We start from the raw sequence: 57,154 nt of genomic DNA, 5'->3' as shown, positions 1-57,154 counted from the left end.
AGCGGTCCACGGTGAAGTCGAAGAACGAGCCGTCGACATTGCGCAGCGCCGCGCCGCCACCGGTGCCGTACACATGCGCCTGGATCACCGCATCGCAGCCGGCCGGCAGGCGCCAGGAACAGGCCATGCGCACGCTGGCGCCGTTGTCCATGCGCCACTGCGCGCAGGCGTAGTCCTCCACCTGCTGCACCGGCCGGGTCAGCGGCCGGCCTTGCGCGTACAGCGCCGCCTGTAAGTCGTGATGGCCGCCGCTGCCGGTCAGCCACATCGCCAGATCCAGCAGATGGATGCCCAGGTCCATCACGCAGCCGCCGCCGGAACGGGCGATGTCGTAGAACCAGTCCTTGTCCGGGCCGTAGGCGTTGTGGAACAGCAGGTCGATCGCGAACACCTCGCCCAGTGCGCCCTGCGCGATCTGCTCGCGCAGCGTCGCCATGCCCTTGGCGAAGCGGTAGCTGAAATCCACCGCGAGCAGGCGGTCGTGGCGTTGCGCCAGCGCCAGCACCTGCTCGGCTTCGGCGGCGGTGCGGGTCAGCGGTTTCTGGCAGAACACCGCCAGGCCGCGCTGCAGGGCCGCGGCGGCCTGCGCGGCGTGCGCGCCACTGGGCGTGGCGATGACCACGCCGTCCAGGTCCTCGCGCGCCAGCAGCGCCTCCAGGTCGGGCAGCAGGTCGGCGGCCGGTGCGTCCTGGCATGCGTCGTGCAGCGCCGTCGCGCTGGCATCGGCGATCGCCACCACCTGGCCCAGTCCGCTGTCGGCCAGGGCGCGCATGCGTGCACGGCCGATCCAGCCGACGCCGAGGAACCCCAGCCGCGGCGCGCGCCAACGCGGTTGCGCCCACGCGTTCATGCCAGCACCACGCCTTTGAGGAAGCCCTCGGGGCGCGCCTCCATGTCCGCGAACGCCTGCGGCAGCCGATCCAGCGCATAGCGGTGGGTCAACAGCGGAAACGGATTCAGGCGCCCGTCGGCGACCGCGTCCACCGCCTCCTGCAGGCCACGGAGCGCCACCCGCGGATCGCGCTCGTGCGCGTTGACCACGTCCAGGCCACGCCAGTTCCACTGCTGCATGTCGACCTGGCGCGGGCCGTCCTGGTGGTAGCCGGCGATGACCAGGCGCCCGCCTTCACCGCACAGCGCGCTGGCGATGTCGAGGGTGACCTGCTCGCCTGCGGCCTCGATCACCCGCAGGCAGCCGCTGCCGCCGGTGAGTTCGTGCACCGCGCCGATCGCCGCGTACCGGTCCTCGGTGGCCAGCGTGGCGCTGGCGCCGCACTGGCGCGCGATCTGCAGCGCGTACTCACGCCGCGACAGCGCGATCACCTGCGCGCCGAGCCCGGTGGCCAACTGGATCAGCAACGCACCGATGAAGCCGACGCCGACCACCGCGACGGTATGGCCGGGCTGGATGTCGCTGCGGCGCAGGATGTTCATCGCGCAGGCCAGCGGCTCGCCGGGCAGATCGCGGCCGGACAGCGACGGCGGCAAGCGCACCAGCGCGTCGGGTTCGGCCAGGTCGTACTCGGCATAGGCGCGGCCGGACAGCAGCACGACGCGGTCGCCCGGCGCCCAGTCGCGGACTTCGGCGCCGACCGCGTCGACCTCGCCCCAGCCTTCGTGGCCGGGCGCACCGGGTTCGAACGGATAGGCGAACCAGGGCCGGCCGGCCCACACCGGCAGATTGGACGCACACACGCCGCAGCCATGCAGGCGCACCCGCACCTGCTGCGGCGCGGGTTCGGGGCGTGGCTGGCGCTGGGCGACGATGCGGCCCGGGCCTTCGAAGACGGCGGCATGCATGCTGTTCATGCGGCGTGGATCCTCCGTTGCGGTGGGGAAACAGGTGCGGCGCGCTCTGCCTGCGTGTGCAGCCAGCGGTGCAGCCGGGTGATGCCGGCATCGGCGCCGACGCGAGGCGACCAGCCGGTGGTCGCGGCGAAGGCGCGGGTGTCGGAGACGTAGTAGCGCTGGTCGCCGACCCGCGGCGCGGCGTGCGCCAGTTCCAGGCGATGGCCGACCAGGACCTCGATCCGCCGCAGCACCTCGCGCAGGCTGGCGGCATTGGCCGGCCCGCCGCCCATGTTGAACGCCCGCCCGGACAGCCGCGGCATCTGCGCCTGGCACTGCAGGAACGCCTCCACCAGGTCGTCGACGAACAGCAGGTCGCGGACCTGGCGGCCATCGCCGTACACGGTGATCGGCTGCTGCTGCAACGCGCGGATCAGGAAGTGCGCGACCCAGCCCTGGTCCTCGTTGCCGCACTGGTGCGGGCCATAGATGCAGCTCATCCGCAGCACCACCGCCTGCAGGCCGAAGCTGCGCGCGTAATCCAGCACGTACTGGTCGGCGCCGCCCTTGGAGCAGCCGTAGGGGCTGTGGAAATCCAGCGCGCGGCGCTCGTCGATGCCGCGCGCGCGCAGCAGCGGATCGCTGGGTTGGTAGCGCTGCGCGTCGGCCTCCAGCGGCACGTCGTCGAGCGCGCCATACACCTTGTTGGTGGAAGTGAACAGCAGCGGCGGCGGCCGCCGCGCGCAACGGATCGCATCGAGCACGTTGAAGGTGCCGCGCAGGTTGACCTCGAAGTCGTGCGACGGATCCTCCAGGCTGGAGGTCACCGCCACCTGCGCGGCCAGGTGGAACACTTGCGCCGCCTGCGCCACCGCATCGCCGAGCAGGTGCCGGTCGCGCACGTCGCCCACCTCCACGTGCAGGCGTTCGGCAGGATAGTGGCGACGCAGCCATTGCAGGTTGTGCTCCACGCCGGGCCGCGACAGGTTGTCGTAGACGATGACGCGGCGCCCGCTGTCGAGCAGGCGCGCGGCCAGGTTGGTGCCGATGAAACCGGCGCCACCGGTGATCAGCACCGCATCGGCGCGCGGACGCGACAGCGCACGCACCGGCGCACGGCCAGCTGCGCTGGGCGCTGCGGCGAGCGGCTCCTGGGCGACCTCCGGGCGCGGCGCGCGCGACAGGTTGGCGCCGTGCTCGTGGTGCAGCGACGCCAATGCCTCGATACCGTCGTAGCCCTGCTCGGCCCACAGCCGGTACAGCAGCTTGGCGCGGCCGCGCTCGTCGCGCAGGCCGAAGTGATAGTGGCGCTCGTCCTCGTGGAAACCGTCCTGGTGGCTGATGCTGCCGTGCAGGTCGCGCGCGGCGTACCAGTACAGCCGCTCCACCGGCGCATCCAGCGTCTCGCGCAGCTGCCGCACCTGCTCGATCTCGTCGTGGCGCCAGGTCGAGTAGCCGGTCTCGCTGAGCCAGACCTGCGGCTGCAACCCGTGCGCGGCCAGCACCGCGCGCACCTCGCCGAGCACGTCCGCCCAGGGCCGGCGACGGAAATCCCAGGTGCCGGGGAACCCATGCACGCCGATCGCATCGATATGCGCCAGCGCACCGCGCCGCGCCATCAGCCCGAGCCAGTTGGGATCGGTCGGGCACATGCCGCCCAGCAGGGTCTTCTTGCCCAACTGGTGCGCCCAGTGCGCGGCCTGGCCGATCATCTCGGCGAAGCGCTGCCAGTCGTGGTCCAGGTGCCAGTCCCAGTCGTTGAGGTTGTTCGGCTCGTTCCACAGCTCGATCCACTCGAAGCCGTCGCCGAAGCGCCCCACCACCTGGTCGATGAAATCGGCGAAAGCCTTGCTGTCGCGCGGCGGCGACGCGGTGCGCGGCTCCAGCCCCAGCGATGGCGGGGTGTAGCAGAAGCACGGCAACACCTCGCAGTGCGCGCTGAGCAGCGGCATCAGCCAGGCATACCAGCGCTCGCCCTCGGCGGTGTGCCAGTCGGCCCAGGAGAACTGGGTGCGCAGCCGGCGCACGCCGAGCTCGCGCATGTCGCGCAACAGCGCATGCACGGCGTCCTCGTCGCCGATCCGCAACCATTCGATCAGGCCGATCTCGGCCAGCCGTTCGCGTGCCTGCGCGCTCATCCCTGCAACCCCCGCCGCGCCAGCTCGGCATTGGCCGCTTCGATGCCATCGGCGGCGGTCTGCTCGCGCAGCCACGTCACCAACTCGCCCAGCCCCTGCTGCAACTCCACCTGCGGCGCATAGCCGATGCGGTCGCGGGCCAGGGAGATGTCGGCGAAGCAGTGGCGGATGTCGCCCACCCGGTAGTTGCCGGACACCTGCGGCGGCAAATCGTCGATACCCATGGCCGCGGCGATGCGCTGCGCCACCTCGTTGATGCTGATCGCCTGGCCGCTGCCGATGTTCAACGCCAGGCCCGCGGCGGATTCGCTTTCGTAGGCCAGGCGGCAGGCACGGGCGACATCGCTGACATGCACGAAATCGCGGCGTTGCGCGCCGTCCTCGAAGATCACCGGCGGTTTGCGGTTGAGCAGCCGCGCCGCGAAGATCGCCAGCACCCCGGTGTACGGATTGGACAGTGCCTGGCGCGTGCCGTAGATGTTGAAGAAGCGCAATGCCGTGGTCGGGATCGCATAGGCCTGGCCGACGATCAGGCACAGGCGCTCCTGGTCCAGCTTGGACAGCGCGTACACCGACGAAGGTTCGGCCGGCTTGCCCTCGTCGGTCGGCACCGGCTGCAGCGGGCGTCCGTCCACGCTCGGCTCCCACTGCGCGCGGCGCAGTTGCGCCAGCGGCCGTTCGCGCACCGGCACGCGCGTGCCGTCGGCATCGACGTAGGCACCTTCGCCGTAGACGCTCATGCTCGACGCCACCACCAGCCGCTGCACCGGTCGCTCCACCAAGGCTTCCAGCAGCACCGCGGTGCCGAGATTGTTGGTGTGGGTGTAGTGGGCGATCTGGTACATGCTCTGGCCCACGCCGACCGCGGCGGCGAGATGGAACACGCCGTCCACGTCCTGCAGCGCCTCGCGCACCGTGGCCGGATCGCAGACATCGCCGACGATCAGTTCCACCTGCGCGGACAGGTAATCGGGCCGCGTGGCATTGGCGCCGTGCACCTGCGCGCACAGGTTGTCGAGCACCCGCACCCGGTAGCCCTGCGCCAGCAACTCGTCGGCCAGGTGGGAGCCGACGAAGCCGGCGCCGCCGGTGATCAGCACGCGCTTGCCGGCGTGCGGGCGGCCCGTGCCGCCCCTGAGTTCATGCACAGTCACGTTGCACCTCCAGTTCCGGGATGTCGTGCAGATGCGCCTGAAACCAGGCGATGGTGCGGCGCAGGCCGTCGTCCAAGGCCACCTGCGGCTCCCAGCCGAGTTCGCGCCGGGCCAGGCCGATGTCCGGGCAGCGCCGGGTCGGGTCGTCCTTGGGCATCGGCCGGCGCACGATGCGCGAGGACGAGCCGGTCAGGGCCAGGATCCGCTGCGCCAGCTCGGCCACGGTGATCTCGTGCGGATTGCCGAGGTTGACCGGGCCGGTGAAGCCACGCGGGCTGCGCATCAGTTGCACGATGCCCTCGACCAGATCGGAGACGTAGCAGAACGAACGGGTCTGGCTGCCGTCGCCGTACAGGGTCAGCGGCTGCTCGCGCAGCGCCTGCACGATCAGGTTGGACACCACCCGACCGTCGTCGTTGCGCATGCGCGGGCCGTAGGTATTGAAGATGCGGCCGACCTTGATGTCGGTGGCGTACAGCCGGTGGTAATCGAAGAACGCCGCTTCGGCGCAGCGCTTGCCCTCGTCGTAACAGGCGCGCGGCCCGATCGGGCTGACCGCACCGCGGTAGTCCTCGCGTTGCGGATGCACCTCCGGCTCGCCGTAGACCTCGCTGGTGGAGGCCTGGAAGATGGTCGCGCCGTTGCTGCGCGCCACCTCCAACAGGTTGATCGCGCCTTCCAGGCAGGTCTGCAAGGTATGCAGCGGACGCGCCTGGTAATGCACCGGCGAAGCGCAGCAGGCCAGGTTGAACACCCAGTCGACCTTGGCCTGGTACGGCTGCACCACGTCGTGGGCCACGAAACGGAAGCGCGGCTGTCCCAGCAGATGCGCGAGATTGTCCAGCGAGCCGGTCAGCAGGTTGTCCAGCACGGTGACGTCGTAGCCGTCCTCGAGCAGGCGCTCGCACAGATGCGCACCGACGAAGCCGGCACCGCCGGCGACCAGCGCGCGCGGTGGCGCTTGGGTGGTAGGGGAAGCAATTGCGCCATCCATCATCGACTCCTCGCAGAGGCCGGGCGTCATCGCCTGGCGTGGGAGAGGTCAGCGCAAATGGCGTGCCAAGTGCGCGCGGTACGGGCCGCGCACCTGCCGATGTGGCGTCCTGTCAGGGTTTGGGGGCGAATCGCGTCTGCCGCGGCGCACGCGCCTTGGCTGCACTCGTATGGAGGGCGTGCACGCCGCTGTCAGCGGCCCGTGAAACGACGACGCCGCGTTGCAGCGACCGAGGAAAAATTTGCCAATGCGGCGACGCCGCGCCAGACAACTCGCAGACACGCGAGCCAACGGCGCGACCGTCGGTGCCGACATCGCGCCGCATCATCGACGCGTCAGCGCACGCTGCGCATGCGCCGCGGGTGCACGAGCACCGCGCGGCACGCCGTCGGTCATCGTCGGGAACGCGATCGCGTGCGCGGATCGCAGGCCTCGGCGTTGCGGCGCCCGAACGCCGGGCACAAAAAAAGAGGCTTGCGCCTCTTGGTTTGATCGGCCCTGCCGCGACGGCAGCACCGAGACTCTGGAGCGGGAAACGAGACTCGAACTCGCGACCTCAACCTTGGCAAGGTTGCGCTCTACCAACTGAGCTATTCCCGCTTGAGGCCGCGAATTCTACCGGGACCACGCAGGCTGTCAACCATTGCCTTCGATTTTTTTCGCGTTCTTTTCCGCCATCGCCGCGCGCTCGTCGTCGCGCAGGCTCGGCCAGGCCGCATGCAGGTACTGGATGCCCGACCACAGCGTCAGGATCGCCGCGATCGCCAGGGTCCAGTCGCCAACGTGGAAGATGAACAGGCCCATCCACACGCTCTCCGGCGGCGAGCCGTCGGGCATCACCGAGTACAGCAGGCACAGCAGCGCCACCATCTGCGCGGTGGTCTTGATCTTGCCGATCATCGCCACGCGCACCTTGGCGCGCTGGCCGATCTCGGCCATCCATTCGCGCAGCGCCGACACCGCGATCTCGCGGCCGACGATCACCGCCGCCCAGAACGCCATCCACGGCGTCGGATGGCCCTGCACGATCAGGAACAGCGCCACCGCCACCATCAGCTTGTCGGCCACCGGATCCAGGAACGCGCCGAACGCGGAGTACTGGTGGTAGCGCCGCGCCACCCAGCCGTCCAGCCAGTCGGTGAACGCGGCCAGGCCGAAGATCGCCGCCGAGGCGAAGTTGGTCCAGGTGTACGGCAGATAGAACACCAGCACCAGCACGGGGATCATCACGATCCGCAGCAGCGTGAGCCAGGTGGGGATGGTCAACTTCATTGCGCTGCTCTACTCGCCTGCCGGATCGGGTACCGGCAGCCCGTGCAGGTTAGCGTAGATTCGTGCGGCCAGTGCGTCATTGATGCCCTCCACCCGCGCGATCTCGGCCTCGCCGGCGGCCTTGAGCCCGGCCAGTCCACCGAAATGCTTGAGCAGGCTGGCGCGGCGCCGCGGGCCGATGCCGGGGATGTCCTCCAGCTTGCTGGTCATGCGCGCCTTCTGGCGGCGCCCGCGGTGGCCGGTGATGGCGAAACGGTGCGCCTCGTCGCGCACCTGCTGGATGAACTGCAGCGCCGGCGACGCCGCGCCCGGCCGCAGTTCGCGCCCGTCCGGCATCACCAGGGTCTCGTGGCCGGCGCGGCGCTCGGCGCCCTTGGCCACGCCGATCAGCAGCACACCGTCCACGCCCAGGTCGGCGAGCGCGCCCGTGGCCTGCGCCAGCTGGCCGGCACCACCGTCGATCAGCAGCACGTCCGGCAGCACCACGTCGCCCTTGCCCTCGCCTTCGGCGGCGCGACGGAAGCGGCGCTCGATCGCCTGGCGCATCGCCGCGTAGTCGTCGCCCGGCTCGATGCCGCTGATGTTGTAGCGCCGGTACTGGCTGCGCACCGGGCCGCTGGCATCGAACACCACGCACGAGGCCACCGTGGCCTCGCCCATGGTGTGGCTGATGTCGAAGCATTCCACCCGCTTGACCGGCTCGGCCAGGCCGAGCATCTCGCGCAGCGCCTCGCTGCGCGCGTGCTGGGCGTTGCGGCTGGTCAGTTCGGTGACCAGGGTCGCCTGGGCGTTGCGGCTGGCCAGTTCCAGGTAGCCGGCGCGCTCGCCGCGCACGTTCCACTTCAACTGCACCTTGCGCTCGGCGGCCGAACTCAGCGCCGCCTCGATCAGCTCGGCATCGGGGATCTCGCGGTCCAGCAGCACCTCGCGCGGCGGCGCGTGCTCGACGTAGTACTGCGAGACGAACGCGCCCAGCACTTCGGCGGCGCTGTCCTCGCCGTTGGTCTTGGGGAAGAACGCGCGGGTACCGAGGTTGCGGCCGTCGCGGAACGCCAGCAGCAGCACGCAGGCGTTGGCGCCCTGGGTGGCGCAGGCCAGCACGTCCAGGTCGGCGGCGCGGCCGTCCACGTACTGCCGGCTCTGCATGCTGCGCAGCGAGCCGAGCAGGTCGCGCAGGCGCGCGGCGCGCTCGAACTCCAGGCGTTCGCTGGCGGCCTGCATGGCCTGCACCAGTTCCTCGCCGAGCTGGTCGCTGCGCCCTTCCAGGAACAGCGTGGAGCGGCGCACCGCCTCGGCGTACTCGTCGGCCGCCACCAGCGCCACGCACGGCGCGCTGCAGCGGCCGATCTGGTACTGCAGGCACGGCCGCGAGCGGTTGCGGAACACGCTGTCCTCGCAACTGCGCAGCTTGAACAGTTTGTGCATCAGGTTCAGCGTCTCGCGCACCGCGGTGACGCCGGGATACGGGCCGAAATAGCGCCCCGGCACCGCGCGCGGGCCGCGATGCAGGGTGATCCGCGGCCACTCCTCGCGGGTCAGCAGCACGTACGGATAGCTCTTGTCGTCGCGCAACGACACGTTGTAGCGCGGCGACAGCGACTTGATCAGCTGGTTTTCCAGCAGCAGCGCCTCGCCCTCGCTGCGGGTGACGGTGACGTCCATGCGCGCCACCTGCGCCAGCATGGCCATGGTCCGCGCGTTCTTCGGCGAACCGCTGAAGTAGCTGGAGACGCGCTTGCGCAGCGCGCCGGCCTTGCCGACGTAGAGCAAGGTGTCGTCCGCGGCGTACATGCGGTAGACGCCGGGCGCGGTACTGAGGTTGGCGGCAAAGGCCTTGCCGTCGAACGGCGGCGCTGCAGGAGTACTCATTCGCCGATCGCGACGTCGCGCAGTTCGCCGCTGGCGATGTCGTAGCGCAGCACCGCATGCGCGTCGGTCTCGGCGATCCACACCGTGCCGGCGCCCACCGCCAGCCCGCCCGGGCCGTGCAGGCGCCGCGGCAAGGCCGCGGTGGACAGTTCGCCGCCGCCCAGGCGCAGGCTGCGCAGGCTGCCGTTGCCGCTGTCGGCGATCCACAGCAGCGGCGCGTCCGGGCTCAGCGCGATCGCCTGCGGGAACTGCAGGCGGGCGCGGCTGCGCGGCCCGTCCTCGTCGCCGAAATCCCACGGCCCCTGGCCGCCGAGCAGGGTCTGCACCAGGTCGCCGCGCAACTGCATCGAGCGCACCGCCGAGCCCAGCGCATCGCACACGTACAGCACCTGCTGCACCGCGGCCAGGCTGCACGGCTGCGCGAACGCGGCCAGGTGGCCGCTGCCGTCGCGCAACTCCAGCGCGCCCGCGCCGGCCCGCCAGCGCAGGCTGCGGCTGCCCAGGTCATAGCTCCAGATACGGTTGTCGCCGGCCATCGCCAGGTGCACCTGGTTGTCGGCGATCACCACGTCCTGCGGATGGTTCAACGGCGCCAGCAGCGGTTGTTCCACCGGCCCTTCCACCGGCTCGCCGGCGCGGCCGTTGCCGCACAGGGTGTCGACCTGGCCGGTGAGCAGGTTGATCCGGCGCAGCGCATGGTTGCCGGTGTCGGCCACGTACAGCACCCCGCGCTCCAGGGCCAGCCCGCGCGGGCGGTGGAACGCCGCCTCGCCGATCGCGCCGTCGATGAAGTCGGCGGTGCCGATGCCAAACTGGCGCAGCACGCGGCCGCTGGTGCTGCACTCGAGGATGCGGTGGTGGCCGCTGTCGGCGACGTACAGGCGGTCCTCGGCCAGCGCCAGGCCGGTCGGGAAGCGCAGCGGCAGGCGCGGCTCCGGCTGGGACTCGCGGGCGTCGCGCAGGTCCTCGTCCAGCGGCAAGGGCTGTCCGGCGCACAGCGCGTGCAGCGCCTTGTCCAGTTCCGCGCCGCCGATCCCGACCAGACGCTCGCGCTCCACCCCGCCGGCATCGATCAGGACCAGGGTCGGCCAGGCCTGGACGCCGAAGCGCTGCCAGGCGGCCCAGTCGGCATCGAGCAGGATCGGCGCGGACACGCCCTGGCTGCGCAGCAGCTTCAGCGCCCGCTGCGGCTCGCGCTCGCTGTCGAAGCGCGGTACCTGCACCACGATCACCTGCAGCCGCCCGGGATTGCGCGCCTGCCACTGGCCGAGTTCGGCCAGGCGCTGCGCGCACCACACCGACGCGGCGTTGACGAAGGCCAGCACCAGCGCCCGGCCCTGCAGGTCGCGCAGCCGGATCGGCGCCGCGTTGAGCCAGGCGCCGGACGCGGGAAGTTCCAAGGCGGCGATGGAATTCATCGGCCGATTATGCCGGAGCCGAGGTCCACGGACAGTCGTGCCACGCTGCCGGCGGCGGCTTCGTCTACCAGTTGCCAGACCTGCTCGAACTGGGCGCTGCCGCCGGTGTACGGATCGGGGATCTCGCGATGGCTGCGCACCCCGGCCCACGGCAGCCACAGCGCCACGCGGTCGTGCGCCGATGCCGGAGCACGCTGGAGCACGTCGCGCAGGTTGGCCGCATCGGCGCACAGGATCCAGTCGAACTCGGCAAAGTCGCGGTCGTGCAGCTGGCGCGCGCGCAGCCCGGCGATGTCCACGTCGTGGGCGGCGGCGCAGGCCACCGCGCGCCGGTCCGGCGGTTCGCCCCGGTGCCAGTCGCCGGTGCCCGCCGAGTCGACCTGGACCAGCCCGGCCAGCGGCGAGCGCTGCAGGTGATGGCGCAGCGCGCCCTCGGCCATCGGCGACCGGCAGATGTTGCCCAGGCACACCAGCAGCAGCTTCATGCCTGGCCCTGCAGGTGGGCCTCGGCGCGCGCCAGGTCCTCGGGCGTGTCCACGCCGGGCGGGAACGGCGCCGGCGACAGCGCCACCGCGATGCGGAAGCCGGCTTCCAGCACCCGCAACTGTTCCAGCGACTCGATCCGCTCCAACTGCCCCGGCGGCATCGCCGCGAACCGGCGCAGGAAGCCCGCGCGGTAGGCGTAGATGCCGATATGCCGCAGCCACGGGCCCGGCAGCGGCAGCTGCGCCTGCGAGGCGGCGAAGGCGTCGCGGTGCCAGGGGATCGGCGCGCGGCTGAAGTACAGCGCATCGCCAGCGGCACTGCGCACCAGCTTGACCACGTTGGGATCGAACAGATGCTCGGCCGCGTCCACCGGCGTACCCAGGGTCGCCATCTCGGCGCCGCTGTCGGCCAGGGTCCGGGCCACCGCGACGATGCCGGCGACCGGCGCGAACGGCTCGTCGCCCTGCAGGTTGACCACCAGGGTCGCGTCGTCCCAGCCGGCGATGTCGGCGCATTCGGCCAGGCGATCGGTGCCGGACGCGTGGTCGGTGGAGGTATGGGCCACGTGCACGCCGTCCAGGTCGGCCACCGCGGCGGCGATGCGCGCATCGTCGGCGGCCACCCACACCTGCCAAGCGCCGGCGGCGAGCGCACGCCGTGCCACGTGGCGGATCAGCGGCTCGCCGCCGAGCGCGCGCAAGGGCTTGCCCGGCAGCCGCGACGCGGCATAGCGGGCCGGGATGGCGACGACGAAGGACGGGACGGCGGCGTTCATGCCGCCACCGCGCCGGCGGCGGGAAGGTCGATGGCGGCGGCAGGCAGGTGCGGGAGCGGGAGCGGGGCGAATCCGGCCATGAATTGATCTTTCTCCGTCAATTATTGAGAATAGTTCGCATTCGCCATTTGACGACCGAACTGCCCCGGCACATGTGCCGCTACGACAGCCTCTGGCGCGACGGCGTTGCCTCCCGCCCATTCTATAGACCCCACCGATGAACCTCCCTGCCCCCTCCCTCCGATCCGCTGCGCAGCTCCCTTCCGCCATCACGCGCCGCGCACTGTGCCTGGCCATCGCCGCACTGCTTCTGCCAGCCGCGGCCAGCGCCGCCGAGGCCGGCGTTGGCGCGGCCGACGCCCTGGCGACCGGCGACCGGCAACCCACCGAGTTGGAGAAACTGGATGTGGTCGCGCAGCGCAAGGACGGCTATACCGCGCCGTCCAGCGCCACCGGCACCGGCTTGGTGCTCAGTCCGCTGGAGACGCCGCAGTCGGTGAGCAGCATCGGCCGCGAGCAGATGGACGACTTCGGCCTGCGCAACGCCAACGACGTGCTGGCGCTGGCCACCGGCATCAACGTCGAGAAGATCGAGACCGATCGCACCTACTACAGTGCGCGCGGTTTCGACGTCGTCAACTTCCAGGTCGACGGCCTCGGTCTGCCGTTCACCAACGGCGGCGCCGAGGGTGACCTGGACACTGCGATGTACGAGCGGGTGGAGGTCTTGCGCGGTGCCAACGGCTTGCTGTCCTCGACCGGCAATCCGTCGGCCACGATCAACTTCGTGCGCAAGCGACCCACCGAGGACCTGCAAGGCAGCGCTGGGGTGACGGTGGGCAGCTGGGACACGCGGCGGCTGGACGCCGACCTGTCCGGCCCGCTCAACGCCAGCGGCAGCGTGCGCGGCCGCGTAGTCGCCGCCGGCCAGGACGGCGACAGCTACCTGGACCGCTATGCGCTGAAGAAGCACAGCCTCTATGGCATCGTCGAGACCGATCTCGGCGATCGCACCCGCCTGAGCGTCGGCGCAAGCTATCAAAAAAACGACGCCACCGGCGGCATGTGGGGCGCACTGCCGCTGTACTACAGCGATGGCAGCGCCACGGATTTCGTTCGGTCCACCAGCACCTCGGCCGACTGGTCGTACTGGACCACCGAAGACAAGCGCGGGTTCCTGGAACTGCGGCAGGACCTGGGCGCGGACTGGCAGCTCACGCTGGCGCTGAACTACCGCAAGCTCGACAACGATGCCCAGCTGTTCTACGTCTACGGCACCCCCGACCGCGCGACCGGCCTGGGCCTGTTCTCCTATCCCTCGCAGTACGGCAGCACCGAAACGCAGAAGTACGCCGACGTGTACGCGAGCGGCCCGTTCGCGCTCGGCGGGCGCGAGCACGAGTTGGTGGTGGGCGTGAAGTGGGGCCGCGTGGAGGCCGACCAGGTGTCCTGGTACGGCAACGACATCGGCACGCCACTGCCGCCTCTGCAGGACTGGACCGGCGCCTATCCCAAGCCGCGGTTCGATGCCTTCTCCGACGGCGCGCAGTTCGACATCACCCGGCGCACCGCCTACGCCACTGCGCGCTGGAACCTCGGCGAGACGCTGAAGCTGATCACCGGCGTCAACCACACCCGGATCGAGAGCCGCGGCCAGAACTACGGCGTGCAGCACGCCTACGACGACAGCAAGACCACGCCGTTCGTCGGTGCGGTCTATAACTTCGCTCCGAACTACGCGCTGTACGCCAGCTATGCGGAGATCTTCAACCCGCAGACCGAACTGGACCGCACGCTGCGGGTGCTCGACCCCATCACCGGCAGCAACGCCGAACTCGGCATCAAGGGCCAGTGGTTGCAGCAGCGCGTCAATGCCTCCTTCGCCCTGTTCCGTGCCAAGCAGGACAACACCGCCGAAGCCGATGTCTTCGTCGGCACCCTGCAGACCTACCGGCCGATCGACGCCACCTCCACCGGCTACGAGTTCGACGTCGCCGGCCGGATCGGCGCGCACTGGCAACTCAACGCCGGCTATACCCAACTGGGCATCAAGGGCGACGACGGGCGCAACGTGCGCACCTACGTGCCGCGCCGCACGTTCAAGCTGGCGACCACCTACACCGTGCCGCAATGGGACGCCTTGCAGTTGGGCGCGACCCTGACCTGGCAAGACGCCATCGTCCGCGACCAGGAGGCCGTGGACACCGCCGGCAATCCCATCTACACCCGCCAAGGCAGCTATGCGCTGCTGGGGCTGATGGCGCAGTACGCCATCACGCCGCGGCTCAGCGCGACGCTCAACGTCTACAACGTCACCGACCGCAAATACATCAACAGCCTGTACTGGGCGCAGGGCTACTACGGCGCGCCACGCAACACGGCGCTGTCGCTGACCTACCGGTTCTAGCGCAGGCCGCTGGCGGAACGCGTCGCGCCGGGCCCCTGCCGCGACGCGGGGTGCCGTCGCTGGTAATTGCGAAACGTGCGACGGCCGCTAGCGGAAGCGCGGTACGCGCGGACATCCGAACGCGCCGTCGGCACGGCGCGACAGGTGGAGCGCGGCGCGCCGCGAGGACGCCTATCATCACGGCGAAAAGTGTCTCGTAGGAGCGGCTTCAGCCACGACGGGCGTTCCCGGGAACGCCCCATCGCGACTGAAGCCGCTCCTACGGGGCATGCGGATCCGGCGCGATGGTGGCGGAAACCGGTGCCGAGAGGCGCCGCTAGTCGGCGGACTCGCCGGCGCGGCCGCGCAGCTTGTCCAGCCGGTCCAGCAGGCCGATCCAGAACGCCGCCGGCAGTTCGGCGACCAGCGGCACGCTGAAGCACCAATCGTTGACGAAGGCGGCGCACTTGACCGCATCCTTCTCGGTCATCAGCACCGGCAGTTCGCTGCCGAAGGCCAGGTCCGCGGCGCGGTACTGGTGGTGGTCGGGAAAGGCATGCGGGACCACGCCGATGCCCTGCGCGCGCAGCATGTCGAAGAAGCGCTGCGGATGGGCGATGCCGGCGACGGCATGCACGCGCTGGCCGGCGAAGCTGCGCAGCGGCCGCGCACGGCCGCCGCGCAACGGCTGCGCGCTGTCGATGCGCAGACGCATCGCCCACTCGCCAAAGCCGGCGTCGAGCGTGCCGCTGTCGCTGGCCTGACCCAGGTTGATGACCCGGAAATCGCATTCGTTGCCGCGCGCCACCGGCTCGCGCAGCGGCCCGGCCGGCAGCAGGCGGCCGTTGCCGTAGCGGCGCTGGCCGTCCACCACCTCGATCTCGATGTCGCGCTGCAGACGGTAGTGCTGCAGGCCATCGTCGCAGACCACGATGTCGCAGCCGGCCTGCAGCAGCGCGCGCGCCGCGGCCACGCGGTCGCGGTCCACCCGCACCGGCACGCCGGTCTTGCGCGCGATCAGCACCGGCTCGTCGCCGCCCTGCTCGGCCGACGTGCCCGGCTCGATCCAGCGCGGTTCCTGCGGCTGGCTGCGGCCGTAGCCGCGGCTGGCCACGCCCGGGCTCCAGCCGGCCTCGCGCAGGCGCTGCACCAGGGCGATGGTCAGCGGCGTCTTGCCGGTGCCGCCCGCGGTGAGATTGCCCACCACCACCACCGGCGCGGCGATGCTGTGGCGCTTGCGCCAGCCGCGCCGGTACAGCGCACGGCGCAGCGCGATCGCCGCCGCGTACAGCGGGGTCAGCACGCGCGCGTGCAGCGGCGGCGCGCCCGTGCCGTACCAGTAGGCGGGGGTGTGTGGCCCGCGCTCGCTCATCCGAACTGCCTTTCGCGGAACTGCATGCTGTGCAGGTGCGCATACACTCCGCCCAGCGCCAGCAGTTCGTGGTGGGTGCCGCGCTCGACGATGCGGCCATGGTCCATCACCAGCACCTGGTCGGCGTGTTCGATGGTCGACAAACGGTGGGCGATGACCAGCGTGGTGCGATCGGGCATCAACCGGTGCAGGGCGTCCTGCACCAGCCGTTCGGATTCGTTGTCCAACGCGGCGGTGGCCTCGTCGAGGATCAGGATCGGCGCGTCCTTGAGCATCGCGCGGGCGATCGCCAGGCGCTGGCGCTGGCCGCCGGACAGGCGCCCGCCCTTGGCCCCGACCTGCGCCTGCACGCCCTCGGGCAGGTGCTCGACGAACTCCATCGCGTTGGCGTCGGCGATCGCCTGCTGCAGTTGCGCCGGGCCCGCCTCGCGCATCTCGCCATAGGCGACGTTCTCGGCGATGCTGCCGTCGAACAGCATCACCTGCTGGCCGACCAGGGCGATCTGCCGGCGCAGATCCTCCAGGCGGTACTCCTGCAGCGGATGGCCATCGAGCAGGATCTGCCCGGATTGCGGATCGTAGAAACGCGGGATCAGCTTGACCAGGCTGGACTTGCCGCTGCCGGAGCGGCCGACGATGGCGGTGACGGTGCCGGGCTCGGCGACGAAGCTGACCTCGGCCAGCGCCGGCCGTGCCTGCCCCGGGTAGGCGGCAGTGACCTCGCGGAACTCGATCCGCCCCTGCGCACGCTCGATGTGGCGGCTGCCGCTGTCCTGTTCCTCCGGCGCATCCAGCACCACGAACAGCCGCTGCGCCGAGGCGACGCCCCGCTGCAGCATGTTCTGCACGTTGGTCAGGTTCTTCAGCGCCGGGATGATCGCCATCATCGCGGTCATCAGCGAGACGAACTCGCCGGCGGTCAGGCGCCCGGCCAGTGCCTCGTGGCCGGCGATCAGCAGCAGCGCGGCCAGGCCGATCGCGCCCAGCAACTGCACTGCGGCCGAAGAGATGCCGCGGGTGGACTCGACCTTCATCGCCAGATGCAGGTTGGTGTCGGCCAGGTGCTGGTAGCGCTCCATCTCGCTGGCGCGCGCGCCGTAGACCTTGACCTCCTGGTTGCCGGACAGCGCCTGCTCGGCGGCCTGCATCAGTTCGGCGTTGCTCTCCTGGATGCGGTGGCTGACCCGGCGGTAGCGCTTGGCCACGCGGTCCATCACCCAGGCCAGCGGCGGCGCCACCAGCAGGATGGTGACGGTCACGGTCCAGCTGTACCACAGCATCACCGCCAGCGCGCCGACGATCTGCAGGGTCTGCTGCACCATCACCTTCATCGCGTCGACCGCGGCCTGCGCCACCTGCTCGCTGTCCGAGCCCAGCCGCACCAGCATCGAGGCCACCGGCTCGGCGTCGAAGCGGCTGCCCGGCAGGCGCAGGTACTTGTCCAGCACGTTGACCCGGAAATCGCGGGAGATGCTCCGCGCCGCGCGCCCCATCGACATGTCGGTGACGTAGCCGGCGATGCCGCGCAGCACGAACAGGCCGACGATCTGCAACGGCAGCCACATCGCCACCTCGCGATTGCGCGCGATGAAGGTCTCGTCGGTGATGGGCTTCATCAGCGCCAGGAAGCCGGAGCCGGCCAGCGCCTCCAGCAGCGCGCCGACCGCGGCGATCAGCAGCAGTCCGCGGTAGCCGCCGGCATAGGACAACAGGCGGCGATAGGTCCGCCAGGGGGAATCCTGGACGGGCACGTCGGTAGGTACATTCACTTGGAGCTTCCGTCCCTGTTGACTTCGGGAGCAGTGGCGATGGCGATGCGGCGGAACCCGAGCTGGCCCAACGCGTCCTGGGCGGTAACCACCGCCTGGTACGGCGTGCGCGCGTCGGCGCGCAGCAGTACCGGCTGCTCGCGGTCGTCGCCGGCGACCTGGGCGATGCTGCGCTTGACCGACTCCACGTCGGTGCGCAGCACTTCCTGGTCGTTGATGAAGTAATGCCCGTCGGCGTTGATCAGCACGCTCAGCGCATGCGCCGGCGGCGGCGCGTTGCGGTCGCTGGCATTGGGCAGCTGCAGTTGCAGCGTGGAACGGGCATCGAAGGTGGTGGTCACGACGAAGAAGATGATCAGCACCAGGATGACGTCGATCAAGGGCACCAGGTCGATATGCGGCTCGTCCTGGCCACGGTCGTCGCGGATCCGCACCGGCTCAGCCCTTGGCCGCCGCGGCGTTCGGCGCGGCGCCACGCGCCGGCGCGGCCGGCGCCGTGGCACGGCCGTGGCCGTCCAGCGCGTCGGTCAGTGCGGTGGCTTCCTTCTCCATCTCGATCACGTAGCCGGCGATGCGGCCCTTGAAATGGCGATGGAAGATCAGCGCCGGCACCGCGATGATCATGCCGGTGGCGGTGCACACCAGCGCCTTGCCGATGCCGCCGGCGAGCTGGTTCACGTCGCCCAGGCCATGGTCGAGAATGCCGAGGAACATCTGGATCATGCCGACCACGGTGCCGAGCAGGCCCAGCAGCGGTCCGGCCGAGGCAATCGTGCCCAAAGCGTTCAGGTAGCGCTCCATGCGGTGCACGACGTGCCGGCCGGTGTCCTCGATGCGCTCGCGCACGATCTCGCGCGGGCGGTTGCGCACGTCCAGGCCGGCGGCGAGCAGCGCGCCCAGCGGCGAATTGCGCCGCAGCGATTCGATGTGGGTGGGATCGAGCTTGCCGCGCGTGGCCCAGTTGCGTACTTCCTGGCCCAGTCCCGGCGGCAAGACCTCGCTACGGCGCAGGCTCCAGAACCGCTCCAGGACGATCGCCAGCGCGACCACGCCCAACAGCAGCAACGGCACCATCGGCCAGCCACCGGCCTTGACCAGTTCCCACACGTCGCAATCCTCCGGCACGCTCGGCCGTTCGTTCACTGGCCGATAGGATAGCAGCCGTCCGCGCCCGCTCCGCCGCATCCCACAGCCGCGCCCGCCAGGGCCGCCGCTCGCGCAGTTGCAGGCCGGCGCGCCCCAGCCACACGCGCAGCGCCCCGCCCTGCGGGGTGCCGACGACTTCGGCCCCGGCCGCCTGCCAACGCGCCACCACGCCCGGATGCGGATGGCCGAAGCGATTGCCGTAGGCCGCCGAGACCAGCACCAGCCGTGCGCCGGTGGCGGTGACGAAGGCCGGCTGCGAGGAATGCGCGCTGCCGTGGTGCGGCGCCACCACCACGTCGGCGCGCAGCGCCTGCGGCGCCTCGCGCAGCAGCTTGCGCTCGACCACATCGCCGATGTCGCCGGCCAGCAACAGCGCACCGTGCGCAGTCTCCACGCGCAGGACGCAACTGGACTCGTTGCGCAGATAGGGAAAGTGCGGCGTCGGATGCAGGAACCGGAAACGCACTCCATCCCACTCCCAGGCCTCGCCGGCCACGCAGGCCCGGTCCACCGGCAACGGCGCGCCGGCGGGGGCCTGAACCAGGCCGATCGGCAACGCCGCGCGCACCGCAGCCAGGCCGCCGGCGTGGTCGTTGTCGCCATGACTGATCACCGCGCGATCCAGCCGCGCCACGCCGAGCGCGTGCAGCGCCGGCACCACCACGCGCTCGCCGGCGTCGTAGCCGTCCTCGACCGCCGGCCCGGCGTCGTACAGCACCTGGTGATGCGCGGTGCGCACCAGCAAGGACAGCCCCTGCCCCACGTCGAACATCACCAGATCGACCTCGCCCTGTCGCGGCCGCTCCAGCGGTGGCCACAGCAACGGCAGCCACAGCAGCGCGGCCAGCGGCTTGCCCGGCACGGCGCGCGGCAGCAGCAGCCAGAACGCGCCCAGCAGGGCCAGCGGCAGCGCCCAGCCGCGCGCCTCCGGCAGCCAGTGCAACGCGAAGCGGCTTTCGCCCAGGGCGACGAACCACGGCCAGGTCAGGTCGAAACAGGCGGCGGCCAGCCGCCACAGCCAGACGCCCGCGCCGGCATGCAGTGCCTCCGCCGCGGTGCCGAGCAGGGCCAGCGGCACCACCACCAGGCTCCACCACGGGATCGCCAGCAGATTGGCCAGCGGCCCGACCAGCGACGCCTGCCCGAACAGCATCGTGCTCACCGGCAGCAGGCCGACCGTGGCCACGCCCTGCGCGGTCAGGAAGCTGCGCAGCGTCTCCCGCCAGCCGCGACCGGCCTCGGGCATGCACCAGGCCAGCCAGGCGACACCGAGGAAGCTCAGCCAGAAGCCGGCCGAGAGCACCGCCAGCGGGTCGCAAAGCAGCATGGCGATGGCCGCCAGCGCCAACGCGTCGACCACCCGCACCGGCCGCCGCCACAGCCGCGCCGCGACCACCACCGCGATCATCAGGGCGGTGCGCACGGTCGGCAGGGCCATGCCCGACACCAGGGTGTAGCCGCCGGCACCGAGCAGCGCCAGCGCGGCCGCGGCCTGGCGGCGCGGCCAATGGCGGCCCAGTTGCGGCCACAGCCGCCACAGGCCGCCGCCGAGCAAGGCGAAGGCGCCGGCCACCAGCCCGACGTGGAAGCCCGAGATGGCGATGAGATGGGTCAGGCCGGCGGCACGCAGGATGCGCCAGTCGCGATCGTCCAGCCGCCGCGTATCGCCCAGCGCCAGTGCCTGCACGAAGCGCGCCGAGGCCTGCGGCACGGCCGCGGCGATGCGCGCGGACATGCCCGCACGCCAGGCGTCGATGCCCTGCCCCGGCGCCAGTGGCGCTGCCGCATGCGGCGCCACCACGTAGCCGCTGGCGCTGATCCGCTGCGCCAGCGCGTAGGCTTCGGCGTCGAAGCCGCCGGGATTGCTCAAGCCGCGCGGCGCGCGCAGGCGCACCTGCAGCTGCCAGCGCGCGCCGGCGCGCAGGGCGCTGCGCGGCCCGGCTTGATGCGTACCGAAGTCGTCGTACCACGCCAGTTGCAGCAAACGCCCGCGCAACGGCGCCGGCTGCGCCGCATCGGCCTCCACGCGGAACAGGAAGCGGGTGCGCCGGGTCTCCGCCTGCGGCAGTTCCACCACCTGGCCACGGACGGTGACCACGCGCTTTTCCCAGTCGGCCGGCAACTGCCGCGCCAGCACCACGCCGGCGACCAGCGCCAGCCAGCCGGCGCCGATCGCGAACGCCCCCAGCCAGCGCCAGCGCGGTGCTGCCACGTACAGCACCGCTCCGGCGAGCAGGAGCGCAAAGGCCAGCGGCCAAGGCGGCAGGCGCGGCAACCACAGCGCGGCCAGCACGCCGGCGGCGAGGCTGGCGGCGACCGCAGCACCCAACGGCGCCAGGGCCGGCCAGCCCGAGGCGCCAGCGCCAGTGTCAACGCCACCGGCGTCTGGGCGCGGCACGGCTTCTGCAGAGCGATGCATCTACTTGCCCTCCTTGGCATCGGCAGATCGGAAACAGCAACAACGTCCGCGCTGACATCCGCATCGTGCACTGCCATCGCGTTCGCCACGCCAGCGTCGCATCGCGGCTCGACGCGGGCCATCGGTCTACGCCGGGGGACTGCGTCAGAATTTGCCTAAGGCCTGGGTGCACGCCGCGTCACAGTCCCGGCGAAGTTCGCCGCAGCTTCATCGGCGGGCGCCTATGGTGCGGTGCCCAACGTCGTAAGGAGTGCGCGCATGCGCAAGGGCATTGCACTGATCGTCGGAGTCACCGGCATCTCCGGCTACAACCTCGCCAACGTGCTGGTCGCCGACGGCTGGACCGTCTACGGGCTGGCGCGCCGCCCGGTGCCGCAGGAAGGCGTGATCCCGGTGGCGGCCGATCTGCTCGACCGCGAGGCCACCGTGGCCGCGCTGCGCGGGCTGCCGATCACCCACGTGTTCTTCTGCACCTGGACCCGGCGCGACACCGAGAAGGAGAACGTCGCCGCCAACGGCGCGATGTTGCGGCATCTGTGCGAAGGCCTGGACGGCGCGCCGCTGCAGCACATGGCGCTGGTGACCGGCACCAAGCACTACCTGGGCTCGTTCGAGCACTACGGCAGCGGCAAGGCGGAGACGCCGTTCCGCGAGAGCGAGCCGCGGCAACCGGGCGAGAATTTCTACTACACGCTGGAAGACCTGCTGTTCGACGCCGCCGCGCGCCACGGCTTCGGCTGGAGCGTGCACCGCTCGCACACCATGATCGGCCAGGCCAACGGCAGCAATGCGATGAACATGGGCGTGACCCTGGCGGTGTATGCGACGTTGTGCAAGCACACCGGGCAGCCGTTCGTGTTCCCCGGTTCGCGCGCGCAGTGGGACAGCCTCACCGACCTCACCGACGCCGGCCTGCTCGGCCGCCAGCTGGCCTGGGCCGCGACCAATCCGGCCGCGCGCAACCAGGCCTTCAACACGGTCAACGGCGACGTGTTCCGCTGGCGCTGGATGTGGGGCGAGATCGCCGCGTTCTTCGGCCTGCAGCCGGCGCCCTATCCGGAGGCACCGATGCCGCTGCAAGCGCGTCTGCAGGACACCGCGCCGGCCCTGTGGCGCGAGATCGCCGAGCGCCATGGGCTGGTACAGGCGGACGTGAACCAGCTCGCGTCGTGGTGGCACACCGATGCCGACCTCGGCCGCGAGATCGAATGCGTCAACGACATGACCAAGAGCCGCGACCTGGGCTTCCTCGGCTACTACGACAGCCGCGCCTCGTTCCTGGAACTGTTCACGCGGCTGCGTGCGCAGCGGGTGATTCCCTGAGCCGCGCGACCGGATGAGGAGTCGTCTCGGCAGCGGGAACGCGGCAATCCGAAAGGTTGCCGCCCTACGGCGCATGCGATGCGCTGCAGGACGGTCGCCGTTGTAGGGACATCCGCGGCATGACCGCGGCGGCGCGTTTGCAGGGCTGCTGTGCGAGGGTTTCGGTGCCGACAGCAACGAAGGCCGGCGACGTGCCGACTCCGTTCGTCGCGGCTGAAGCCGCTCCTACGTGGGGTGCACGTGTAGGAGCGGCTTCAGCCGCGACAGGCTCTACCGATGACGCACCGTCGCGACCGCAGCCGCTCCTACGAGGCAATGGTGTGTCTCGCCACCTAGGGCGAAAGAAAGCGATTAGATGTGCCTCGGAGTCACGCCCAGAAACGTACCGCGACGGCCAGTTTCGCGACAGGGAAAGGTGGTTGCGGATCGCGCACTGAAACGTCGGGTTCTCCGACTTGGTTCGTCGCGGCTGAAGCCGCTCCTACGGGGCGCTTGCGACGAGGTGCTTTCGCCTGTCCGAGGCTCTTTGGCGTCGGCAGATGCAGTGAAGCCACTGCGGCTCGCGGCCTCGTTCGTCGCGCCTGGCGTCGCTTCACCGCTTGGCGAAGCGGCGATGTGCACTGTGGGAGGGGCTTCAGTCCCGACGCACACTGCACCGGGTCGCAGGACACTGCTCTTGTCGTGACCCCGAGCGCTGCACAGCAAGCCAAGCTGTCACGCCCGGCCCCGCATGCACCAGACTTCAGCGGCTCGCGACCTCAGGCCGCGATCCTGCCCGAGAACATGCAAGACGGCGGCACATGCGGCCGCCACCGCGCTCGTTCACACGTCCGCAGGCGCCAGTTCGCGCAGCTTGCCCTGGTGCAGTTCCAGCACACGGTCCAGCTTGCGCGCCAGGCTGCGGTCGTGGGTGACCAGGACCAGGCTGGTGCCCTGCGCGCGGTTGAGTTCGAGCATCAGCGCGAACACGTTGGCCGCGGTCTTGTCGTCGAGGTTGCCGGTCGGCTCGTCGCCGAGCACGCAGGCCGGGCGATTGACCAGGGCACGCGCCACCGCGGCGCGCTGGCGTTCGCCGCCGGACAGTTCGCCCGGCTTGTGCTCCAGGCGATGACCCAGGCCCACCGATTCCAGCAGCGCACGTGCGCGCGCGTCGGCATCGGACATCGCCGCGCCGCCCAGCAGCACCGGCATCATCACGTTCTCCAGCGCGGTGAATTCGGGCAGCAGGTGATGGAACTGGTAGACGAAGCCCAGCGAGCGGTTGCGCAACTGCCCGCGCGCCGCGTCGGTCAACGCCGACATGCGCTGCCCCGCCACGTAGACCTCGCCGGAGGTCGGCACGTCGAGGCCGCCGAGCAGGTGCAGCAAGGTGCTCTTGCCGGCACCGGACGCGCCGACGATGGCCACGGTCTCGCCGGCGGCCACGCTCAGCTCCAGCCCGTCGAACACCGGCGTGCGCATCTTGCCTTCGGCGTAGGTCTTGGCCAGGCCTTCGGCGCGGATCGCCGCGTCCGCTTGTGGCTTCTGCATTCCCGACTCCCGATTCCCCATTCCCGATTCCCGGCCCTCATTCATAGCGCAGCGCCTCCGCCGGCTGCGTGCGCGCCGCGCGCCAGGCCGGGTACAGCGTGGCCAGGAAGCTCATCAGCAGCGCCACGATGGTGATCACCATGACGTCGTGCGGCTGCATGTCGGTGGGCAAGCCGGTGATGTAGTAGACGTCCTCGGGCAGCAGCTTGATGTTGAACACCGCCTCGATGCCGGCCAGGATCCGCTCCAGGTTGAGCGTCAGCACGATGCCGCCGATCACGCCGGCGACGGTGCCGATCACGCCGATCAGCGTGCCCTGCACCATGAACACCTGCATCACCCCGCCCGGGCTCAATCCCAGCGTGCGCAGGATGGCGATGTCGGCCTGCTTGTCGGTCACCAGCATCACCTGCGAGGACACCAGGTTGAACGCGCCCATCGCGATGATCAGCGACAGCAGGATGCCCATCACCGTCTTTTCCATCTTCAGCGACTGGTACAGGTTGGCGTTCTCGCGGGTCCAGTCGCTGACCATGTACGGGCCGTGCAGGTTCAGCGCCAGGTCGCGCGCCACGTTCCAGGCCTGGTCCATGTCGTACAGCTTCAGGCGCACGCCGGTGACGCCGTCGCCCATGCGCAGCACCCGCTGCAGGTCCGGCATGCTGGTCACCGCCAGGCCGCGGTCGATCTCGTTGTAGCCGGCCTCGAAGATGCCGCTGACGGTGAAGCGCTTGTAGCGCGGCACCATGCCCATCGGGCTGGCCTGCGGCTCGCCGAGCATCACCACCACCTTGTCGCCCACGCCCACGCCCAGCCACAGCGCCAGCTCCTGGCCGAGCAGGATGTTGTACGAACCCGGGGTCAGGCTGTCGACCGAGCCCTGCTTCATCTTCTGCGCCAGCACCGAGACCTTGGCCTCTTCCTTGGGCAGGATGCCGCGGACGATCGCCGGCTGGTTGCGCTGGCCGGTCAGCAGCGCCTCTTCCTCGACGTAGGGCGCGGCGCCGGCGACGCGCTTGTCGCGCATGGCCACGTCCACCGCGTGCTGCCAGTCCTCCATCGGCGCGCCCTGCGCGCTGACCGTGGCGTGCGCGGCCATCTGCAGCAGGCGGTCGCGGATCTCCTTCTGGAAGCCGCTCATCACCGCCAGGGTGGTAATCAGCACGGTCACGCCCAGCGCGATGCCGAGGATCGAGGCCATGGAGATGAAGGAGATGAAATTATTGCGGCGCTTGGCGCGCAGATAGCGCAGGCCGATGGCCACGGGTAAGGGTTTGAACATGCGCAGCCACCATCCAGGGAGCGCTATGGTGCCATTTGCGGCGGCGCAGACGAAGCGGCATGGGCCGAAGCGGCCAGACGCAGTTCACGTCGTGCCGCCGGCGGCAGCGTGTCCGGCCACCACGCCAGGCGCTGGGTGCGCCCCTGCGCATCGCGCCAGCGCACGAACGCCAGCGGCCCGCGCCAGGCGACCTGCAGGTCGTTCACCGCCGCGCCGTCGACGCTGGGCGCACCGGCGCCGGCAGGAAGCACCAGCGTGCGCGGCGCCCGCCCGGCCTCGCGGCGCAGCAGCCACACCGCGTACAGCAGCGCCAGCGCGGCGGCCGGCCAGGCCAGGTGTGGCGGCAGGTCGGAACCGAGCAGCGCCAGCGGCGCCAGCGCGCCGAGCAGGGTCAGCGCGGCCAGCAGCCGGCGCGAGGGGCGCCAGTCAAGCCGGCATGGCGCGGATGGAAGCGATGAGATCGGCGGCGCGTGCATCGGGACAGGCCTCGTAGCCCATGAACCAGCGCCACAACTTATCGTCCTCGCAATCGAGCAGGTATAGGAAAACCCCGCGCTCGTCTTCGGAAGCCTGCGCCCAGCGCCGGTCCAGGTAGCGGCCGAACAACTGGTCCAGTTCGCGCATGCCGCGCCGGCAGCGCCAGCGCAGCTTCTTCAGTTCGGTGGTCTCGTCCATCGCATGCGCCCTTGCCTGGGGACGGCGCCGCACGGCAGCCGCCGAAAACGAACGCGGCACCGAACCCGAAAGCCGGTGCCGCGCGGTCGGCGGGCAGGCCCGCCGCTTGGAACGTGCGCCGCTGCGATCAGGCGCGGCGCGCCATCATCAGCTTCTTGATCTCGGCGATGGCCAGCGCCGGGTTCAGCCCCTTCGGACAGGTCCGCGCGCAGTTCATGATGGTGTGGCAGCGGTACAGCTTGAACGGATCTTCCAGATCGTCCAGGCGCGCACCGGTGTCCTCGTCGCGCGAGTCGATGATCCAGCGGTAGGCCTGCAGCAGGATCGCCGGACCCAGGTAACGCTCGCCGTTCCACCAGTAGCTCGGGCAGCTGGTCGAGCAGCACGCGCACAGGATGCACTCGTACAGGCCGTCGAGCTTCTTGCGGTCTTCCGGCGACTGCAGCCGCTCGCGGTCCGGCGGCGGCGGGGTCTGGGTACGGATCCACGGCTTGATCGAGGCGTACTGCGCGTAGAAGTGGGTCAGGTCCGGCACCAGATCCTTGACCACGCTCATGTGCGGCAGCGGGTAGATCGGCACTTCCTTCTTGCCGCAGTCGCTGATCGCCTTGGTGCAGGCCAGCGTGTTGGTGCCGTCGATGTTCATCGCGCACGACCCGCAGATGCCCTCGCGGCACGAGCGGCGGAAGGTCAGGGTCGGGTCGATCTCGTTCTTGATCTTGATCAGCGCGTCCAGGACCATCGGGCCGCACGCGTCCAGATCCACCTCGTAGGTGTCGGTCCGCGGGTTGCTGTCGTCGTCCGGATTCCACCGGTAGACCTTGAAGGTCCGCACATTCTTCGCGCCCTTGGCGGGAAAGTGCTTGCCCTTGCCGATCTTGGAATTCTTGGGGAGGGTGAACTCTGCCATGGCTTTAAAATCCGGGAATGGGGATTGGGGAATGGGGAATGGGAAGCGGGGGCGAAGAGCGCATGCGCTGTTCTCGATTCCCGATTCCCTACTCCCGTTTCCCGGCTGTGGTCAGTAAACGCGCGGCTTCGGCGGCACCACGTCCACGTCCTTGCTGAGCGTGTACATGTGCACCGGGCGGTAGTCGAAGCTGCACTGGCCCTTGTCGTCGACGGTGACCAGCGTGTGCTTCTGCCAGTTGACGTCGTCGCGGTCGGGGAAATCCTCGTGGGCGTGCGCGCCGCGGCTTTCCTTGCGCTGTTCGGCCGAGTTGATCGTCGCCACTGCATTGAGCAGCAGGTTGTTCAACTCGTAGGTCTCGATCAGGTCGGAATTCCACACCAGCGAGCGGTCGGAGACCTTGACGTCCTCGAAGCTGGCGAAGATGTCGGCCATCTTGTCCACGCCTTCCTTCAGCGTCTTGCTGGTGCGGAAGACGGCCGCGTCCGACTGCATGGTGCGCTGCATCTTGTCGCGGATCACCGAGGTCGGGGTGCTGCCGTTGGCGTTGCGCAGCTTGTCCAGCAGGCCCAGCGCCTTGTCGCAGGCGTCGCCCGGCAGGCCCTTGTGCGGCGCACCGGTCTTGATCGTCTCGGCGCAGCGGTTGGCCACGGCACGGCCGAACACCACCAGGTCGAGCAGCGAGTTGGAGCCCAGGCGGTTGGCGCCGTGCACCGACACGCAGGCGGCCTCGCCGATCGCGTACAGACCCGGCACCACCGCATCGGGGTTGTCGCCGTCCTTGCGCACCACTTCGCCGTGGTAGTTGGTCGGGATGCCGCCCATGTTGTAGTGCACGGTCGGGATCACCGGGATCGGCTGCTTGTGCACGTCGACGCCGGCGAAGATGCGCGCGCTCTCGGCGATACCCGGCAGCTTGTCGTCGATCACGCCCGGGCCGAGGTGGGTCAGGTCGAGCAGGATGTGGTCCTTGTGCTCGCCGACGCCGCGGCCTTCGCGGATCTCGATGGTCATCGAACGCGACACCACGTCGCGCGAGGCCAGATCCTTGTAGTGCGGGGCGTAGCGCTCCATGAAGCGCTCGCCGCTGCTGTTGCGCAGGATGCCGCCTTCGCCGCGCACGCCTTCGGTGATCAGGCAGCCGGCGCCGTAGATGCCGGTCGGGTGGAACTGCACGAACTCCATGTCCTGCATCGGCAGGCCGGCACGCATCACCAGGCCGCCGCCGTCGCCGGTGCAGGTGTGCGCGGAGGTGGCGCTGAAGTAGGCGCGGCCGTAGCCGCCGGTGGCCAGCACCACGCCATGGGCGCGGAACAGGTGCAGCGAGCCTTCGGCCATGTCCAAGGCGAGCACGCCGCGGCAGGCGCCTTCCTCGTCGAAGATCAGGTCGAGCGCGAAGTACTCGATCATGAAGCGCGCGTTGTGCGCCAGCGACTGCTGGTACAGCGTGTGCAGCATGGCGTGGCCGGTGCGGTCGGCGGCGGCGCAGGTGCGCTGCGCGGACGGGCCTTCGCCGTACTTGGTGGTCATGCCGCCGAACGGGCGCTGGTAGATCTTGCCGTCCTCGGTGCGGCTGAACGGCACGCCGTAGTGCTCCAGCTCGATGATCGCCGGGATCGCCTCGCGGCACATGTATTCGATGGCGTCCTGGTCGCCCAGCCAGTCCGACCCCTTGATGGTGTCGTAGAAGTGGTAGCGCCAGTCGTCCTCGCCCATGTTGCCGAGCGCGGCGGAGATGCCGCCCTGCGCGGCCACGGTGTGCGAACGGGTCGGGAAGACCTTGGTCAGGCAGACCGTCTGCAGGCCCTTCTGGGCCAGGCCGAAGGTCGCGCGCAGGCCGGCGCCGCCGGCGCCGACCACGACCATGTCGTACTTGTGTTCGGTGATCTTGTAAGCGGACATCGAAATGTGGTTCCTAGAGGGGGCGCCGATGGATCAGGCGATGCCCAGCGCGATGCGCGCCACGGCGAAGATGCTGACGATGGCGCCGAGCACGGCGACGAAGCGCACGATGGTCTGCGCGGCCAGGGCCAGCAGCGAGGTGTGCACGTAGTCTTCCAGCACCACCTGCATGCCGAGCTGGGCGTGCCAGAACGCGGCGATCAGGAAGCCGACCAGCAGGATCGCGTTCCACGGCTTGGCCACGGCCTCGGTGGCGGCGACATAGTCCGAGCCGAGCAGGCTCAGCACGAAGATCAGGAACCAGATCGACAACGGCACCAGCGCGGTGGCGGTCAGGCGCTGCACCACGAAATGCTCGGTGCCGGTCTTGGCCGCGCCCAGGCCGCGGACGTTCTTCAACGGAGTGCGATAGCGGCTCATGCGGTGGCTCCCAGCAGCACGTAGGCCCACACGGCGGCGGTCAGCACGAAGCTGAGCACGACCGACAGCCAGCCGATGGTGACGAAGGCGCGGACGGCGTAGCCCTGGCCGAAATCCTGCAGGATGTGGCGCAGGCCGCCGAACAGATGGAAGGCGAAGCACCAGGTCCAGCCGAACAGGAACACCTGGCCGTACCAGGCGCCGGCGATGTCGCGGAAGAGATTCCAGGAGGCGGGGCCGAGCATCAGGGCCAACAGGCCGGCGGCGATGATCAGGGCACCGATCGACAGCACGATGCCGGTGGCCCGATTCAGGATCGAGGTCACCATCTGGATCTGCCAGCGATAGACCTGCAGATGCGGGGAAAGAGGACGTTCGCGCGTAGCCATTCGCTGGGCTCGTTGTCTCGGCTGGGCGGCGTGCTTAAGGCCGCGTTGGCTCAAAGCTGCTCAAAAATCGATGCAGCGTCCGTTTTTCTCCCAGTCGCCGTAGCGCGTCGGCTCGAGGCCGCCGCGCCCGCCGATCTCCCGCGGCGCAGGCGTGGTCTGCGGAGGGGTCTCCTCGGCGGGCCGCTGCGTTTCGGGATCGGACTCGGGTGTGGGGGTTGGTTGGCCTATCATGCGGGTCTCACAACTCGTCAATTTTAGTCCTCCCCTCTCGTGCCTGACAACCTGAATCTCGATTCCGGCGGTTTTTCCGCCTTGCCACACCTGCAATACGTCGCCTTGCGCGGTCCGGATGCAGTGGCCTTCGCCCATGCGCAGTTCGCCAACGACGTGCAGGCGCTGGCCGCGGGCCAGTGGCAGTGGAACGCCTGGCTCACCGCCAAGGGCCGGGTGATCGCGGTGTTCGCGCTGCTGCGCCAGGCCGACGACGCCTTGCTGATGCTGCTGCCCGACGGCGGCGCCGAGGACCTGGCGGCGGCACTGGGCCGCTTCGTGTTCCGGCGCAAGCTGCGCATCACCGTCGAGGGCACGCTGCTTGCCTTGGGTCGCCTGAGCCTACCGGAGCAGGCCCGGGGCGCGACGTCGGCGCGCGATGAGTCCGGCGTGATCGAACTGGACATGGGCGGCGACGGCCTGCCGCGTACGTTGCGCCTGGTGCCGGCGCCGGTGGCAGATGCGCCGGCCGCCGACCCGGCGCTGGCGGAAGCCTGGCGCGCGGCCGACCTGCGCCTGGGCCTGGTGCGGCTGGCGCCGAGCCAGCGCGAACAGTGGACGCCGCAGCAACTGGGCCTGGACCGGCTGCATGCCTTCAGCGTCAAGAAGGGCTGCTACCCCGGCCAGGAAATCGTCGCCCGCACCCACTTCCTGGGCAAGGCCAAGCGCGCCGTGCAGTTGCTGGAAACAGAGGCCGCGGTCGCGATCGACGCGGCGGTGCTGCGCGACGGCCAGCCGTTCGGCAGCGTGGTCAGCGTCGCCGGGACCCTGGCGCTGGCGGTGCTGCCGCTGGAGGAGGCGCCGCCGGCCGCGCTGGACGTCGACGGTCACCCCGCACGCTGGCAACCGCTGGTCGACGGCCTGGCGCGCTGAGCGCGCCGGCGTTTCGCGCTGTTGCTTTTGCTATTCCCGATTCCCGATTCCCGAGTCCCGCGCCTCCAGGCGCACCCCACTCTCGGCATCGAAGAAGTGCAGCGCGTCGCCGCGCACCGCCACCCGCAGGCGCTCGCCCAGGCCCGGCAGCGCGCGCGGCGCCACCCGCATCACCAGCGGCTGCGCGCCGTGGCTGAGATTGACGAAGATTTCGTTGCCGACCGGCTCGATCACCTCGATGGTGGCCTCGAAGCCGCCCTGCGCGTCGTCGCTGGGCTGCAGGTGTTCCGGCCGCACGCCGACCGCCAGTTCGCGGCCCAGCCACTGCGGCGCCAGCTGCGCGCCCGGCAGCGGCACCCGGCCACCGTCCTGCAAGTGCAACTGCAGGCCGCCCTCGCCGACCAGCCGCCCGCGCAGTACGTTCATCGCCGGGCTACCGAGGAAGCCGGCCACGAACAGGTTGGCCGGGCGGTCGTACAGCGCCATCGGCGTGTCGATCTGCTGGATCACCCCGTCCTTGAGCACGACGATGCGCTGGCCCAGGGTCATCGCCTCGACCTGGTCGTGGGTGACGTAGATCATGGTGGTGCCGAGCTTGCGGTGCAGCTGCGCGATCTCGGTGCGCACCGAATGGCGCAGCTTGGCGTCCAGGTTGGACAGCGGCTCGTCGAGCAGGAACACCGCCGGCTCGCGCACCAGGGCGCGGCCCAGCGCCACGCGCTGGCGCTGGCCGCCGGACATCGCGCGCGGCAGCTTGTCCAGCATCGGGGTCAGGCCCAGGGTGTCGGCGGCGGCGGCCACGCGCTGGCGGATGACCTCCTTGCTCTCGCCGCGCAGCTTGAGCCCGAACGCCAGGTTCTCGGCCACGGTCATGTGCGGGTACAGCGCATAGCTCTGGAACACCATGGCGATGTCGCGATCCTTCGGCGCCACCTCGTTGACCACGCGCTCGCCGATGCGCAGCTCGCCGCCGCTGATCTCCTCCAGGCCGGCGATCATCCGCAGCAGCGTGGACTTGCCGCAGCCCGAAGGCCCGACCAGCACCATCAGTTCGCCGTCGGCCACTTCGAAGCTGGCCCCGTGCACGGCGACCTGGCCGTTGTCGTAGACCTTGCGGATGTTGTCCAGTTGTACTTTCGCCATGTATCCGGTTTCCGGCAGTGAGGAACGGGCTGCCGCCGGTCCCTCCCGAGGGCAGTGCATACGAATGCGGGTCGCATCGTGCCAGCGCGCAGGCAACAATGGATCGCGATGCGGTATTCTGCCATGTAACCGTTTTCACGGGGCAACCTCGAGCCTGGGAGGGCACGCAATGCGATCCGCCGCCAGCCGCCGATCCGGCGCGCCGTCGTTATCCGGCCTGCAGCATGAGGCATGGGAGAGGTATGCTCAGAGGTCTGGCAGTCGTATTCATCTCCTGGATCGTGCGTCCCCGCCTGGCGGCCGTCCCGCGTCACGCCTTCGCCCGAACCGGCCGGATACAGGCCGTTCCCGCCGTTCGCTTTCCCACGCCACGTCACTTCTAGCCCCCAGGTGATCGACACCATGTCACCCGAAACCGAAACCCGGTCGATGCACGATACCTTCCTGTTGTTCGGCGCCACCGGCGATCTGGCCCAGCGCTACCTGTTCCCCTCGCTGCTGCGCATGCTCGACGACGGCTTCCTGCCGGAAGACTTCCGCATCCGCGCGCTGGCGCTGTCGCCGCACGACACCGCCAAGTTCCACGAACTCCTCAAGCCGCGCCTGCAGGCGGCGATGCCGCAGATCGGCGAATCGATCGTGCAGGCGCTGCTGGCGCGCATCGACTACCGCTCGGTGGACCTGCGCGACGCCGAATCGGTGGCCGCCGCGGTGCGCGACCTGACCGCGCGCCGCTGCGTGAGCTACCTGGCGATCCCGCCGGGGCTGTACATCAGCACCTGCCAGGGCCTGGCCCTGGGCGGGGCGCTGGCCGCGCCGCACCGGCTGATGCTGGAGAAGCCGATCGGCCACGATTCGGACAGCGCCCGCGAGATCGTGCAGGCGATCGGCGCGCTGATCGACGAGGATCGCGTGTTCCGCCTGGACCACTACCTGGGCAAGGCCGCGGTGCAGAACCTGATCGCGCTGCGCTTCGGCAACACGCTGCTGGAGGCGGTGTGGAACCGCACCTACATCGAGTCGGTGGACATCCTGGTCGCCGAGAGCGAGGGCGTGGACGGCCGCGATGCCTACTACGCGCGCTCCGGCGCGCTGCGCGACATGGTGCAGAGCCATATCCTGCAGCTGCTGTGCCTGGTGGCGATGGAGCCGCCAGCGTCGCTGGAAGCCGACCGCATCCGCGACGAGAAGGTCAAGGTGCTGCGCGCACTGCGGCCGCTGAGCGCGGAGCATGCCGCCCGCGACAGCGTGCGCGGGCGCTACACCGCCGGCGCCATCAACGGCCAGCCGGCGCAGGCCTACCAGCCGCCGGAAGGCAGCGACGTGGAAACCTTCGCCGCGGTCACCGCCTACATCGACAACTGGCGCTGGGCCGGGGTGCCGTTCCGGCTGTGCACCGGCAAGCGCCTGGCCGAGCGCTCCACCCGCGTGGTAGTCACGCTCAAGCCGGTCACCCACTGGCTGTTCGAGCGCCCGGCCGCACAGCAGGCCGCGCCGAACCGGCTGACCTTCCAGCTGCAGCCGCAGGAGAACATCGAACTGGGGCTGATGAGCAGCCTGGCCGGCCCGGAATGGGGCGCGCTGGAACTGCAGCCGCTGGAACTGGAACTGTCGGTGCCCACCGGCCTGCACCGGCGCATCGCCTACGAGCGGCTGATGCTCGACGCGCTCAACGGCAACCACGCGCTGTTCGTGCGCGACGACGAGGTGCGCGCCGCCTGGGCCTGGATCGACAGCGTCAGCGCCGCCTGGGCGCAGGCGCACCTTCCGTTGCTGCCCTACCCGGCCGGTAGCTGGGGGCCGGAGGAAGCGCAGGCCTACGTGTCCTGCGACCAGTCCGGCGCCGCGCCGCGGGTCGCTTCGTGAGCGCCCCGCAGCGCCCGGTGCTGGTGGCCGACATCGGCGGCACCAATGCCCGTTTCGCTCTCGCCGATCTCGACGCCTCGGTGCCGCTGCTCGACGACAGCACGCAGACCTACTCGGTGGTGGAGTTCCCGTCGCTGGGCGACGCCGCCCGCCATTATCTGGAACAGACCGGGGTGGACGCGCGCAGCGGCACCTTCGCGGTGGCCGGCCGCGTCGACGGCGACGAGGCACGCATCACCAACCACCCGTGGGTGATCTCGCGGGCGCGCACCCGCGCCATGCTCGGCTTCGACGAACTGCACCTGATCAACGACTTCGCCGCGCAGGCGATGGCGATCAGCCTGCTGCGGCCGCAGGACGTGGTCCAGGTCGGCGGCGCCAGCTGGACGCCGGCGCCGGTCGAGGTGCCGCGCAACTACGGCGTGATCGGCCCTGGCACCGGCCTGGGCGTGGGCGGCCTGATGATGCGCGGCGGGCGCTGCTTTCCGCTGGAGACCGAGGGCGGCCACGTCAGCTTCCCGCCGGGCACGCCGGAGGAGATCCGCATCCTGGAACTGCTGTCGCAGCAGTTCGGCCGCGTCTCCAACGAGCGCCTGATCTGTGGCCCGGGCCTGGTCAACATCCACCGCGCGCTCAGCGAGATCGCCGGCGACGATCCGGGCCCGCTGCAGCCGGAAGACATCACCGCGCGCGCCGCGCAGGGCGATTACCGGGCGATGCGCACAGTGGACGTGTTCTGCGCCGTGTTCGGCGCCATCGCCGGCGACCTGGTGCTGATGCAGGGCGCCTGGGACGGCGTGTTCCTGACCGGCGGGCTGGTGCCGAAGATGCTCGACGCGATCCAGCATTCCGGGTTCCGCCAGCGTTTCGAGCACAAGGGCCGGTTTTCGTCGATCATGGCGCGGGTGCCGTCGCTGGCGGTGATCCACCCCCGTCCCGGCCTGCTCGGCGCCGCCGCCTACGCGGTGGACGCCGCGCGGCAATCCCCAGGAGCCATTGCATGAGCCCCACGCTGTCCGACCGCATCACGCTGATCCGCTACGACGATCCGGACGAATGGATCGACGCGGCGGCGGCCGAGATCGGCACCGCGCTGCGCGAGGAGATCCAGCGCCGCGGCGGCGCGCGCCTGCTGCTGTCCGGCGGCACCACCCCGGCGCCGGTGTACCAGGCGCTGGCCGAGCTGCCGCTGGACTGGTCGAAGCTGGAAGTCGGCCTGGTCGACGAGCGCTGGCTGTCGCCGCAGGACAGCGACAGCAACGCCTACCTGATCCGGCACAGCCTGCTGGACCGCGCCGAGGAGGCGCGCTTCGAGCCGCTGGTACGGGTCGGCAAGCCGCTGCAGGACTGCGTGCATGCCGCCAACCTGCATGCGCGGCACGCCCCGGCCGCGTGCATGGCGGTGCTGGGCATGGGCGGCGATGGCCACACCGCCTCGCTGTTCCCCGGAGCGACGGACCTGAACAAGGCCCTGACCAATCCCCTGCCCTACGCCGCGCTCGACGCCACCGGCTGCCCCGGCGCCAACACCTGGCCGCTGCGCATCACCCTGACCCCGGCCGGCCTGGCGCCGATCGGCCAGCGCGTGCTGCTGTTGCGCGGCACGCAGAAGCTGGAGGTGCTGGAGCGTGCGCTGGCCGGCACCGATCCGCACGAGTATCCGATCCGCGTCGCCTTCGATACGCCGGGTGCGCGCTTGCGCGTGCATTGGTGCGAGTGAGGCGGGGATTGGGGAGTCGGGAGTGGGAATTGGCAACAACTGCGCGCTGACGCATTTCCGCCCTTCCGATTCCCGATTCCCGCTCTTGCGATTCCCGATTCCCGATTCCCGTTTCCCGATTCCCCCTTCATAGCCATTTCCGCCAATGAGCCTGCATCCGACCCTCCACGCGATCACCGAACGCATCCGCCAGCGCAGTGCGCCGTCGCGGCGCGCCTACCTGGCCGGCATCGACGCCGCGCTGCGCGACGGTCCGTTCCGCAGCCGCCTGAGCTGCGGCAACCTCGCCCACGGCTTCGCCGCCTGCGGCCCCACCGACAAGAGCCGGCTGGAAGGCGGGATCACCCCCAACCTGGGCATCATCACCGCCTACAACGACATGCTCTCGGCGCACCAGCCGTTCGAGCACTACCCGGAAATCATCCGCAGCACCGCGCGCGCGCTCGGCGCCACCGCGCAGGTCGCCGGCGGCGTGCCGGCGATGTGCGACGGCGTGACCCAGGGCCGTCCCGGCATGGAGCTGTCGCTGTTCTCGCGCGACGTGATCGCCCAGGCCACCGCGATCGGCCTCAGCCACGACATGTTCGACACCAGCCTGTACCTGGGCGTGTGCGACAAGATCGTGCCGGGCCTGCTGATCGGCGCGCTGGCCTTCGGCCACCTGCCGGCGGTATTCGTGCCGGCCGGGCCGATGACCCCGGGCATCCCCAACAAGCAGAAGGCCGAGGTGCGCGAGCGCTACGCCGCCGGCCAGGCCACCCGCGAGGAACTGCTGGCCGCCGAATCGGCGTCCTACCACGCCCCCGGCACCTGCACCTTCTACGGCACCGCCAATTCCAACCAGGTGCTGCTGGAAGCGATGGGCGTGCAGCTGCCCGGCGCCTCCTTCGTCAATCCCGGCACCCCGCTGCGCGAGGCGCTGACCCAGCAGGCGACCGAGCGTGCGCTGCGCATCACCGCGCTGGGTAGCGACTTCCGCCCGCTGGGCCGTTTGATCGACGAGCGCGCCATCGTCAACGCGGTGGTCGCGCTGATGGCCACCGGCGGCTCCACCAACCACACCATCCACTGGCTGGCGGTGGCGCGCGCGGCCGGCATCGTGCTGACCTGGGACGACCTGGACGCGCTGTCGCAACTGGTGCCGCTGCTGGCGCGGGTGTATCCGAACGGCGAGGCCGACGTGAACCACTTCGCCGCTGCCGGCGGCATCGGCTTCGTGTTCCGCGAGCTGATGGACGCCGGGCTGATGCACGACGACCTGGCCACCATCGTGCCCGGCGGCATGCGCGCCTACGGCGACGAGCCGTGCCTGCAGGACGGCAAGCTGAGCTACGTGCCGAGCCCGGCCAAGAGCGCCGACGAGGCGGTGGTGCGCCCGGCGTCGAACCCGTTCGAGGCGCAGGGCGGCCTTCGCCTGCTGCGCGGCAACCTGGGCCGCTCGCTGATCAAGCTGTCGGCGGTGAAGCCGCAGTTCCGCACCATCGAAGCCCCGGCCGTGGTGATCGACGCGCCGCAGGCGCTGAACAAGCTGCACGCCGCCGGCGCACTGCCGCACGACTTCGTGGTGGTGCTGCGCTACCAGGGCCCGCAGGCCAACGGCATGCCGGAACTGCATTCGCTGGCGCCGTTGCTGGGCCTGCTGCAGAACCAGGGCCGGCGCGTGGCGCTGGTCACCGACGGACGCCTGTCCGGCGCGTCCGGCAAGTTCCCCGCGGCCATCCACGTGACCCCGGAAGCGGCGCGCGGCGGCCCCATCGCCCGCGTGCGCGAAGGCGACATCGTGCGCCTGGACGGCGAGGCCGGCACCCTGGAAGTGCTGGTGGACGCCGCCGAGTGGGCCGCGCGCCCGCTGGCGCCGAACACCGCGCCGGCCGCGCACGACCTGGGCCGCAACCTGTTCGGACTCAACCGCCGCATGGTCGGCCCAGCCGACCAGGGCGCGCTGTCGATCTCCTGCGGCCCGCCGGCCGCCGACGGCGACCTGTGGAACTACGACGCCGAATACGACCTGGGCCGCGATGCCGAGGCCGCCGCCGCGCCGCACGAATCCAAGGACGCCTGACCGCGGCGCCGCCTGCCCCACCCTGCCCTGGCCGGTCGCGGCCGGGGCCTCCCCCTCGCAACCGAGACCGTCATGACCATCGCCGAACACCAGACCAAGGCCGAGCAGCTGCTGCGCGCAGCCGGCATCCTGCCCGTCGTCACCGTCCACACCCTGGAGGAGGCGCGCCGCGTGTCGGCCGCGCTGCTCGAAGGCGGCCTGCCGGCGATCGAGTTGACCCTGCGCACGCCGGTGGCGATGGAGGCGCTGGCGATGCTCAAGCGCGAGCTGCCGGACATCGTGATCGGCGCCGGCACCGTGCTCAACGCCACCCAGCTGCAGCAGTCGATCGACGCCGGCGCCGACTTCATCGTCACCCCCGGCACCACCCCGACCCTGGCCGACGCCCTGGCGCAGGCGCCGCTGCCGGTGGTGCCGGGCGCGGCCACCCCGAGCGAGCTGCTGGCGCTGATGGAGCGCGGCTTCCGCGTGTGCAAGCTGTTCCCCGCCTCCGCCGTCGGCGGCCTGGCGATGCTCAAGGGCCTGGCCGGCCCCCTGGCCGAGCTCAAGCTGTGCCCCACCGGCGGCATCGGCGAAAACACCGCCGCCGAGTACCTGGCGCAGCCCAACGTGGTCTGCATCGGCGGCTCGTGGATGGTGCCCAAGGACTGGCTTGCCGACGGCGCCTGGGACAAGGTGCGCGAGAGCTCGGCGAAGGCGGCCGCGATCGTGGCGGCGGCGCGGTAGCGCCTAGCCGGGAATGGGGATTGGGGAATAGGGAATCGTTAAAGCCAGAACCTCGGCTCTCACAACTCAATACTCCAGAAAGCAAAAGCGCCGGCATGCCGGCGCTTTTCTTTTACTGTTGCGATTCCCGATTCCCCACTTCCTATTCCCGGCCTCAACGCACCTCAATCTGCACATCCGCCGGCAACACATGGATACGCAGTTCGCCGTGTTCCCACTGCGCCGCTTCGCCGTTGACCAGCGTGCGGCCCGGTTCGCCCGGGTACGGCCACGGCAGCACCAGGCCGCCGCTGGGCATGCGCAGGCCCTCGGGGATGTTCAGCAGCAGCCGGTTCTTCTGCCGCCGCAGCTGGTAGCTCAGCGGCCCCTGCGGGGTGCGCAACTGTTCGATCGCCACGCCCTTGCCGTCGAGCCAGTCGGCCGGGATGCCGGCGGCCAGCACCAGGCTGTCGTCGACGTCGCGGGCGTAGGCGAACATGTCCAGCACCGAGCGCACGAAGTCCGAGGCGACCCAGGCATGCGGCAGGTCGCCCAGGAAGAACGGCTTGCGCGGCGTGCGCGAGACCACCTCGGCCCACTGGTTCCAGGGCTGCGGGGCGCGGTCCTTGAAGAAGAACGCGGTCGCCTCCCAGGCGCGCTCGCGCCAGCCCAGGCGCACGAACGCGGACACGTTGCGCCACTCGTAGGGGGTGTAGTCCTTCCACTCGCGGGTGCCGTCGCGGCGGCCGACGAATTCGCTCCAGTAGCGCTCGAAGGTGTTGTCGAGCAGCGCCTGCGGCAGCCGGCCCTGCTCGCCGCCCGGCGCCAGCGCGATCGTGGTCGAGGTCGGATCGAAATCGCCCAGCTCCGCCGAGCCCGGCAGGAAGTCGATGTGGTGCTGCTGGGTGGCCGCGTCCAGCGAGGCGTACAGGTCCTGGCGGAACTGGTCGCGCGAGGCGGCGAAATGCGCGGCGTCGTCGACGCGGCCCAGTTCGGCGGCGATGCTCACCGCGTCCTTGTAGCCGCGCAGCGCCCAGAAGTTGTCCCAGTACGAGTGCATCGGCTTGGCCGAGTAGCCCTCGTGGCTGATCGACACCGGCATCATCCCGTAGAAGGCCGCATTGCGCGCACGATTCTCGTCGGTGCGCTCGCTCAGCCGCAGCTGTTCCATGTAGGTGTAGGCGCCGAGGACGTGCGGCCACATCTGCTCGAGGAAGGCGCGGTCGCCGGTGTAGCGGTAGTAGTCGGCGACGCTGTAGATCAGCTCGCCGTGGCTGTCGTTCTCCGGCACCGGGTCGCTGCCGCGATCGTCCACGCAGCACGGCACCATGCCGTTGGCGAACTGGTACGGCGCGTACCACGCCACGTACTCGCGGACCACGTCGGCGCGGCCCAGCCGCAGCAGGCCTTCGGAGATCATCGCGCCGTCGCGGATCCAGCTGCGCGAGTACGAGCGCGTGCCCGGCCGCAGGCGCGGCCCGATGCGCGAGATCAACATGTGCGCCAGCGCGGTGCGCAGCGTGTCGGTGACCGCCTTGCCCTGCGCCGGCACATGCAACTGCACGCGGTCCAGCTTCTCGTGCCACTGCGCGGCGACCTGCTGCTGCGCGCGTGCGGCATCGAAGCCCGCCGGCAGCGCGGCGTTGCCGGTCTGCGGGATCACCAGCGCCACTTCGCGCACCTCGCCCGGGGCCAGGCGCCCGCGGTACAGCAGCGCCCCGGACGCCAGCCCGTCCGGATCCTGCGCCTGCTGCGGCAGGCCGCCGGTATCGGTGCCGAGCCGTTCGATGTCCATGCCGGCGTCGAACGCGCTGGCGTAGGCGGCATCGGGCTTCTGCACGGCGAACACCCGCGGCTGGCCGTTGACCTGCACCTGCGTGCCGGCGAAGGCGAGCGAGCGGATCGGGCTGACCCCGCCGACGGTGTTGAGGAACTGGCTGGGCGGATTGACCTGGAACGGACGCACCGCCAGCGCCAGGGTGTAGTCGTGCGGCTGCTTGCTGGGGTTGCTGAGCCGGTAGCGCGCCACCAGTTGCGCCTGCTCCGGCTCGCCCTGCACGAAGGCGGTGACGCGCAGCGCGGCGTTGTCGTGGGTCCAGTCCACGCTGGGAATCGGCAGATAGTCGTCCTGCAGGCTCTGCGCGGCCTTGACGTCGGCCCAGCTCAGGCGCTTGCCGTCCAGCAGCAGGAACGGTTCGATGCTGAAGCCGCCCTTGCCCACCTCGATCGCGCCATCCTCGCCGACCAGGCCCTGCTCGCGGCCGCCGTCCAGGCCGACGATGGTCCAGTACGGCTGCTCGCCGCTGAAGCCGCGCGGGAACCAGCCGCGGGCAGACTGCGCCGCCACCGACTTGATGAAGTCGTTCTGGGTCGCGGCGAAGGCCAGCGGCTGCAGTGCGATGTCGGCGATGCCGTAGCGGAAGCTGGGGCCGTCCTGCAGGTCGAAGCGCACGTAGCGCGCCTCGGTCTCCGGCAACGCCAGCCAGTCGGTGCCGCCGTTGCCGGCGGTCACCGCGCGCAGCTCGCGCCAGCTGCGCCCGTCGGCCGAGCCCTGCACGGTATAGCGCGAGGCGTACACGCCCGGCGCCCACTGCACCTTGGCGCCGCCGAACTCGCGCACCTTGCCCAGGTCCAGCATCACCGTCTGGGTCTTGGCGTTGCCGCTGTACCAGACCGTGTCCGGCTTGCCGTCGGCGATGCGCTGCTGCAGCGCCGGCGCGGTATCGGCGCTGACCTTGACCGTCAGCGGCGAGGTGTCCTGCGGCGGCAACGGGGTCAGGGTCAGTTGGTCGAAGCACACCGTGCCGGCGCCGCCGACCTGGTTGTAGATGGTGAACTCGATCTGCGCGCTGCGGGTCAGCTCCTTCTCGGGGCTCGGGCCCCAGGCCTTGTCGATCTGCCGCTTCTTGAAGGTGACCGTGCTCCACTGCGCAGGGAACGCGTAGCGCGGCCGGTTGACCCACCACACGTTGTCGCCGCTGGCGTCGACCAGCTTGAACTGCAGGTCGTTGCTCGGCGAATCGCCGCGAAGCTGGAACGCGAACTGGTAGTTGTCCGGATACTCGATCGGCACGCTGCGGCGGATCCCGGCATAGCCGGACACGCCGTTGAAGTCGTAGTCCAGGCACAGTGCCTTGGCGCGGCCGCCGCTGGGTGCCTGGACCAGCCGGGTCGAGGCGGTGACCTGGTTGGAAACGACGATCTGCCATTTGTCCAGATCGTTGAAGCTGTCCAGCGTCACCGTGGAGGTCGGCGGCGCGGCGACGGCATGGGCGGCCGCCAGTCCCAGCATCGCCAGCATCGCGCGTGCGCACGTCATCGCCATCCCGTCCCTCATCGCCTTCCCCGTTGCTGTCGTCGTGTCTGCTTCTGTCGGAGGGGCATCGGCCCCGATGGAGTGTCCCGTCCTGCCGTCGCGGCTGAAGCCGCGCCTACAGGCGCGCGCCCAAGGCCGCGCGTGCGGCGCGGTGTGCGCTTACGGCGCCCGATGATACGCATCCATGCTGCCGTCCATGACGCACCTGCCCCACACCAGAACGTCCGGCCCAGCCATCCATGGCCGGACGTTCGGCAACGCGCGAGCCAGTGGCTCGCAAGCGCGTCGCCGCACTCGCCTCTTTCCCATGCCATCCCTGGCGCAACTGATCGGCTCCGGACGACCCGGCCCGGCCATCCATGGCCGGTCGTTCCGCGCAACGCGCGCCAGTGGCGCGCAAGCGTTGCGCCTCACCCCTTCACGCTGCCGAGCAGCAGGCCCTGGATGTAGTAGCGCTGCAGGGCCAGGAACAGGGCCAGCACCGGGATCACCGTGACCACCGCGCCGGCCATCATCATCTCCACGTCCATGATGTGCTCGCGCGACAGCGCCGCCAGCGCCACCGGCAAGGTGTAGTGCTCCTGGTCGGTCAGCACGATCAGCGGCCACATGAAGTCGTTCCACGCGGCCATGAAGGTGAAGATGGTCAGCGTGACCAGCACCGGCTTGAGCATCGGCAGCACGATCTGGAAGAAGATCCGCAGCTCGCCGGCGCCGTCGATGCGGGCGGCCTCGAGCAGTTCGTCCGGGATCGAACGCGCGTACTGGCGCACCAGGAAGATACCGAACACCGTCGCCAGCGCCGGCACGACCACCCCGCCGAAGCTGTTGACCAGGTGCAATTGCTTCATCAGCAGGAACAGCGGCAGCATCGCCACCTGCGCCGGAATCACCAGCGCCGCCAGCAGGATCTGGAAGATCCGCTCCTTGCCGACGAAGCGCAGCTTGGCGAAGGCGTAACCGGCCATGGTGTTGATCAGCAGCGAGCCGAAGGTGATCGCGCACGACACCAGCAGGCTGTTGGCGAAATTGCGCGCCATGCCGGTGCGCGAGAACAGCTCGCCGTAGTTGGCCAGGGTGGCGCCGGTGGGCAGCATCGGCGGCGGGAAGCGACTGGCCTGCCCGGCCGGCATGAACGACACCGACACCATCCACAACAGCGGCGCCAGGCTGACCACGGCGAGCAGCAGCAGCCCGCCGTTGACCAGCAGCGTGTTCCAGCGCGAGGCGCCGATCTCCCGGCTCATACCAGGTCCCTCTTGCGGCCGAAGCGCAGCATCACTGTCGTCACTCCCAGGATGATCAGGAACAGCAGGAACGCCACCGCCGAGGCGCGGCCGAGGTTCCACCACTTGAAGCCTTCCTCGAACATGTAATACAGCACGCTCACCGTGCTCTGCAGGGGATCGCCACGGGTCATCACGTAGGGCTCGGCGAACAACTGGAAGTAGCCGGACACGGTAATCACCCCGACCACCAGCAGCACCGGCCCCAGCATCGGCAGGGTGATGTGCAGGAACTGCCGCCACTTGGAGGCGCCGTCGATGCGCGCGGCCTCGTACAGGTCCTGCGGGATGGCCTGCAGGCCGGCGAGGAAGATCACCATGTTGTAGCCGAAGTTCTTCCACACCGCGAACAGCATGATGGTCGGCATCGCCCAGTGCGGATCGCCGAGCCAGTCGATCGGGCCGATGCCCAGGTGCGCCAGGCCGTAGTTGACCAGGCCGTAGCTGGTGTGGAACAGGTAGCGCCAGATCACCGCCACCGCCACCAGCGTGGTCACCACCGGCGCGAACAACGCAGTGCGGAACAGCGCCTTGAAGCGGGCCACCGGCGCGTTCAGCAGCAGCGCCGCGCCCAGCGAGGCGCCGATGGACAGCGGCACGCCGACGATCACGAAGTAGGTGGTGTTCCACAGCGACTTCCAGAACATCGGCGTCTGCAGCAACTCGATGTAGTTGCCGAAGCCGACGAAGCGCAGGTTGTGGCGGTCGGCCAGCGCATACAGGTCGAAGTCGGTGACGCTCAGCGCCAGCGCCGACAGCACCGGCAGGCCGAAGAACACGCCGATCACGATCAGCGCCGGGCCGGCGAACAGCCAGCCGATCAGGGAACCGCGCTTCATGGCGTGGCTCCCGCGGCCGGCGCCGCCGTGGCCTCGCGGTGCTGCTGATGGATCCAGCGGCGTTTCTCCAGGATCTCGTCGACCCGCTTGTCCAGTTCCCGCATTGCCTTCTCCTGCGGCTCACCGCCGCGCACCACCCGCTCGGTGGCCAGCCGCATCTCCTGCACGATGCGCTCCCACTCCAACACCTTCGGTGCCGGCTTGACCCGCTCCAGCTGATCGCGGAACGCATGCGCCAACGGATCGTCGGCCAGCGACGGATACGCCCAGGTGCTGCGCCGCGGCGGCATGTCGCCGATCAGCGCGTGGAAACGCGCCTGGATCTGCGGCCGCGACAGGAACTCGATCAGCTTCCACGCCGCGTCCTTGTGCTCGGACTTGCGGAAGATCACCAGGCTGGTGCCGCCGGCGATGCCGGCGCCGGGGCCATCCGGGCCGGGCAGCGGCATGGTGCCCCACTGGTCCTTCAGCGCCGGCGGCTGCACCTTGCGGAACTCGCGGATGTTCCACGGGCCGGAGATGTAGAAAGCGTAGAAGCCGTTGAAGAACTCGTCCCAGACGTTGGAGATCTGCGTCTCCGACATCTTCGGCGCCCAGCCCTGGTCGAACATGTTGGCGTAGAACGCCAGCGCCTTGCGGAAGCCGGGGCTTTCGAAGTTGCCGTAGTTGTTGTGGTCGCGCAGCAGCGGATCGGGCAGCTGCAGGCCCAGCGACAGCTGCTGCTCGAACTCGTTGAGCGGCATCAGGATCGCGTAGCGCTTCGGGCCCACGTGCTTCTTCACCGCCGCCATCGCCTGCTCCCACTCGGCCCAGGTCTGCGGCAGCTTGGTCACCCCGGCGTCGCGCAGCATGTCCTTGCGGTAGAACAGCAGACGCGTGTCCACGTACCAGGGGATGCCGTAGAGCTGGCCGTCGATGACGCTGGTGTCCCAGATGCCGGGGAAGTAGTCCTTCGGGTCGACTACCTTGGAGCGGTCGACGTAGGGCTGCAGCGGCTGCAGCGTGCCCAGCTCGGCGAACTCCGGGATCCAGGTGTTGCCCAGCTGGCACACGTCCGGCAGCCCGTCGGCGGCGAAGGCGGTGAGCAGCTTCTCGTGCGCGGCAGTCCAGGGGATGTTCTGGATGTCCACGTGGATGCCCGGGTTCTCCTTCTCGAACTCCGGGATCAGCTCGGCCACTACCTCGGCCTCGCGGCCCATTGCCCAGAACCGCACCACCTCGCCCTGCGGCGCGCGTGCGCAGCCGCACACCGCCAATACAACCAAACCCAGCGAAACCCAACGACCGATCATGCGTGCTGTGCTCATTCCGGTTGCTGCGGCTGGCGCTGTGGAGGGGTGGACTGCGCCTCGGCGGCGGCGGCGCGCGACTCGGCGATGCCCAGCGCACGCGCATTGGCCGCCTGCTCGTCCTTCTTGGGCAGCGGCTGCGTCTCGCCTTCCGGGGTCAGCCAGCCGCCGGTGAAGCCGGCGCGCTCCAGCCCGGTGCGGATGTACTTGTTCTTCTTCATCACGTTCCAGACGAACTCATTGCGGTAATTGGCGATCATGGTGACGATCGCGCCTTGGTCGATGCCGATGTAGTCGCTGGCCACCCAGCCGCGGTTGGGGATCATGCGGCCGGTCTTGAGCGGGATATCGTAGTTGAAGCTGGGATTGAACGAATCCAGGAAGCCGTAGCTCGAATACAGGAAGTCGCCGAAGCGCTTGTGCATTTCCTGGGTCGCCGGAATCACCACCTCCGGCGCGAACACGATCGAGGAGACCGCCGCGGTCGGTGCGATGGTGCCGTCGTCGAACGCCTCGAACAGGCCGGCACCGCGGGTGCGGTAGTGGAAGAACTGGCGCTGCTCGCCGCGGTACTCCTGGGTGGTGTTCTGCGGACCGTCGCTGGCGGTCAGGCCCCACACGTTCTCGCCGTACTCCTTCCACTTCATCGGGTTGTCGATGGCGTACTCGCGCTGCGCCAGGGTGGCGCGGCGGCTGTTGAGGAAATAGTCGATGCCATGCTCGCGCATGTACTGGTCCTGGATGTCGCGGAAATCGATCCAGACGTGGTTGTACTGGTGCGCGAACAGCGGGCCGAACGCCAGGTACTCCTGGCCGTAGTACACGCCCCAGTCCTTGTTGTAGGTACGGGTCCACTCCTGCCACGCGTCCGGTTCCACCGGATGGGTCGGCGAGCCCAGCGCCAGCAGGTACACCATCATGCCTTCGTTGTAGCCCATCCAGTCGTGCTGGATGAAGCCGCGCTCGGGATACCAGCCCATCGAGATCAGCGGCTTGCGCTGCTGCATCCACGGCCAGTCCACGCGCCGGTACAGCGTATCGGCGATCTGGCGGATCTCCTTCTCGTCGGGCGTGTCGCCTTCGTAGTAGGACTGGGCGAACAGCACGCCCATCATCAGCAGCGCGGTGTCCACGCTGGACAGCTCCACCCACTGGTCGTAGCGCAACCCTTTTTGCATGTCCAGGAAGTGGTAGTAGAAGCCCTTGTAGCCGGCGCGCCCGGTGCGCTGCGGGCCGACCGGCACGTCGCGCAGGAAGCGCAGCGTGGTCAGGGTGCGTTGCACGGCCTGCTCACGGCTGATCCAGCCGTTCTCGTAACCGATGGGATAGACGGTGAGCGCGAAGCCGACCGACGCGATCGACGCGAACGGCCGCGACGGATAGCGGTCCACCGCCATGCCGTTCTGCTCGTTGGTGGTGTCCCAGAAGAACTGGAAGGTGCGGCGTTCGATGTCCTCGAACAGGGGCGGCAGCTCCGGCTTCAGCAGTTTCGGCGGCAGTTCGGCCTCGACCAGGATGACCTTGACCGGCTTCTTCTCCACCGCCTTCGGCTCCTCGGTCTTCTTGCAGGCCGTCAGCAGCACCCCTGCTGCCATCAGCATCAACGAAAACCTGATGAAACTGCGCTGCTTCTTCATCGTGCCCCCCGTGAAATCGTTTACACGCACGCAAAAAATACCCCACTTCCGCATCGCCGCGGCCCCCCTCCTGGGGAGCCGCGGCGACCTTGCTTACCAGTTCAAGCCAAACGACAGCTTGAACGTCCGCATCGGCGAGGCGAGCACGCCGTTCGGCGTGCCGAACGCCGTGTTCAGGTCGGCATAGGTGCCGGTATCGGTGTTGTAGTCCGCGTAGTTGGTCCAGTTGAACAGGTTGATGACATCGGCGCGGACGTTGAACTTGATGCCCGAGCCGGTATCCCATTCCTTGTTCGCCGCCAGGCTGAACTCCTTGTAGCCCAGCGTCGCATCCGGCTTGTACTGGATGATATAGCACTGGTCGTTGCCCGCCAGGCAGTCGGTGCCGTAGCGCGGGGTCTGGCTGGCCAGCGACAGCTTGGCCGACAGGGTGATGTCGTACGGCAGGTCGTAGATGCCGGTGACCACCAGGCGGTTCTTCGGGATGCCACCGGCCTCACGCCAGCCGTAGCCGGCCATCGACGGCTGGTCCAGCGCGTAGTGCTCGCCGTACTGACGGTTCTCCTTGGCATCGGAGAAGGTGTAGGCCACGGTCAGACCCCAGCCGGACTCCTTGTCGTAGGGCTTGTCCAGCTTCAGCGCCAGCTGGTTGTTGCGCGTCTTCAGGCCGTTGGTGCCGAGCACGATCGCGCTGTAGCCATTGGGCGAGTCGGTGGGCACGCCGGAGGTGGTGCCTGGCAGGAAGAACGAACCGTCGGCACGACGGTTGCCGCGCAGGAACACGAAGCCGTCCTCGCTGACGATGCGGCTCAGGGTCACGTCCGTGTACCAGTCGTTGCCCCAGAAATGCACCATGTTGCGCATGCCCAGGCTGAACTGGTCCGAGTACGGCACCTTGATGTTGTTGTCGATCAGGTAGACCTCGCGGCCGCCGCCGGTGCCGGCGGTGGTGGAGGCGGCCAGCCCGTCCAGGCCGGCCTGGGTCGCATAACTCGGATTCCATGCCACGCACGGCTGGCCGAGGCACGGCGTGTTGGCGCTGCTGAAGTAGTAGCTGTAGGAGCGGAAGTTGTTGTTCAGCTGCTCCAGCGCCAGGTAGTCGAACAGGTTGCGGTCGTAGGCACGGCCGGCGCCGCCGTAGATCACGTGCGCCTGGTCGCCGAACAGGTCGTAGGAGAAGCCCAGGCGCGGCTGCCAGGCATCCTTGAACGCCTTGCGGTTGTTGCCGGTGCTGATGTAGTTGGTGATGTCGTAGTTGGCGTTGTCCAGGTTGCGCCAGTTCAGCAGCGCGCTGGCGACGTCGGCCGGGGTGACGAAGTCGAGGAACGAGGGGGTCTTCTCGTAGTCGTAGCGTACGCCCAGGTTCAGGGTCAGGTGCTCGTTGACCTCCCAGTCGTCCTGCAGGTAGATGCCGTACTGCTTGTTCTGCGACTGCACCGAACCGCCGTCGCCGGTGTCGCCGAAGCGCACCCGGTACGGCGTGCCGACATCGCTGAGGATGTTGTAGTAGTACTGCGGATTGGCCGGATTGATCTGGGTCGAATCGAGCTGGATGTCCTTGTACTTCACACCCATCTTGATGGTGTGGCTGCCGTGCCAGTCGAGGCTGTTGAGAGTCAGGTCATCCTGCAGGGTCCAGCCCTTCTGGCCCTTGTTCTGGAAGCTGCTGCCGGCACCGGCGCTGAGGATGGTGGTCTCGTTGCCGGCCTGCGGCACGTAGGACAACACGTAGCCGCTGCCGTCGGTGAGCGGGGTCTGGGTCCAGAACGCGCTCTCGTAGCTCAGGTTCAGATCGTTGAGGAACGCCTCGCCGCTGTACTGCCAGCGCAGGTTGGCGCGCTTTTCCTTCTGGCCGTTGGTGCTGCCGTGCTGGTAGGTGGTGGTGTCGCCGATGTCCGACAGTTCGTCTTCCTTGCGGTACTTGCCGGTCAGCTCGAACAGGTTGTTGTCGCCCAGGGTCCAGTCGATCTTGCCGAAGTACAGGTCTTCCTTGAACGGCGTGCTGTAGGTGGCGACCAGCGGCTGCAACTGCGCCGGCAACTGGTCGACGCGGTCGGCATAGATGCCGCCGGGGATGACCGTGTTGGGCGTGGTGTACTCCTTGGCCTCGTAGGCCACGAAGAAGTGCGCGCGGTCCTTGAGGATCGGGCCGCTGAAGGTGGCGCCGTACTGGGTCTCGGAGAAGTCGTCGCGCTGGCCGGCCTTGCGCTCCAGCGGGCTTTCGGCGCGCCAGTCGTCGTTGGTCGTATCCCAGAAGAAGCTGCCGTGGAAATCGTTGGTGCCGGACTTGGTCGAGGCCACGATCGCCGCACTGCTGACCTGGTCGAACTCGGCCTTGTAGTTGGAGGTGATGACCTTGTACTCGCCGATCGCCGACTGCGGGAACGGATTGCCGCGGCTGGAATCCTGGCCGCTGACGCCGCCGGTCAGCACGTAGTTCTTCTGGCTGATGCCGTCGATGTAGACGTTGGTGCCGTTGGCCGAGGTCGCGCCGGAGCGCACCGTGGTGTTGCCCTTGGCGTCGCGCTGGAACTGCACGCTCGGCACGCTGTCGGCCAGCTCGAGGAAGTTGCGCGTGGCCTGCGGCAGCTTCTCGATCTGCACGTTGGAGATGTAGGTGGCGTTCTCCGAGGTGCGGGTTTCCACCAGCACCGGCGGCGCCTGCACCTGCACCGCGTCGAGCGTGGTCGCGCCCTGCCCGTTGGCGGTGGCCGCTTCGCCGCCCACGCCCAGGTCCAGGGTCGCGGTCTGGCCGACCTGCACGGTGACGTTCTGCGAAGTGGTCTTGCCGTCGGCGGTGACGTCGATGCGGTAGGAACCCGGCGGCAGGCCGCCGACCGAATAGGTGCCGTTGCTGGTCTGCACGCTGCGGCTCAGACCGGTGGCGAGGTTGGTGGCGGTGACCTGCGCGGACGCAGCCGGCGCCGAATCGACCTTGACCTGTCCGCGAATGGTGGCGCCGGTGCTTTGCGCGAATGCCGGCGCGGCGCCCAGCAGCAGGCAACTGGCGAGGGCGCAGCTCAACAGCTTGCGCGTGGGCCGGGCGGAATGCGGGGTGTGTTGCATGTGGGGTTTTCCCTCCAGGAAGACGTGATGCTCGTTATGGGTGGTGCGTGGTGCTTCGATCAAACGAAGTGGAACAAGCGATGCGGCGCGAACCACCGCGTCGCATCAGGAACGGGCCGTGCTGGAATCGCGCACGACCAACGTAGGAACCAGGGTCTGCCGCCGTCCATCGTCCGCGTCGGGACGATCGATCAGGTGCAGTAGGCGATGCATCGCCTGCTCACCAAGCCCGGCGATGCTGACGCGCATGGTGGTGAGAGACGGGTGAACGAAACGCGCCAGCGGAATGTCGTCGAAGCCGGCCAACGCGATGTCGTGGGGCACGCGCACACCGCTCTGGGTAAAGGCGTAGAGGCAGCCGAGCGCGGTCATGTCGTTGGCGGCGAACACCGCATCGGGCAGCGTGCCGGCCTGCAGCATCGCCTGCCCCGCGCGATAGCCGGAGGCTTCGTCGAAGTCGCCCGGAAACTCCTGGCCGTGCGCCTGCCCGGGATGACGCGCGATGGTGTCGCGGAAACCGCGCAGGCGTTCGCGCGCGTCGAAGTTCAGTTCCGGGCCGCCGATGAAGGCGATGCGGCGATGCCCCATCGCCAGCAGGTGCTCGGTCATCGCCACCGCACCGGCATGGTCGTCGATGCTCAACACCGGGTACTCGGTGCCCGGCAGATGGGTGTTGATCAACACCGTCGGCAGCGCCTGCGGCAGGTTGTCGGTGAGGAAGCCCGGGCGCTCGGCATACGGCGACAGCACCAGCAGGCCGTCGACGCGGCCGCGCATCGCGCGCAGCGCCCGTCCCTGCTCTTCCGGGTCGCCGTGGTAACTGGACACCAGCAGGTGCTGGCGGCGCGCGCGGGCGGCGCCGTCGATGCCGCGGATCAGTTCGGAGAAGAATTCGCCGTACAGGTCGGGCAGCACCACGCCCAGGGTCTGGGTGCGGCGGCTGCTGAGGCTGCGCGCCGCCGCATGCGGGCTGTAGCGCAGGCGCTCGGCCACTTCCAGGACGAGAGTGCGCACTGGCGCGGCCACGTTTTCGTGGCCATTGAGCGCACGCGACACGGTGGCCACGGAAACCCGGGCCTCGCGTGCGACGTCTTTGATGGTGACCGCGCTCTTCGCCATCGTGCCGCCCTCCGCGGCAGAGACCTTGAGAAACTGGCGCGGACTGTAATCGTTTTCAGCGCAAGGCAGAAGCCCTTTGTTATTTTTCCAATAAAAGTCTTCTTTTTCAGTCACTTGAATAATGCGAAACCGGTCGGAATCGTGCCGCAACGCAACATAATCCAGGTGCAGATTCCGCTTTTCCGCGGGATCCACACTCCTATTTGGACCTGTGTTGGACCTGCGGCACCCCTTCGCCGCAACGTGTCACCTTCGCCGCAACGCGTCAGCGGGCGGCGCCCGGCACCTCGGCGCGGATCGACAGCGCATGGATGTCGGTCTGCATCATCTCGCCCAGCGCCGCGTAGACGGCACGGTGCCGGGCCAGCGGCGCCATCCCGGCAAAGGCCGCGCTGACCACCCTTACATTGAAATGTCCACGGCCGTCGCGCGCGCCGGCATGGCCGGCATGACGGTGGCTGTCGTCCTCGACCTCCAGTGCCTGCGGCGCGAACGCCGCCTCCAGCGCGGCACGGATCCGCGCCACCCGCTCGGCGCCGACCTGGCTCACGGCAGCACCTTGCGGAACGGCCGTACCTCGACCCGCGCGTAGACACCGGCCTCCACATAGGGATCGGCCTCGGCCCAGGCCCGCGCCTCGGCCAGCGAGTCGAACGCGGCCACCACCAGGCTGCCGCTGAAGCCGGCCGGGCCCGGATCCTCGGCGTCGATCGCCGGGCACGGCCCGGCCAGCAGCAGCCGTCCGGCCTCCTGCAGCTGGGTCAGCCGCTGCAGATGCGCCGGCCGCGCCGCCGCCCGCCGCGGCAGCGCATCGGCCACGTCGTACCCCTCGATCACGTACCACATCGCGTATCCGCCCTCGTTCCATCCTCAGAGACGTGCCATTGTAGGACCTGCCCCGGTGCGGCGGCGCTGGACACCGACCCCGCCGGCGCATTACCCTTGGTCCCATTGCACGCGGCCGGATGCAGCGGCCCGTCGGTGATCGGCGACCCCAAGCCCCTTCCGACGACCGATTCGCTGCCTGACACCGCCCGCGCAGACGTCCTCCTCTGCAGTTCCCGCCGCCACGACACGCGTGGCGTGCGTCGTGTGTCTTGTTGAAGTACCGAGCGCGTTGCGGGGACGACGCGCCATTGAACCGCAGCACTGCCGGCAAGGAGCCGCGCCGGGTCGCGCCTGCCCGGCCCTTCGCTACCGCAACACCGATGTCCAACCGATGACCTCCGAACTCGCGCTCGACGCGAACCCGCCAACCCAGACGACTCCGCCACAGCAGCAGGAAATGCCGCTGGCGGTCGTGCATGGGCAGCCGGTGCTGCAGATCCCGCAGGATCTGTACATCCCGCCGGACGCGCTGGAAGTCATCCTGGACGCGTTCGAAGGCCCGCTGGACCTGCTGCTGTACCTGATCCGCCGGCAGAACCTGGACATCCTGGACATCCCCGTCGCCGAGATCACCCGGCAGTACGTGGACTACATCAACGTGATGCAGGAGCTGCGCTTCGAACTGGCGGCCGAGTACCTGGTGATGGCCGCGATCCTGGCCGAGATCAAGTCGCGGATGCTGCTGCCGCGGCCGCCGGCCGAAGACGGCGAGGAAGTGGACCCGCGTGCCGAACTGGTCCGCCGCTTGCAGGAGTACGAACGCTTCAAGCAGGCGGCCGAGGACATCGACGCGCTGCCGCGGCAGGACCGCGACACCACCCCGGTGCACGCCCACGTGCCGGACCGGGCCGCGGTCAAGCTGCCGCCGCCGGTGGAGCTGAAGGAAATGCTGCTGGCGCTGTACGACGTGCTCAAGCGCGCCGAACTGTTCAGCGGCCACGCCATCAAGCGCGAGGCGCTGAGCGTGCGCCAGCGCATGGGCGACGTGCTGGGCCGTCTGGATGACGGCAAGTTCCACCGTTTCGAATCGCTGTTCAGTGCCGAGGAAGGCAAGCTCGGCGTGCTGGTCACCTTCCTGGCGCTGCTGGAACTGGCCAAGGAGCAGTTGCTGGACATCGTCCAGGAGCCGCTGGCGCACGTCCCCGCCGAGGCCACCGAGCGGCCGCCGATGCCACCGATCTACGTCAAGTCGCTGGCGCTGGGCAACACCAACGCGCCGCTGCAGTTCAACAGCGAGTTCGACGACAGCGACGCCGCCGACGCCACCACCTGAGTCCCCGAGAACCCGCCCCCGCATGGATCAAGCGCTGATCAACCGCATCGTCGAGGCCGCCCTGCTCGCCGCCAACCAGCCGTTGCCGCTGGCGCAGTTGCACGGCCTGTTCCCGGAGGAGGAGCCCGCGCCGCCGGGCAGCATCGAGCGCGCGCTGGAACTGCTGCGCGAGGCCTGCGAGGGCCGCGGCGTCGAGCTGGTCGAAGTGGCCTCCGGGTTCCGCTACCAGGTACGCAGCGACGTGCACGCCTGGGTGGCGCGGCTGTGGACCGAGCGCAAGACCCGCTACACCCGCGCCACGCTGGAGACCCTGGCGCTGATCGCCTACCGGCAGCCGATCACCCGCGGCGAGATCGAGCAGGTGCGCGGCGTGGCGGTCAGCAGCAACATCATCCAGGCGCTGGAAGAGCGCGAGTGGATCCGCGTGGTCGGGCACCGCGACGTGCCGGGCAAGCCGGCGCTGTTCGGCACCACCAAGACCTTCCTGGACTATTTCGGGCTCAAGCGCCTGGACGAACTGCCGCCGCTGTCCGAACTCAAGGACATCGGCGAGCTGGAACCGCAGCTGCCGCTGGACCGCGACGCGCTGCCGGTCGGCGACGTGGCCCAGGCCGGCGCCGCGCCGGGCGAGGACGCCGACCAGGGCAACCAGGGCGACACCACGGCGCAGGCCGCGGCCGCCAACGAATCCGCCGCGCCTGCCGCGACGGCGCAGGCAGACGCGGCCGTGGCCGCAGACGCCACGGACACCGACACCAGCGACACCGCAGGACCGAACACCCCCGCGACCGACGACGCCGACGCGCCGACGGCCACGGATTCCACGACCGCCCCGACGGGCGAACCCGAAGCCGCGCCGGGAGAGCGCGCGGCGGATGCGAACGAAGCCGAAGACAACGCCGTCGCGACGACGACCGTGGCTGTTGACGATGCCGATTCCGAACCACAGGCCGACGCGCAACGCGCCGGCCGGAGCCAAGTAAATGAGTGACACCTCCCGCAAGCTGTCGTTGAACAAGCTCTCGCTCAAGCGCGATGCCGCTGCCGCCGAGCAGCCGAAACTGGAAGAACGCCTGCACAAGGTCCTGGCCCAGGCCGGGCTGGGGTCGCGCCGGGCGCTGGAACAGCGCATCGCCGACGGCCTGGTCAAGGTCAATGGCGAGGTCGCGCAGACCGGCATGTCGATCCGCAGCGGCGACAAGATCGAGCTGGACGGCCGCAGCTTCGTCGCCAGCGCGCTGACCGAGCCCTCGCGCGTGCTGATCTACAACAAGCCCGAAGGCGAAGTGACCACGCGCGAAGATCCCGAAGGCCGCCCGACCATCTTCGAGGCGCTGCCGGCGCTGAAGGGCGCGCGCTGGATCGCGATCGGCCGCCTGGACATCAACACCACCGGCCTGCTGCTGCTCACCACCGACGGCGAGCTGGCCAACGCGATGATGCACCCCTCCTACGAGATCGAGCGCGAATACGTGGTGCGCGTGCGCGCCCCGGAAGGCGAAGAGACCGTGCCCGACAGCATGATCGAGCGGCTCTCGCGCGGCGTGCTGCTGGAGGACGGCGGCGCCAAGTTCGACGAGATCGAACGCATCGGCGGCACCGACTCGCACGACTGGTTCCGGGTGGTGGTCAAGGAAGGCCGCAACCGCGAAGTGCGGCGCCTGTGGGAATCGCAGGGCTGCCAGGTCAGCCGGCTCAAGCGCACCCGCTACGGCAAGATCGCGCTGCCGCGCGAACTGCTGCGCGGGCACTCGATGGAACTGGCGCAGGACAAGGTCGAGGCGCTGCGCGCCGAACTGAAGCTGGAGGAAGGCACCCCGTCGGCGCTGACCCTGCAGCCGGTGATCGGCCAGCGCAAGGCCGCCAAGGCCACCGTGCAGGTCGGCCGCGGCGGCAACGCCTACGTCAACGGCCACAACACCGCCGACGAAGGCCGCGAGCTGCGCCGCTTCGACACCTTCCGCGAGGACCGCGGCCGCGGCCGCGGCGGCAAGAAGCCGCATGGCGGCCTGACCGTGAGCGGCGAAATGGCCGCCAAGCAGTCGCAGAAGCCGTTCAAGCAGCGCACGCCGAAGGGCCCCAAGCCGCTGCCGGACGGCAACCCGGCGGCGTTCCGCACCTGGTACGTGCCGGACGGCGTCAGTACCGGCCCGACCGGCCACCGCAACGCCGGTCCCGGCGGCCGCGGCCAGGGCCAGGGCCAGGGGCGTCCTTATGCCAATGCCAAGCCGCGTCCGGCCGGCGCCGGTGCGGGCGCTGGCGGCCAGGGTCGCGGCCAGGGCCAGCAGCGCAAGGCGCATCCCTACGGGCATCCGGGCAACGCGCCGAGCTTCCCGTCCGATCACGCCACCCCCGGCTTCAACCCCTACGGCGCCGCGCCGCGCGCCGCGCGCCCGGCCGGCGGCCAGAAGCGCGGCCCGGGTCCGGGCGGGCGCCCCGGCGGCGGCAACCGCCCGGCCGGTGGGCGTCCGGGCGGCGGCGGCCGTCCCGGTGGCGGCGGCAACCGTGGCGGCAACCGCGGCGGCTGAGTGACGGCGCCGACGCGGCCTGCGTCGGCCAGCCCGCTCCCGACAAGGGCGTCTGCGCAAGCGGCGCCCTTTTTCGTGGGCGCTACCGCCAGCCGGAATGGAGCGCGCCGCTGGACGCCGGCGTCCGCGCCATGTACGCGAGACGGTCCGCATCGCGGCCGCCTGCTCGCTCACGCATCGACAGGATCGTTCCTGCAGTCCGCAAACCCCGCGGAGACCTGCCTGGCGGTCCAGTTGCCATGGGAAGATTTCGAGACCAGCAACGCCGAGGTTGCGTTGTAGCTGGGGGCGCGTGTCTCGCCGGGTCTGGCCAATCCCGTGTCATGGAAGCACAAGCGCACGGACGTGGCGTCGGCCGACAGCACCTCGAAGCGCATCATCCAGCCCTTGTCGGTCTGGAGCAGGCGCGCACCATCGGCGGTTTTCGTGACATCCACGAAGCCATAGTCCGCGAACGTCGTCTTCCCCGGCAGGCGGCGCGGGCCGACCGAATTGGGGAACGAGGTCAGGTCCAGATGCTGGATGACCGCGTCCGTGATGCCCGCCTGCGGCAGCGCGGCCAGCGACGAAGCGCTGACCCCAAGCGCGACAAGGCCAACCAGCATTCCGGGGTTCATGCGGACGATCTCGCGTGCAGAGGCAGGATCGGATGATAGGCGCCGGGAAAGGCGGCACTCAATGGTGAGGGCCGTGACGGCTGCAGCCGAAGCGGCCCCCGACGTCCCCGCCATTCGCACGACGTGCGTGTGGCGATACCAGGGCGCCCGGCTATTGCGCCGTTCGCCCTGCGCGAACGAAGCCGATATCCTGGCGCATCTGGCGGCCGCCGCGGGTGGCCGCCCCTCACCGACCAGGAATCCCGATGACACGGAAGATGAAGATCGCCCTGCCGCTGCTGATCGCCGGCGTGCTGAGCCTCGGCGCCTGCCAGAAGGCGCAGCAGAAGGCCCAGGAAGAGATCGCCGCGGCGCAGAACCCCTACCCTGCCGGCTCGCCGCTGCACGCGCCGTTCGATCGCATGCTGCGCAAGCTGGCCAACGATCCGCGCTACGTGGCGCTGCTCAAGCAGAGCGGCCCGCAGGCGCAGCAGGCCGGCTTCCAACTGGCGCAGAACGGCATCGCGCGGCTGGACCACGCCACGCTGGAACAGCGCCTGGAGATCCTGTCCCAGGTCAGCGACAAGGTCACCGTGCCGCAGTGTGCGGTGCTGGCCCGCGGCGGCAATCCCAACGATGCGCAGGCGCTGAGCGCGGCGATGCTGTCCGGCCTGGAAAAGCTGCCGCAGGCGCAGATCGACCGCTGGTTCGATGTCTCGCTGAAGGCCACCGACGCGGAATTGAACAAGACCCCGGCGCAGCCGGTGACCCAGGAGCAGATCCACGCGGCGATGGGCACGCTGGTCAAATCGCTGCCCGCCGACCAGCAGCAACGCCTGATGCGGGTGTTGCCGGAGATCACCAAGGCCAGCGACGAGGACGCCTGCTGGACCGCACGCACCCTGTATCGCCAGGCGCTGGCGGCCCCAGAGCCGGTGCGCGGTCAGCTGGCCTGGGTGTTCGCGCAGCAGTAAGCGCGCGGTAAGCGCGACACGCGTCCTCGCACGGGGCGCGCGTCGCCGCATCGCATTGCATCTCCAACGGCGGCCAACTTGCGGTCGATGGCCGCTGGAGCCGTTGACCCAAAAAAGAATCCAGGCGCGCTGCGCCTGGATTAGATGCACTGCTCAATCGTAACGGTCCTGCCTGCGCCGTGGCGTCAGGCAGGACGCGGCGCCTTACTTGCGGCGCTCGATCACGAAGTTGCCGACGTTGACGCCCAGATCGACGCCTTCGCCGGTGCCGGCCAGGGCCAGCGAGA

At 69.7% G+C, this 57,154-nt stretch carries 48 protein-coding genes and 1 tRNA gene (2 of these 49 cut by a window edge); 12 read left to right on the top strand and 37 right to left on the bottom strand.

The genetic code is table 11. The annotated features are described in order from the left end of the window. The 11 genes from Q7W82_RS11470 to kdsB form a co-directional block, all read right to left on the bottom strand. Positions 1-850: the 5' portion of a Gfo/Idh/MocA family oxidoreductase gene (locus Q7W82_RS11470; RefSeq protein WP_242159862.1), read on the bottom strand. The gene continues 164 nt to the left of window position 1, outside the view; 850 of the gene's 1,014 nt are visible here — the first part of the coding sequence; its start codon is at positions 848-850; its stop codon lies beyond the left edge, outside the window. After that, a complete protein-coding gene (locus Q7W82_RS11465; protein WP_242159861.1) occupies positions 847-1,809 on the bottom strand; it encodes a zinc-binding dehydrogenase in 963 nt (320 codons plus the stop codon). Before Q7W82_RS11465 ends, Q7W82_RS11470 begins: the two co-directional genes overlap by 4 nt. Then, the gene (locus Q7W82_RS11460; protein ID WP_242159860.1) at positions 1,806-3,926 is read right to left on the bottom strand and encodes an NAD-dependent epimerase/dehydratase family protein; all 2,121 of its coding nucleotides are present in this window, start codon (positions 3,924-3,926) and stop codon (positions 1,806-1,808) included. The genes Q7W82_RS11465 and Q7W82_RS11460 overlap by 4 nt, the downstream gene beginning before the upstream one ends. After that, a complete protein-coding gene (locus tag Q7W82_RS11455) occupies positions 3,923-5,080 on the bottom strand; it encodes an NAD-dependent epimerase/dehydratase family protein (protein ID WP_242159859.1) in 1,158 nt (385 codons plus the stop codon). The genes Q7W82_RS11460 and Q7W82_RS11455 overlap by 4 nt, the downstream gene beginning before the upstream one ends. Continuing rightward, the gene (locus Q7W82_RS11450) at positions 5,067-6,074 is read right to left on the bottom strand and encodes a UDP-glucuronic acid decarboxylase family protein (RefSeq protein WP_242159858.1); all 1,008 of its coding nucleotides are present in this window, start codon (positions 6,072-6,074) and stop codon (positions 5,067-5,069) included. The genes Q7W82_RS11455 and Q7W82_RS11450 overlap by 14 nt, the downstream gene beginning before the upstream one ends. A 524-nt stretch (positions 6,075-6,598) precedes the next feature. Beyond that, positions 6,599-6,674 (bottom strand) — tRNA-Gly (locus tag Q7W82_RS11445). Between the two features lie 36 nt (positions 6,675-6,710). Further along, on the bottom strand, positions 6,711-7,346 hold the full coding sequence (pgsA, locus tag Q7W82_RS11440; RefSeq protein ID WP_160947384.1) for a CDP-diacylglycerol--glycerol-3-phosphate 3-phosphatidyltransferase: 636 nt from the start codon (positions 7,344-7,346) through the stop codon (positions 6,711-6,713). A 9-nt stretch (positions 7,347-7,355) separates the two neighbouring features. Then, entirely contained in the window at positions 7,356-9,215 is a 1,860-nt protein-coding gene (gene uvrC / locus Q7W82_RS11435; RefSeq protein WP_160947383.1) for an excinuclease ABC subunit UvrC, read from the bottom strand. Next, a complete protein-coding gene (locus Q7W82_RS11430; protein ID WP_242159857.1) occupies positions 9,212-10,633 on the bottom strand; it encodes a hypothetical protein in 1,422 nt (473 codons plus the stop codon). Before Q7W82_RS11430 ends, uvrC begins: the two co-directional genes overlap by 4 nt. Further along, positions 10,630-11,118, bottom strand: coding sequence for a low molecular weight protein-tyrosine-phosphatase (locus tag Q7W82_RS11425; protein WP_242159856.1), 489 nt, complete (start codon positions 11,116-11,118; stop codon positions 10,630-10,632). Before Q7W82_RS11425 ends, Q7W82_RS11430 begins: the two co-directional genes overlap by 4 nt. Next, on the bottom strand, positions 11,115-11,894 hold the full coding sequence (kdsB, locus tag Q7W82_RS11420; protein ID WP_242159855.1) for a 3-deoxy-manno-octulosonate cytidylyltransferase: 780 nt from the start codon (positions 11,892-11,894) through the stop codon (positions 11,115-11,117). The genes Q7W82_RS11425 and kdsB overlap by 4 nt, the downstream gene beginning before the upstream one ends. 217 nt (positions 11,895-12,111) lie before the next feature. Here kdsB and Q7W82_RS11415 point away from each other — a divergent pair, with 217 nt between their 5' ends. Further along, complete coding sequence (locus Q7W82_RS11415) at positions 12,112-14,301, top strand: TonB-dependent siderophore receptor (protein ID WP_242159854.1); 2,190 nt, start codon at positions 12,112-12,114, stop codon at positions 14,299-14,301. A gap of 316 nt (positions 14,302-14,617) precedes the next feature. On the opposite strand, the gene lpxK is transcribed toward Q7W82_RS11415, so the two are convergent. Genes lpxK through Q7W82_RS11390 form a run of 5 tightly spaced genes read right to left on the bottom strand, consistent with a single transcriptional unit; the run spans position 14,618 to position 20,986 of the window. Further along, on the bottom strand, positions 14,618-15,652 hold the full coding sequence (gene lpxK, locus Q7W82_RS11410; RefSeq protein WP_242159853.1) for a tetraacyldisaccharide 4'-kinase: 1,035 nt from the start codon (positions 15,650-15,652) through the stop codon (positions 14,618-14,620). Beyond that, on the bottom strand, positions 15,649-17,421 hold the full coding sequence (msbA, locus tag Q7W82_RS11405; RefSeq protein ID WP_242159852.1) for a lipid A export permease/ATP-binding protein MsbA: 1,773 nt from the start codon (positions 17,419-17,421) through the stop codon (positions 15,649-15,651). The genes lpxK and msbA overlap by 4 nt, the downstream gene beginning before the upstream one ends. Next, on the bottom strand, positions 17,418-17,855 hold the full coding sequence (locus Q7W82_RS11400; RefSeq protein WP_242159851.1) for a biopolymer transporter ExbD: 438 nt from the start codon (positions 17,853-17,855) through the stop codon (positions 17,418-17,420). Before Q7W82_RS11400 ends, msbA begins: the two co-directional genes overlap by 4 nt. Positions 17,856-17,859: 4 nt before the next feature. After that, a complete protein-coding gene (locus Q7W82_RS11395) occupies positions 17,860-18,528 on the bottom strand; it encodes a MotA/TolQ/ExbB proton channel family protein (RefSeq protein WP_242159850.1) in 669 nt (222 codons plus the stop codon). Further along, positions 18,422-20,986: a DNA internalization-related competence protein ComEC/Rec2 gene (locus Q7W82_RS11390; RefSeq protein WP_242159849.1), complete on the bottom strand. Its 2,565-nt coding sequence runs from the start codon at positions 20,984-20,986 to the stop codon at positions 18,422-18,424. Before Q7W82_RS11390 ends, Q7W82_RS11395 begins: the two co-directional genes overlap by 107 nt. Positions 20,987-21,244: 258 nt before the next feature. Between Q7W82_RS11390 and Q7W82_RS11385 the strand changes: the two genes are divergently transcribed. Next, positions 21,245-22,309, top strand: coding sequence for an SDR family oxidoreductase (locus Q7W82_RS11385; protein ID WP_242159848.1), 1,065 nt, complete (start codon positions 21,245-21,247; stop codon positions 22,307-22,309). An 822-nt stretch (positions 22,310-23,131) separates the two neighbouring features. On the opposite strand, the gene lolD is transcribed toward Q7W82_RS11385, so the two are convergent. The 9 genes from lolD to Q7W82_RS11340 all read right to left on the bottom strand — a co-directional run bounded on the left by lolD (position 23,132) and on the right by Q7W82_RS11340 (position 29,648). Next, a complete protein-coding gene (gene lolD / locus Q7W82_RS11380; protein ID WP_242159847.1) occupies positions 23,132-23,860 on the bottom strand; it encodes a lipoprotein-releasing ABC transporter ATP-binding protein LolD in 729 nt (242 codons plus the stop codon). A 16-nt stretch (positions 23,861-23,876) separates the two neighbouring features. Further along, on the bottom strand, positions 23,877-25,121 hold the full coding sequence (locus Q7W82_RS11375; protein WP_010342649.1) for a lipoprotein-releasing ABC transporter permease subunit: 1,245 nt from the start codon (positions 25,119-25,121) through the stop codon (positions 23,877-23,879). A 23-nt stretch (positions 25,122-25,144) separates the two neighbouring features. Continuing rightward, positions 25,145-25,597 carry a hypothetical protein gene (locus tag Q7W82_RS11370; RefSeq protein WP_242159846.1) on the bottom strand — a complete coding sequence of 151 codons (453 nt, stop codon included), beginning with the start codon at positions 25,595-25,597 and terminating at the stop codon, positions 25,145-25,147. After that, positions 25,548-25,796, bottom strand: coding sequence for a succinate dehydrogenase assembly factor 2 (locus Q7W82_RS11365; protein ID WP_160947372.1), 249 nt, complete (start codon positions 25,794-25,796; stop codon positions 25,548-25,550). Before Q7W82_RS11365 ends, Q7W82_RS11370 begins: the two co-directional genes overlap by 50 nt. Positions 25,797-25,923: 127 nt before the next feature. Beyond that, complete coding sequence (locus Q7W82_RS11360) at positions 25,924-26,706, bottom strand: succinate dehydrogenase iron-sulfur subunit (protein WP_017908442.1); 783 nt, start codon at positions 26,704-26,706, stop codon at positions 25,924-25,926. 111 nt (positions 26,707-26,817) lie between these two features. Next, the gene (sdhA, locus tag Q7W82_RS11355) at positions 26,818-28,608 is read right to left on the bottom strand and encodes a succinate dehydrogenase flavoprotein subunit (RefSeq protein WP_010342654.1); all 1,791 of its coding nucleotides are present in this window, start codon (positions 28,606-28,608) and stop codon (positions 26,818-26,820) included. A gap of 33 nt (positions 28,609-28,641) precedes the next feature. Further along, positions 28,642-29,028, bottom strand: a complete 387-nt coding sequence (gene sdhD, locus Q7W82_RS11350) for a succinate dehydrogenase, hydrophobic membrane anchor protein (RefSeq protein ID WP_048488910.1) — start codon at positions 29,026-29,028, stop codon at positions 28,642-28,644. Further along, positions 29,025-29,417, bottom strand: a complete 393-nt coding sequence (sdhC, locus tag Q7W82_RS11345) for a succinate dehydrogenase, cytochrome b556 subunit (protein WP_010342656.1) — start codon at positions 29,415-29,417, stop codon at positions 29,025-29,027. Before sdhC ends, sdhD begins: the two co-directional genes overlap by 4 nt. A 60-nt stretch (positions 29,418-29,477) precedes the next feature. Beyond that, positions 29,478-29,648, bottom strand: a complete 171-nt coding sequence (locus Q7W82_RS11340; protein ID WP_242159845.1) for a DUF1674 domain-containing protein — start codon at positions 29,646-29,648, stop codon at positions 29,478-29,480. 39 nt (positions 29,649-29,687) lie between these two features. On the opposite strand from Q7W82_RS11340, the gene Q7W82_RS11335 reads away from it, so the two are divergent. Beyond that, entirely contained in the window at positions 29,688-30,560 is an 873-nt protein-coding gene (locus tag Q7W82_RS11335; protein ID WP_242159844.1) for a folate-binding protein, read from the top strand. A 30-nt stretch (positions 30,561-30,590) separates the two neighbouring features. On the opposite strand, the gene ugpC is transcribed toward Q7W82_RS11335, so the two are convergent. Next, a complete protein-coding gene (gene ugpC, locus Q7W82_RS11330) occupies positions 30,591-31,703 on the bottom strand; it encodes a sn-glycerol-3-phosphate ABC transporter ATP-binding protein UgpC (protein WP_242159843.1) in 1,113 nt (370 codons plus the stop codon). Positions 31,704-32,132: 429 nt separating this feature from the next. Here ugpC and zwf point away from each other — a divergent pair, with 429 nt between their 5' ends. The 5 genes from zwf (at position 32,133) to Q7W82_RS11305 (ending at position 38,077) form a co-directional block, all read left to right on the top strand. After that, positions 32,133-33,569 carry a glucose-6-phosphate dehydrogenase gene (gene zwf, locus Q7W82_RS11325; RefSeq protein WP_242159842.1) on the top strand — a complete coding sequence of 479 codons (1,437 nt, stop codon included), beginning with the start codon at positions 32,133-32,135 and terminating at the stop codon, positions 33,567-33,569. Beyond that, a complete protein-coding gene (gene glk / locus Q7W82_RS11320; protein ID WP_242159841.1) occupies positions 33,566-34,573 on the top strand; it encodes a glucokinase in 1,008 nt (335 codons plus the stop codon). Before zwf ends, glk begins: the two co-directional genes overlap by 4 nt. Further along, on the top strand, positions 34,570-35,289 hold the full coding sequence (gene pgl / locus Q7W82_RS11315) for a 6-phosphogluconolactonase (protein WP_242159840.1): 720 nt from the start codon (positions 34,570-34,572) through the stop codon (positions 35,287-35,289). The genes glk and pgl overlap by 4 nt, the downstream gene beginning before the upstream one ends. Positions 35,290-35,434: 145 nt before the next feature. Next, entirely contained in the window at positions 35,435-37,351 is a 1,917-nt protein-coding gene (gene edd / locus Q7W82_RS11310) for a phosphogluconate dehydratase (protein WP_242159839.1), read from the top strand. Positions 37,352-37,423: 72 nt separating this feature from the next. Further along, complete coding sequence (locus Q7W82_RS11305) at positions 37,424-38,077, top strand: bifunctional 4-hydroxy-2-oxoglutarate aldolase/2-dehydro-3-deoxy-phosphogluconate aldolase (protein WP_242159838.1); 654 nt, start codon at positions 37,424-37,426, stop codon at positions 38,075-38,077. Between the two features lie 154 nt (positions 38,078-38,231). Here Q7W82_RS11305 and Q7W82_RS11300 read toward each other — a convergent pair whose 3' ends face one another. The 9 genes from Q7W82_RS11300 to Q7W82_RS11260 all read right to left on the bottom strand — a co-directional run bounded on the left by Q7W82_RS11300 (position 38,232) and on the right by Q7W82_RS11260 (position 51,454). Beyond that, positions 38,232-41,348, bottom strand: a complete 3,117-nt coding sequence (locus Q7W82_RS11300) for a discoidin domain-containing protein (protein ID WP_242159946.1) — start codon at positions 41,346-41,348, stop codon at positions 38,232-38,234. 434 nt (positions 41,349-41,782) lie between these two features. Next, positions 41,783-42,619, bottom strand: a complete 837-nt coding sequence (locus Q7W82_RS11295; RefSeq protein ID WP_242159837.1) for a carbohydrate ABC transporter permease — start codon at positions 42,617-42,619, stop codon at positions 41,783-41,785. Further along, positions 42,616-43,497 (bottom strand): sugar ABC transporter permease, encoded by an 882-nt coding sequence (locus Q7W82_RS11290; RefSeq protein WP_160947363.1) that lies wholly within the window; start codon positions 43,495-43,497, stop codon positions 42,616-42,618. Before Q7W82_RS11290 ends, Q7W82_RS11295 begins: the two co-directional genes overlap by 4 nt. Continuing rightward, positions 43,494-44,789, bottom strand: a complete 1,296-nt coding sequence (locus tag Q7W82_RS11285; RefSeq protein WP_160947362.1) for a sugar ABC transporter substrate-binding protein — start codon at positions 44,787-44,789, stop codon at positions 43,494-43,496. The genes Q7W82_RS11290 and Q7W82_RS11285 overlap by 4 nt, the downstream gene beginning before the upstream one ends. An 11-nt stretch (positions 44,790-44,800) precedes the next feature. Continuing rightward, a complete protein-coding gene (locus Q7W82_RS11280) occupies positions 44,801-46,423 on the bottom strand; it encodes a glucoamylase family protein (protein WP_242159836.1) in 1,623 nt (540 codons plus the stop codon). A gap of 93 nt (positions 46,424-46,516) precedes the next feature. Further along, on the bottom strand, positions 46,517-49,489 hold the full coding sequence (locus Q7W82_RS11275; protein WP_242159835.1) for a TonB-dependent receptor: 2,973 nt from the start codon (positions 49,487-49,489) through the stop codon (positions 46,517-46,519). 105 nt (positions 49,490-49,594) lie between these two features. After that, complete coding sequence (locus Q7W82_RS11270; protein ID WP_242159945.1) at positions 49,595-50,608, bottom strand: LacI family DNA-binding transcriptional regulator; 1,014 nt, start codon at positions 50,606-50,608, stop codon at positions 49,595-49,597. 265 nt (positions 50,609-50,873) lie between these two features. Beyond that, positions 50,874-51,158 (bottom strand): BolA family protein, encoded by a 285-nt coding sequence (locus Q7W82_RS11265; protein WP_160947358.1) that lies wholly within the window; start codon positions 51,156-51,158, stop codon positions 50,874-50,876. Then, a complete protein-coding gene (locus Q7W82_RS11260) occupies positions 51,155-51,454 on the bottom strand; it encodes a YciI family protein (RefSeq protein WP_242159834.1) in 300 nt (99 codons plus the stop codon). The genes Q7W82_RS11265 and Q7W82_RS11260 overlap by 4 nt, the downstream gene beginning before the upstream one ends. 373 nt (positions 51,455-51,827) lie before the next feature. On the opposite strand from Q7W82_RS11260, the gene Q7W82_RS11255 reads away from it, so the two are divergent. The 3 genes from Q7W82_RS11255 to Q7W82_RS11245 are packed head-to-tail and all read left to right on the top strand — an operon-like array spanning position 51,828 to position 55,297. Beyond that, positions 51,828-52,769: a ScpA family protein gene (locus Q7W82_RS11255; protein ID WP_010342676.1), complete on the top strand. Its 942-nt coding sequence runs from the start codon at positions 51,828-51,830 to the stop codon at positions 52,767-52,769. A 22-nt stretch (positions 52,770-52,791) separates the two neighbouring features. After that, on the top strand, positions 52,792-53,760 hold the full coding sequence (scpB, locus tag Q7W82_RS11250) for an SMC-Scp complex subunit ScpB (protein ID WP_242159833.1): 969 nt from the start codon (positions 52,792-52,794) through the stop codon (positions 53,758-53,760). Then, the gene (locus tag Q7W82_RS11245; protein WP_242159832.1) at positions 53,753-55,297 is read left to right on the top strand and encodes a pseudouridine synthase; all 1,545 of its coding nucleotides are present in this window, start codon (positions 53,753-53,755) and stop codon (positions 55,295-55,297) included. The genes scpB and Q7W82_RS11245 overlap by 8 nt, the downstream gene beginning before the upstream one ends. A gap of 170 nt (positions 55,298-55,467) precedes the next feature. On the opposite strand, the gene Q7W82_RS11240 is transcribed toward Q7W82_RS11245, so the two are convergent. Next, entirely contained in the window at positions 55,468-55,914 is a 447-nt protein-coding gene (locus Q7W82_RS11240; protein WP_242159831.1) for a pesticin immunity protein, read from the bottom strand. Between the two features lie 257 nt (positions 55,915-56,171). Here Q7W82_RS11240 and Q7W82_RS11235 point away from each other — a divergent pair, with 257 nt between their 5' ends. After that, positions 56,172-56,867 (top strand): hypothetical protein, encoded by a 696-nt coding sequence (locus tag Q7W82_RS11235; protein WP_311195500.1) that lies wholly within the window; start codon positions 56,172-56,174, stop codon positions 56,865-56,867. Between the two features lie 204 nt (positions 56,868-57,071). Here the strand turns inward: Q7W82_RS11235 and Q7W82_RS11230 are convergent, their stop codons facing one another. Next, positions 57,072-57,154, bottom strand: partial view of a hypothetical protein gene (locus Q7W82_RS11230; protein ID WP_017914143.1) — the 3' end only. 355 nt of this gene lie beyond the right edge of the window; the window shows 83 of its 438 coding nt (coding positions 356-438); its start codon lies off the right edge, out of view; its stop codon occupies positions 57,072-57,074.

It is taken from the genome of Xanthomonas indica (assembly GCF_040529045.1).
GTDB classification, from domain to species: Bacteria; Pseudomonadota; Gammaproteobacteria; order Xanthomonadales; family Xanthomonadaceae; genus Xanthomonas_A; species Xanthomonas_A indica.
This window is presented reverse-complemented; position numbering and strand designations above follow the sequence as displayed.

Coding starts and splice junctions, on each gene's coding strand:
- Q7W82_RS11465 (WP_242159861.1), bottom strand. CDS start 1,809: ATGAACAGCATGCATGCCGCCGTCTTCGAAGGCCCGGGCCGCATCGTC.
- Q7W82_RS11460 (WP_242159860.1), bottom strand. CDS start 3,926: ATGAGCGCGCAGGCACGCGAACGGCTGGCCGAGATCGGCCTGATCGAA.
- Q7W82_RS11450 (WP_242159858.1), bottom strand. CDS start 6,074: ATGGATGGCGCAATTGCTTCCCCTACCACCCAAGCGCCACCGCGCGCG.
- pgsA (WP_160947384.1), bottom strand. CDS start 7,346: ATGAAGTTGACCATCCCCACCTGGCTCACGCTGCTGCGGATCGTGATG.
- uvrC (WP_160947383.1), bottom strand. CDS start 9,215: ATGAGTACTCCTGCAGCGCCGCCGTTCGACGGCAAGGCCTTTGCCGCC.
- Q7W82_RS11430 (WP_242159857.1), bottom strand. CDS start 10,633: ATGAATTCCATCGCCGCCTTGGAACTTCCCGCGTCCGGCGCCTGGCTC.
- Q7W82_RS11425 (WP_242159856.1), bottom strand. CDS start 11,118: ATGAAGCTGCTGCTGGTGTGCCTGGGCAACATCTGCCGGTCGCCGATG.
- kdsB (WP_242159855.1), bottom strand. CDS start 11,894: ATGAACGCCGCCGTCCCGTCCTTCGTCGTCGCCATCCCGGCCCGCTAT.
- Q7W82_RS11415 (WP_242159854.1), top strand. CDS start 12,112: ATGAACCTCCCTGCCCCCTCCCTCCGATCCGCTGCGCAGCTCCCTTCC.
- lpxK (WP_242159853.1), bottom strand. CDS start 15,652: ATGAGCGAGCGCGGGCCACACACCCCCGCCTACTGGTACGGCACGGGC.
- Q7W82_RS11390 (WP_242159849.1), bottom strand. CDS start 20,986: ATGCATCGCTCTGCAGAAGCCGTGCCGCGCCCAGACGCCGGTGGCGTT.
- Q7W82_RS11385 (WP_242159848.1), top strand. CDS start 21,245: ATGCGCAAGGGCATTGCACTGATCGTCGGAGTCACCGGCATCTCCGGC.
- lolD (WP_242159847.1), bottom strand. CDS start 23,860: ATGGGGAATCGGGAGTCGGGAATGCAGAAGCCACAAGCGGACGCGGCG.
- Q7W82_RS11375 (WP_010342649.1), bottom strand. CDS start 25,121: ATGTTCAAACCCTTACCCGTGGCCATCGGCCTGCGCTATCTGCGCGCC.
- Q7W82_RS11370 (WP_242159846.1), bottom strand. CDS start 25,597: ATGCACGCGCCGCCGATCTCATCGCTTCCATCCGCGCCATGCCGGCTT.
- Q7W82_RS11365 (WP_160947372.1), bottom strand. CDS start 25,796: ATGGACGAGACCACCGAACTGAAGAAGCTGCGCTGGCGCTGCCGGCGC.
- Q7W82_RS11360 (WP_017908442.1), bottom strand. CDS start 26,706: ATGGCAGAGTTCACCCTCCCCAAGAATTCCAAGATCGGCAAGGGCAAG.
- sdhA (WP_010342654.1), bottom strand. CDS start 28,608: ATGTCCGCTTACAAGATCACCGAACACAAGTACGACATGGTCGTGGTC.
- sdhD (WP_048488910.1), bottom strand. CDS start 29,028: ATGAGCCGCTATCGCACTCCGTTGAAGAACGTCCGCGGCCTGGGCGCG.
- sdhC (WP_010342656.1), bottom strand. CDS start 29,417: ATGGCTACGCGCGAACGTCCTCTTTCCCCGCATCTGCAGGTCTATCGC.
- Q7W82_RS11340 (WP_242159845.1), bottom strand. CDS start 29,648: ATGATAGGCCAACCAACCCCCACACCCGAGTCCGATCCCGAAACGCAG.
- ugpC (WP_242159843.1), bottom strand. CDS start 31,703: ATGGCGAAAGTACAACTGGACAACATCCGCAAGGTCTACGACAACGGC.
- zwf (WP_242159842.1), top strand. CDS start 32,133: ATGCACGATACCTTCCTGTTGTTCGGCGCCACCGGCGATCTGGCCCAG.
- pgl (WP_242159840.1), top strand. CDS start 34,570: ATGAGCCCCACGCTGTCCGACCGCATCACGCTGATCCGCTACGACGAT.
- edd (WP_242159839.1), top strand. CDS start 35,435: ATGAGCCTGCATCCGACCCTCCACGCGATCACCGAACGCATCCGCCAG.
- Q7W82_RS11305 (WP_242159838.1), top strand. CDS start 37,424: ATGACCATCGCCGAACACCAGACCAAGGCCGAGCAGCTGCTGCGCGCA.
- Q7W82_RS11300 (WP_242159946.1), bottom strand. CDS start 41,348: ATGCTGGGACTGGCGGCCGCCCATGCCGTCGCCGCGCCGCCGACCTCC.
- Q7W82_RS11295 (WP_242159837.1), bottom strand. CDS start 42,619: ATGAGCCGGGAGATCGGCGCCTCGCGCTGGAACACGCTGCTGGTCAAC.
- Q7W82_RS11290 (WP_160947363.1), bottom strand. CDS start 43,497: ATGAAGCGCGGTTCCCTGATCGGCTGGCTGTTCGCCGGCCCGGCGCTG.
- Q7W82_RS11285 (WP_160947362.1), bottom strand. CDS start 44,789: ATGATCGGTCGTTGGGTTTCGCTGGGTTTGGTTGTATTGGCGGTGTGC.
- Q7W82_RS11280 (WP_242159836.1), bottom strand. CDS start 46,423: ATGAAGAAGCAGCGCAGTTTCATCAGGTTTTCGTTGATGCTGATGGCA.
- Q7W82_RS11275 (WP_242159835.1), bottom strand. CDS start 49,489: ATGCAACACACCCCGCATTCCGCCCGGCCCACGCGCAAGCTGTTGAGC.
- Q7W82_RS11270 (WP_242159945.1), bottom strand. CDS start 50,608: ATGGCGAAGAGCGCGGTCACCATCAAAGACGTCGCACGCGAGGCCCGG.
- Q7W82_RS11260 (WP_242159834.1), bottom strand. CDS start 51,454: ATGTGGTACGTGATCGAGGGGTACGACGTGGCCGATGCGCTGCCGCGG.
- Q7W82_RS11255 (WP_010342676.1), top strand. CDS start 51,828: ATGACCTCCGAACTCGCGCTCGACGCGAACCCGCCAACCCAGACGACT.
- scpB (WP_242159833.1), top strand. CDS start 52,792: ATGGATCAAGCGCTGATCAACCGCATCGTCGAGGCCGCCCTGCTCGCC.
- Q7W82_RS11245 (WP_242159832.1), top strand. CDS start 53,753: ATGAGTGACACCTCCCGCAAGCTGTCGTTGAACAAGCTCTCGCTCAAG.
- Q7W82_RS11240 (WP_242159831.1), bottom strand. CDS start 55,914: ATGAACCCCGGAATGCTGGTTGGCCTTGTCGCGCTTGGGGTCAGCGCT.
- Q7W82_RS11235 (WP_311195500.1), top strand. CDS start 56,172: ATGAAGATCGCCCTGCCGCTGCTGATCGCCGGCGTGCTGAGCCTCGGC.